We start from the raw sequence: 53062 nt of genomic DNA, 5'->3' as shown, positions 1-53062 counted from the left end.
ATGCTCGCGATCGAGCAGCGACAGGCGCCACACGGGGTGGCGCAGGTCATCGTCATCGCTGTCGGTATGGACCCCGAGCAGCTTCTTCGGTGCGATCGGTTTGCCTGCCCCAGGCGCAAGAGAACCCGGCACGACGGGCTTGCTCTTGCCTTTCGGGACTGCTGGGACAGGCTGCCGCTTATCCCTCTTCGCCATGCGAGACGGCCGTCACCATGGTGTCGAAGAACTCGAACATGTCCTCGTCGGTGAGGGGTTCGGCGCTGCGCTCCATAGGGGACGCGCCTGCGCGCTCGCGGGCGAACATCCACGGCTGCTCGGCGTGGGTCATCTGGGACAGCTGGTTGGCGGTGAAATCGCTGTAGGAGGCCAGGACGAGGTCGATGGACTCGCGCTCGCCTTCGTCCAGGACGTTGATGTCGCCGTTGATGTCGCCGGCCTGGAGTTGGAATCGGCCGCGGTGCTTGGCGTACAGGGCGGGGGAAACGGGGCCGTTGGCCCAGGCTTCGAAGCGCTCGGGAAACAGCTGTCGTTCTTCCCAGGCGAGGTGGTAGCCGTAGGAGTAGTAGCAGAGCTTCTGCAGCTTCATGGCCGTCGTGGGGCCGAGCTTGTCGAGGATGTAGGCGGCTACGTCTTGGATGTGTGCCATGGTGCCACCTCCTCCTGCTTCGTTAGCTCTTACGGTATCTGGCCCTAGTTTCCGTCTCTTGATCGGCATGCGGTTCCCGGTTCAGTCTCGCTGTTCCACGGTTTCACGGAGGAAGGGAATCGGCAATACTTTCGAATACTTTTGCCGTGCTTGATCCCTGTGTTGCGAACGTGCAACTCTGCCACCTCCCGGTGATCGTCCGCAGGCAGACATGGCGATACCTCGCCACGTGGGGCAGGGGCGTCTACGGCCCTACTCCTGCCGACCCTCGGGCGGGCAGCCCGCGACGGGTCAACATGCCTGCGCCGTCGGGTCGGCGGCAGGGCGCCGGCGCTCCCGGAAGGGCTCGCGCACCGATGAGCGGCGACGGGCCTCTCCGAGCGGCAGGCCACCATTTACTCTTCCACCGTCACCGAGGCGCGCGCTGAACCCGTCCGGGCGGCGTTCCGCGGCCATTGCGTTCCGGCCTCATCCGCACCCGTTCTCATCCGGGCCCGTCGGGCTCCACCTGGCCGACGGGTCCGCCGAGGAACGTCAACACGCGGACGCTCCCGCACTCCGCAGAGCGGCGGGAGCGTCCGGGCCCACCGCCTACATGCGGCTTCGGGCCTCCTCGACCTCGCCGGCGGCCTTGGCCTTCTGGAGCAGGGAGAGGAGCAGTTCGCCCTCGCCGCGGCTGCTCGCCATGGTCTCCTCCACGAACTCCCACTCCTGCGGGGTGAGCGTGGCCTCCTTCAGGAGCTCCTCCGCGGTGGCCAGCATGGTGGTCGTCTCGTTGCCCATTTTCGTCTCCTTGTAAATCGCCGCCGCTTTTCTTATATCAATATCATAGGAATTTATATATCAGATAGCAATCGGGAGGCGGGGGAAGTTCCGGCCCCCTGAACGGCTCCACCGCAGGCCACACACCATCCAGAAGGAGGCCGCGAACCCAGAGACCTCCGCCTCCTTGAGCAAAACGGCGACAGCACAGCCAGATACCAGGCCGCCGAGCAGGAGCGGCGTCGCCCCAGCGTGGCCGCGTGACATGTCGCCGCGGTTCCCGGCGAGGCGGCGGAGAGCTGGGCCTGACGGCTTCCTAGCGGACGGTGAGCGGCCGGGGCGGCAGCTTCCCGGTGAGGAGTGAGGGGCTGGGCCCAGCCTGTGCGGACCGGCCAACCCCCGCGCGGTCACCCCCTACCCGAGGGGCGTCTGCATGCGCCCGCCCCCGAGGCCGGGCGGCCGCGAGGGCGGTGGGCAGAGGGGCCAGCTAGGCGATCCGGAAGGTGATGCCGTTGGTGAGGAGAACCGTGGTGAGCGTCTCGACGTCCTCGGGGAGGACGGGGACGGTGATCTCGGAGCCCTCAGCGGTGATCACGAAGGTGGCGGTCATTGCGGCGTCCCCTTAATTAGTGGTGGTGGAGGTTTTTGTTATATCTAAATCATAGCAATTTATGCTTTCTATAGTGCAGTGTGGAGCGTGAATTACCAAAATTTTCGCAGCTCACCGCCACTTCCCACCCGAGCGGGCCGCCGACAACCTGCGGCCACACCGCCGCACCCGCGTCCCCCACCAGCTCGACCACGACAAGCTCACCACCGGCGAGGCCGCCCACCATGACCACCTCGGCGACGGCCTGGCCCTCCCCCTCCACGACACCCCCGCCTACCGTCCGCCGCTGCCGAAGCTCCGCGTGTAGCCGGCCGCCGCCCCCGACCCGCCGGGGCCGGGCCGCTGCGGCAGCGGCGCGTGGATCGCCGTCCCGCTGTTCGGTATCGGCAACAGCCCGTACACCAGGTACACCGACGCGTCGATCCGGCCCGGCGAGTCCGGGTCGGTCGGCATCCACGTCGCCCACTCCCGTTCGAGGTCGGTGTGAACCCCACGCAACCGCACCTTGTCCAGGATCATCTGCTGCGCGATCGGCTCAGCCCTCAACACCTTGCCCTGCTTGGCGCGAACCGACTTCACCAGCGGCGGCAGCTTCCGCTCCGGAATCTCCCCACTGCGCTGCAGCGCCTCCCACGAGGTGCGTATCGCCAGCTCGCACATGTCGCCGCCGTAGTTGCTCTCCACGAACACCACACCCGCGTTCGTCTCGTGCGCCAGCCTGCACGCCGCGGTGGACCACTCCGTCGACGACATGACCCCCGACCAGTCATGGGTGATCCACACCCGGCCGTCGTCGCCGAGGAACCCACCGACCACGCCGGCGACGTCGCGTCCGCCGCCCGACGGGTCCACCGACACGGCGACCTTCTGCGGCTCGACACCGGCCCCCGGGTCGCGGAGCCTGCGCAGCAGTTCCTCCGACACCAGGGCACCCTCGGACGGCTGCGGGTCGCCTTGGCCGAGCGCGTGCCAGTCCCGCACGATCGACGTGCGTTTCATGTCGTGCCACCAGGCCAGCAGCGCCGCCCGATCCCGCGTTCTGACCTTGGGGTGCGGCAGCGGATCACCAGGCTGCCTGCCCAGCGGATCCGGCCCGAACTTCGAAGCGGCGATCGCCGGCAGGTGCACGACCTTCCACCGGCCGCCCTCCTCCAGACGGCCCTCCTCGGCCAGACGACGGCCGGCCAGGTCGTCCGGATGCCACCTCGTCAAGATGACCACCACGGCGTTACGGTCCGGCTGCAGCCGCTTCAGCGCCGTACTGGAGTACCAGTCGTGGACAGCCTGCCGCATACGAAACGACTCCGCCTCAGCACGATCCTTATGCGGATCGTCGACCACCAGCAGGTTCACGCTGAAGCCGGTAAGACCGGCGCCTACCCCGACGGCGCGGACGCCTCCGCCGGTGATGAGCTCCCAGTCCTTGGCCGCGCCGGAACCGGGCTTTTCGCGCAGCCCGTACTCAAGGCCGTACTCCTCGACGAGGTCGCGGATCGCCTTGCCCCGGCGCAACGCCAGATCATCGGAGTACGACGCGACAGCGATCTTGTCCTGGGGGTGCAGGCACAGCCACCAGAACGGCCCCCACTCCGCAACAGACGTGGATTTTCCGACCTGCGGCGGAGTCACGATGAGCAACCGGTCGTAGTCGCCGCGCTCGACGCCGGCGACCGCGTCGCCGATCACCCGCAAGTGCGGCCTCATCCGGAACTGCGCGTCCAGGCCACGGGCCAGAGCGACCGGGTTACGCAGCAGGTCGCCGCTGGTGGCGTGCGACGCGGCGGCCAGCCGCCGGTACAGGTCGACGTCGTCCAGGTGGCCCAGCTGGTCGGTGAGACCCTGGCCGCTCAACCGCGGACGCTGCCCTCGGGCACTTCAGGCCATGCGGACCGGTCGTGGCCGCTACCAGGGATCGGCCCGCGTGCGATCAGATGCGGCGGCCGCCAGCACAGCACTGCGGCCACCTCGTCGACAAGGCCAGCACCAACCGTGGACACAAGGAGCCCCTCCGTGGAAGGCCCGGCCCACGACCAGCGGCATGCGGCACATGGTACTGGCCGCCGCTCCCCTCCGGGACGTGCGCCCGCGCCGCAGCACCCCGGCCGGTCACTCGTCGTCGAGGTCGCCGGCCGCCGCGATGCGTCGCGCCACCTGCTCGGACAGGGCGGCGAGCTCCTGGCGGCGCTGCTCGGGTGTCAGCTCAGCGAAGCGGGCGACGAGCGCCGCCAGCGGGTCGGCGCCACCAGGCCCGGTGATCGCGATCGTGTCGGTCGGGTCGCCGAACAGCTGACGGCGTAGCCGCATCGTCGTCTCGGCCAGGCGGGTGAACTCGGTCCACGTCATCGTGTCGGGCCGCATGTTCGGCAGCGCCTGACCGACGAGGCCCGTCATGGCGCGCAGGATCGTGGCGTCAGCTTCGGCGGCCCGGCGCCGCTCCTGTTCGAGCATCGCCTGGTACTGCCGGGTGTTGTGCGCGTCCCATGCGGCGGCTCGCTGCTGCCACAGGTAGTCGGCGGCGAGGTTGCGGGTGTGGCCGTAGGACAGTGTCAGCTTCTCGGCGACCTTTGTCAGCGTGCGAACGAGTCCGAGGTCACGGTAGGTGATGAACTGTCCGTGTTTTTTCGCGGTTTCTCCGGGCTGCCGTTCCCAGGGTTCGATGCTGGGGTCGAGCTGGAACGTGGTCATGTGCCTTCTCCGGAGGTGCGGGCCCTGTGTGGGGGTTCCGGCGGGGTGTTCCGGGGGTGCGGTGGGGTGGTGCTGGGCGGGCCTGGTGGTGGCCTGGGTGTGGCAGGGGTGCCGGGGTTGGGGGTGGGGGTTCAGCCGGCGGGGACGGGTTCGCTGGTGCTGTCGGTGTCGGCTGCGGCTGCGGCGCTTTCGGCGCGGGCTTGTTCGACTTCGCGGCGGGCGAGGTCGGTGAGCAGGGCGACCATCGTGGTGAAGTTGCGGATGTCGCGGCAGCGGCCGAACTCGTAGACGGCGGCTGAGAACTCGTCGAACTGTTCGGTGTTGGCGACGCCGAGGAGGTCGGTGGCGTTGTCGAGGATCTTGATGGCGTCTTTGAAGTCGGTCATCTGGTGGGGCAGGAACATCAGGGTGGCCACGCGCCAGTCGAACTCCCCGTGGGGGATGGACAGTTTCGTGTCGTCGGGGGCGACGGTGGGCAGGGCGTCTTCGGGCAGGCCGGTGGCGAGGAGGTCGTCGACGTTGTCGATGAGCGCGACGAGGTGGGCGAGGATGTCTCGGTCGGACTCGCCGTGGAGTTCGTTGTGCGCGATCTGCTTGGCGATGATCTCGGAGCGGCGCATGCGGCGCATGTCGACCAGGGCCCAGACGTGGGAGTGGCCGGCGGCGCGGGCGGCTCGGCACCGGTGGTGGCCGCTGATGATCTCGATGGGGCCTTCGCCGCCGGGCTGGTGGCAGTAGGGGAGGCTTTCCAGGGCTCCGCGGTTGCGGATGTTCTCTGTGAGCCGTTCGAAGTGTCTCGGCTGCATGACCTGCGCGTTGATGTCTTGTTCGCGCAGGGAGGCGATCTCGACCTGCATGACCCACAGGTCGTCGCCGATTTTCAGGCTGTCGCCCGCTGGCGTGCCTTTTGCCACTTCTTCTCCTTGGTCAGGAAGCTGGTGAGGACGTCGTCGATGCTGGTTTCGGTCCAGTCGGCGCGGTAGGACAGCTTGTGCCCGTCGGGGTGCTTGTCGCGCTTCTCCAGGGTCATGAGGCCGCGGAGCCCCTTGACTTCGGGGTGGCGGGTCATTTCGACGGTGACGAGGCCGTGGGAGGCGGCGAGCAGGATGCTGGACTGGCCGACGAACACCAGCTTGGCGGTGTCGCGGCGGAGGGCGAGCATCGTGACCAGGCGGGTGAGGCGTTGGGTGAGGGTGGGGGCGCCGAACGCGAAGCGCAGCAGCAGGTGGGACTGCCAGCGGCTTTTGCCGTGCGGGAAGGGCCGGGTCATGGTTTCGGCGCCGTAGCCGATGACGCCGGCGGCGTAGCCGTCGATGGCGACGAGCACGTTGTAGGAGCCGGTGCTGGAGGAGATGCGGTGCATCCACAGGTTGCGGTAGTAGTCGCATTCGCTGCCCTTGACGGGGATCAGCTGGATTGTCGAGGTGGCGGTGACCTCGTGGTCTGGGGGAATGATCGGGAGCGGGGCGGGGTGGTAGGAGCGGGGTGCGCCGAGCGCCACCTTGGGGCCGCCGGTGTAGGTGAAGATCTCGTCGGGGCGGTTGGAGATGACATAGGCGCAGGAGCCGGGGCCGAGCGGGTGAGCGAACACCGGGCGCGGGTGCGCGGCCTGGCCGGTGCGGTCTTCCTGCAGGAACATGAGCAGCGCGGCTTTGCCTTCCATGTCGTCGGCCAGGCGCTGCATGTCGGTGTCGGGGTCGAACACGCTGTAGGTGGGTTCGGCCCATTCGATGCGGCCGCCGGTGTCGAAAAACTTTTCGAAGCCGCTTTTGTACGTCGGCGGGGCTGCCACGATGATCGTTCCTGGGTCGTCGGCGACCTGGGCGATGTGGTCCCACATGCATTGCGGGCGGAATCTGACGCCAGGGAGGCGGTCGGCGAGGCCTTTCAGGGAGTCGCGCAGGTGGGCGCGGTGCTCGTCGGCGCGGTCGACGATGTCGATGACGAGGCTCTGCCAGTAGTCGACTTCGGGTTTGGCCTGCATGCGGGTCAGCCAGTGGACGTACAGCAGGTGGGCGGCCTGGTCGACGGGGTCTGCGTCGGGGATGGGGACGAGTTCGCCGTCCAGGGTGATCTGGAGTGCGGCCAGGTCGCCGCCTGACACGAGGGTGCCGACGATGGCGGTGTAGAGGGTGACGTCGGATGTCTCCATGCAGGTGGTCGGGATGCCGGCGTTGGCGGCGACCAGGGTGGCGGCGAACGAGCCGACGCCGACTTCGACATACCGGGTGTACGTGGCGGTGGGCAGGGCGTTGAACACCTGCCGGTAGAACGCCCGGTCGGGGGCGGCGGAATTACCCGCGAACAGCACTCCGGGGGCGGCGAATCCTGGCATAAGACTTATCCCCCTATTGTGCGCAGACCGCAGAGGAGGACTCGAACCTCCGGCCTCCGCCTTCGAAAGGCGGTGCTCTATCCACTGAGCTACCTGCGGGGCAGTTGCAGCGGTCAGAATGCTAGCAGCTGCAGATCACCCGTTCCAATTTCCGGGATGTTCCATCCGTACCGTTGTTTGAACCATTCAGCGGCCCATCGGCGGTGGCAGGCTTCGCCGGCGTTGACGTTTTCGTAGCACAGGAGGACGCCGCCTCTGCCGGGGTGCTTGCGGGCGACGGAGCGGAGTTCTTCCAGGATGGCGGCTTCGTGTTCGGCCAGGCGCTTGTTGTACACCCATCGTTCGGTGGGGATGTCGTCGATGTCCTTGTAGGGGGGTTTGAACAGTTCGTGTGGGGCGAGCGACAGCGCCTCCTCATAGGGGTACCGGACGAATCGCGGGCGGCCTACGGTGATGCGGATCGCGACTCCGTATTTCGGGTCGAAATCCTTGTACCGCCCTGTTGTCAATAGCAGAGGCTGACCGTTTACGAGTTCCATAAACTACGTCCTAATTTACGTTCAAATCGGCGGCTGTGTGCGCTGCGTGAATGGTGACGGCGTTCATTATGGCCAGTTTCTCCTTTCGTTTGGTCGTCGGTTCGGAGGCGCCCCCGCGGTGAGGCGGGGGCACCTCCGCTGGGCTGTCACGCCGCGACGGTGGAGGCATCGTCGGAGGCGGCCTCGGGGGCGGCGTCGGGGGCGGCGTCGGGGGCGATGTCGGGGGAGATCCGCAGTGAGCCAGCGCGGACGGCCGCCACCGCGCTGGCCTGGCGCAGCGCCGTGGTGGCCTTGCCCGTCATCTCCTTGAGGTAGTCGACGCGCATGCGCTGGGCGGGCAGGCCGCCGGGGGCACCGGCGAGCAGCATCGCCAGCTCGGCGGGGTCCATGGTGGCGATCTCGGCGAGGATGGCGCCGGCGGCACTGAGCCGATCGATCTTCCCGAGGAGCAGGCGGCGGTCGGCGGCGAGCTGCTCGCGCTTGTCGTCGGGCAGGTCGAGGCCGCCGAGCAGGTCGGCCTGCTGGCCGCCGCCGCTGGTGCGCATCGTTTCGACGGCGTCTTCGGACAGGACGAAGAAGCTGCCCTGGCTGGCCTGCTCCTCTTCCGCCTTCCGGCACGCCTGGGCGAACGCTTCGGCGTCGCGGACGGTGGGGAACTCTCCGCGGGTGAAGCGGGCCAGGAACCGGTTCTGGTTGTCGGCTGCCAGGCAGGCAACGTACCAGGCGAGTCCCACCGGGACGTGCCCCTTGATCAGCGCCTCCTGCATGGAGAGGGACAGCTTGAGCAGGTCCACGCGCAGCTCGACGAAGTTGAGGGACTTGCCGCAGACGGTGGCGACTTCCTCCATCGTGTATCCGAAGTCGATCAGCTTCTGGAACGCCTTGCCTTCCTCCAGCGGGGTCATGTCGACTCTGCCGACGTTCTCGGCGACCGCCTTGGCGAACGTCTCCGGGTCGCCCTCCTCGATGCCATGCAGCACCAGGCAGTGCATCTCGGGGAGGCCGGCCTGCTGGGCGGCCCTCCAGCGGCGCTCCCCCATCACGATGGTGTACCGCCGGGTCGTGGGGATGTAGCGGACGCTGATCGGCTGCAGCTGTCCGATCACCTTCATGGAGGCGGCCAGCTCGTCGAGCTTCTCCTGGTCGAACACTTCGCGAGGCTGGTTCGGGTCGCGGTCGATCCGGTCGGTCGGAACCGTCTTCTGGCTGACCTTCGCGGGGGTGGCCGGCTTCGCGGTCTCCGGGGCCGTCTTGCTGGTGGTGGTCTTGATGGCCATCTGGCTCTCCTGCATGGTGGTGGAGGCAACCGCCCTTGTTATATCTAAATCATATGATGCTATGCTTTTGATATCAATCGGGTTGGGGGGTTGAGCGGAGAAAAATTCCCTCCCCCGGCGCAGCGAGGCCGGCCCCCAGGCCTGCCTCACGCAACGAGTTGCAGCTGCCTCGGACCCAGCAGCCCCTTCTCCCACGCCTCGCCAAAGCCGGGGCCGATCTTGTCGGGGGCCAAGGCGGGCGCGACCGTCAGCAGCTCCTCCACGCACGGAAAGTACATGTTCTTGCGGTGGGCTCAGACACGGCGGTGCGCGCCGTCGCGTTCGACCGGCTTGTTCAGCGTGCGGGCGCGGGCGGCGAGTTCGTCGAGCATCTCGGCGCGGCCACCCACGCCGACGCGGACGAGGGAGCGGACGGCGTTCGCCATCTTCATGGCCTCCCCCTCCTTCTTCCGAAACGCACGTTTCACCTCGTACAGCGCCCATTCCTGGTCGGCGAGGTGGCGGGCGAACTGGCCCAGCAGCGGGCGGGCGCCGGGTTCGGCGGCGAGCATGCCGACGAGCTGCTCGCCGCCGGCCAGACCCTGATGCGGGTTGAGCGCGATGGCCAGGTGCTCCATGAGGAGTCTTCGGCCCCATCACGGCGAATCGCCGCCTGGTGGGAGACGTACTCCGCAGCCTGACCACGGTGACCCGCCGTACGCTATGCCTCTCAGCGTTTGGTGGCCGCGTCGGCTCGAGTGATCAGCTTGGCATAGTGGTTGTACTGCTCGTCGACGTGCGCTTTGTCGCGTACGAGCGTTCCTTCCTCCGGCCGGTAGGTGTGCGTGGGCTGGTCCCGGAACGACAGCCAGTCGAAGCCGCTGTTCACCCACGTGTCGTCAAAGATCAGGATGTTGGCGGTCGGGTCAGCCACGTGGGCCACCGTGAGCCGAGGGTATCGGCGGGCAAGCGTACGCAGCTGGCCGAGAGCGCTGTTGTCGCTGTGCTTGAGGTCGTGGCCGAAGCCGTAGCCGATGTGAGCAGTCAGGCCCGACCGGCGCAGCATGGTTTCCAGCTTGGCCAGGAAGTCGCCAGTGACCACGGCGTCTCGCACGAAAGGTGCGGCCAACAGGAATCTAGTGTTGGCGGTCCCGAGCGCGGTCATCAGCAGTTCCCGGTGCTCGAACAGCGGCACGGAGCGGACGGTCAAAGCGTCCAGCTCGGCGCGGGCGGTGACGCTCTCATGCTCCTCTGCGCCCTGCAAGATCGGGACGGGAGTGCCGTTATCGGCTAGTTGCGGGTTGTCGGCCCGGCGTTGCAGGTCGCGGACCGCATCATAGGGCGTGCGCTGGTGACGCAGTGGCTCCGGCAGGTCCGATTCGCCGACGGCGGGTGCTATCTGGATTCTGGTTCGTTCTAGTCCGCCTACCTGGTGCAGCGCGCTGTCGTGGGGCTCGCTGAGCGTGTCGTCAACGACAAGGTTGAAGCGCTGGTCATCGGCCGTGTCCGAAATGAAGACCAGCAGCACGGCGGGCAGGTAAAGCCGCGGTTGGCGGGTGATCGCCTCGACGCTGAGCACTTCGATTTCCGGGTGGTCGTTGTCCTGCTGGGCCTGATGCAACAACAGGTTAAGTCGCCGTGGTGTCACGTCGCTGGCGGCAACCTCCGCAGTGCGAGCGGACGGCAGAATCAGCATGCCCAGCGCTTCGGCTTCAGCCCGGGTAACCAGATCGGACCGGCTGTGCGGGATCGGTTTCCACAGCAACCGGTCGAACGCTGGCTGGTACTCAGTGCGTTGCGGTGTGACCGTGGACAGTTCTTCAACCGCGCGCTGGCCGCCGTAGGTCAGCAGAACCTTGCGCCCCCCCAGACTATCCGGCCGGTATTCGATGGTTTCGGCCGACAGTTGGTGCACAACAGCGTCCGAGACTGTCGGCACATCGATGCCGAGCACAGCTGCCATGTTGCTGATCTTGTGGATGCCGTAGTCGACCAGTCGCAGCACGAACTCGTCCACTAGGGGAAGCTTTTTGCATTGCTGCGCCAGCACGTCGAGAGTGAGCATAGACACTGGTACAGCCGCTTCACCGGCGTAGGCAAGCTGGTAGCCGGGGTGCTGGTCGCTGTAGCGGCGCGCCGCGATAACGGTAGCGTCAGCCATTGCTCGCGTCTCCGATCGTGCAGGTGGCGTTGTGACGCCGAATGTGGGTCAGCACCTTGCTAAGCGGGCCTTGCACCGATTCGCAGAACGGAGCGTCGCCGACGATAACCAAGCCGTAGCGCGACCGGGACAAGGCGACGTTGATGCGCCGCCAGTGCAGCGGTCCGAGGAACCCCAGCTTGCGCTGTTCGTTACTGCGGACCACGGAGTAAAAAGTGACGTCGGCTTCGCGTCCCTGGACGGCATCGACGGTATTGACCTCGATCTCCAGGTTCTCCGATCGCAGACCGGCCACGGCATGGTGCAGCCGTTCCCTCTGCTTGCCGTAGGCGGTCAACACCAGTACCCGCAATGGTCTGCCGTCCGGCGGTGTGACCACTCCCTTTTCCAGTGCCGCGCACAGGGTGGTGATCGCGCGGCGGATGATGCGTACTTCACAGTGGTTGACCACGCTGGTGCCATCGGCCTGTTCGCGCCGATCTGCCATCGCGCCAGTGTCCAACCAGGTGACCGGCTTGTACAGCACGTCCCAACCGGGTAGCACATTCGTAGGCATCGACACTAGCTGGCCATCGTAGAAGCAGGCCGACACGAGGTCACCGATACCTGGCACCATCCGGTACTGGTGGGTCAGCCGGTGTCTAGCAGCAGCGGGCGCGTGGTCCAACAGCCGTTGGAACAGACTCTGCTCGACGTCGGCGCGTTCGAGGCCGTGCCGCTGCATCAGTTCAGGGTGGTCGAGGATCTCTTCCTGCATCGGCGGAAGCTGGTTGGAGTCGCCGACCAGCACCCACCGCTTGGATCTCGACAACGGCACCAAGGTTTCGGTCGCGGTCGCCTTCGACGCCTCGTCCAAGATGCAGAGGTCAAACTGGAGGTCTCGGACGGCGGGGTGCGACAGGAACCCCAGGCAGGTACCAGCGACCACCCGCGACGCCCGCAGCACCACGCCCTCCAACTCGCGGCCTGACTCGATCCGCTGGAACCACTCTGCTTGCAGGGTCAGCAGGTCGACGAGTTTGCGTAGCTGTTCATCATCGCCGACGACGGCGTCGAAAGCGTCCCGGGCGATCTGCAAGGTCAGTTCTTGTGGCAGGTCCAGGTCTCCGCCCAGGGCCAGGTTGGCCCGCTCGCGCAGATCGTCGATCCGGTCGCCGAGCGCTTGCACACGGTCGTTGAGCGAGGCGGTTTGCGATTCGTCGTCCTGCTCGCCGAAACCGAGCAGCTGACCGTTAGTGCTGCCGGATCTGGTGTCGAGGCCGTCGAGCCGGGCTTGGGTATTGCCGAGTTCGCGTAGCGCCTCGATCAGCTCAAGGATCGCCGCAGCACCTTCCACATGCCCGAGCCCGACGCCAACAGCGGTGGCGCGTCGTTTCAGTTCAGCCTCGGCCCGCTGTCGAACCTCGCGGATCATCCCGGGCATCTTCTGATCGAGCAGATGCTCGCGGGCTTCAGCAGCGATCCGCGGGTCGTCGTCCTTGCCGAGTCTGACCAGATGGTCCACGCCAGCTTGGGAGAGCCGTACCAGTGCGTTGTCAACCGCGACGTGGGCCTGGCTGACCAGCAGGATCCGCGCGTCAGGCTTGCGGGCCAGCTCCTGCTGTACCAGTTCGGTAATGAAGCTCGTTTTGCCGGTGCCCGGTGGCCCCTCAAGCAGGAAGAAGTCGTCGCTGCCCATCGCCGTCATGACGGCGGTTTTCTTGTCGTTGTCCAGCGCCCTACCTGACCACTTGTCGATCACTCGGGCGACCGGAACTGCGATCCGCGTGGGGTCGAGCAGCAGCGTGCGCAGTTGCGGGCGGACCGAGATCCCGGCGCGGACATTGACGACGGCTTCGCGCTGCCGACGCAACGCCGACGCAGTCGGCGCAATGTGCCGCGCTAGCTCACCGGTGCGCGGCAGACTTTTAATCTTTCTCGGGTAGGCGAGTGTGACGGTCGTGTCGTCCTGCTCGATCACGACACCGGGACCGCCGATGGGCCGCCCCGCCGATCCACGGCAGACCCGTTCCTTTCCCAGAAGGTCAGAGTTGTTGGCCTCGCGGAGATGGAACTTAACGCGACGGCCATCGATGTCGATCGACTTGTACGCCAATGAAGTCTCCCGCTCGAGTTCCAGATCCTCCTTCGCTTCAAGCAGGTCGATCCACTTGTCGAACATCACATTCTCGGCCTGACGGTACTTCTCGTCGTCCAGCCGAATGTAGTGGTCGTCGACGCCGGCGAGGACCAGTTCCTTGGCCTCCATGGCCGCTGCGGGCGGCTGGGGGCGCGACGTCCAAACGATCTGATCGCTGACCGGCCAGCCCCGCCGACGCAGACCCTCAAGGACTGACTCGGCCGCATCGTTGACCTTAGTCAGGACAAACTCAGGCCTGTCGGCCAGCACCGCGAGCCGCAGCCGACGCTCTCGGCCGATCAACTCCAACGTGTTGGTCGACACGTTCCCGGCGCCGTCGGTGTACCTCAGCAAATGAGCGCCTTGGGCCAGTTCGCTCGCAAGAGCCTGTTCAATCGCGTCGGAGTCACGGTCCAGCGGCGGCGCGGCCAGCCTCCGGGCCGCGTCCTCGCTGACCCGCAGTTGCAGGCGATGGACGTACGTCGAGAACCGGCGTTGACGGCTGGACTGGATCTCCCGTAGCCGACTGCGCAACACCACCGCGTTCTGCGGCCGGGCCAGCGGGTCCATGCTGGTGCACTGGGTGAGTAGTTCATGCACCTGTGGCGGCACATCGATATCGGCCAACGCTGCTGGGATGTCGGGATAGTCATCGAATGGACCGCTGGTCAGGCAACGTAATGCGGTTGCGGCGAAACCCCATACGTCCCGGCTCGCGCTGGCCATGCCCTGCCGGTCCGGCGGCGCGTACGGACGCGAGAAGTGCTCGACAAGCGTGAGCCCCGTGGTCAGCTGGCTACGGATCTTGCTAATACCGAAATCAGCCAGCTTTGGGGTGCCGTCCTCGGCGATCAGGATGTTCGAGGGGGTGACATCGCGGTGGACGACGTCGCGCTGATGCGCGTGGGCCAGTGCCTCGACCAGCGGGAGCCCCCATTGGTCGGCGAAGTCGTCCCAACCAAGATCACCATCTGCAGGCAGAACTTCGGGCAGGTTCTTGTCGAACCAAGGCATGACCAGATAGAACGCGTCCTCGTCCTCGTCTTCGCCGAAATCACGCAACGAGACGATGTTCGGGTGATCCAGCAGGTAGAGGGCTTCGACATCGCGGCGGAAGTATTCTTTCTGAATCTCGTCGGCGTCACGCCGAGAAATGAGTTTCAGGGCGACTTGGGTTCCGTCGCCACCGTCGATCGCCTTGACGATTTTGCCCTGACCGCCGATGCGCTCAGCGTCGGCCCCAACGACATACCTGTTCGCCACTAGACGCAACGTTGAGCCCCTTCATCGTGTTTAGCGCAGCGCAGCATACCGGAATCTGGGTTGAACTGAACAATCGTTCGAAGATTTGAGCATGCCTGCTCACAGCCAGCCCGACCAGCGGGCACCTGTTCGCTGGCGCCGATCCTGGTTGACCACAGCTCACCCCAGGCCGTGAATGGCGACAGCCAGTCGGCAGTTCTCCCTGTCTCCCTCGGTGCGCTTGAAGTTCTCAAGACGGCTACCTAGCCGCTCGAACGACCCGTCCGTGGGACCTTTTTCATCTGCCACAGGCAGAGCATGGCTGGCGGGGCGCAGGTCGGGCGTCATCGGTGTCTGGTTCGCAGGGTCCAGTCGATTCTGTTGGTGTGCGGGTCGATGGTAGGTAATGAACCTGGGATTCCGGTAGAGCCCGTTGATTCATGGACCGGTTAGGCGCTGTTCGATGCGGTCAAGCATGCGCATGAGCAGACTTGCCGTCATGACGGCTTCGGAAGCTTCGGTCACGTCGTCGAACGAAACCTCGCGGTGTCCAGAGGGGTTTCGCAGGACGGCATAAGCGCCACGGAAGAGCATCATTGTTCCGTCGACTTCGCCGGGCGGCGCCGTGGGATCGGCCAGTGGACCTCCCTGCCGCAGGGCCTTGATCATGAGGTCAGAACCGACTACTTCCTTGCCGAAACCCCCGACCTTCCGCACGCGGATCTCAACGGCTTTCATCGCGACGAAGATTGCGTTCTCGTACTCCCCGAGGAGGAATTGCCGCCGCACCTTTTGTCCGATGAGCGGGTGGAGGTTGTCTTGGACTCGGTTGACAGCACGGATGTCGTGGACAGTCATCTTAAGCGCCTCGTGGCCCCGCCGCGTGACAAAGATCGCAGCATCGGTGTGGTTACCGGGCGTCCGCGCGATCATTCCGTGCGCGCGGAGCCAGCCCAGAGCTTCAGCGATAGCTTCGTGTGTCTCCTTCCGCTGCGAGAAGCCGTGCTGAGTGTCCTGGACGTATCGCAGCGAGTAGTTGTATTCGTTCCATTCCTCTACGTTGACGAGGTCAGCCAGCACATGCAGGGCCAATTCATCAACGGAAAGCTCCAGGACTGCCTGTGGCGTCAGGGAGATCACGCGTGCTCCTCCGAAGATCGAAATAGGGCGGCACAATATGAGTCAGAGCACCCCTTGCCATGGGGGCGCCTGCCTTCCGAAAGACCAGCGGTTGCGCCCCGACTGCACGAACTCCGGCCCTTCCACCAGCGCGGCTCTCACCTTGCCAAGGCCAGGAATCAGGTGATCTTGGAAGTGCTGTTGGACTAGTTCGTGGATCTCGCGGGCTTGCAGCGGTCCTTGCTGTCGTGCCAGCACGATTGCTACCTGCTGCCTCACTGAAGGTGCAGCTGGTGGGGACAGCCTCACTAGCCGAAGGTCGCGAAGACTAATCTGCTCCAGCTGTGTTGCCTGTTCGTACTCGGCGGCCAGTGCTCCAAAAAACGTTGTCATGTACTCGCCCGCCCGTTGCTTGCGAGAAGGTCTCCGCAGGAAGAACGCGGTTGCGGCAAGAAGCGAGGCACTGAGTAGCCAGGGTGAGACTTCGATCCGCCGAGCCGTCACCTTGACGAGCCCCGCCATTCCCATGAGAGGTAGGGCGACGACGCGGCCTGCGGTATCCCTCTTGGACACGGCTTCGTTGAGATTGACGCCGGCCCGGGCTACCTCGCGCCATCGATTAGGAGCCAGTCCGGGCTTGCGCAGGTGCCGGTCCTCGGAGAACACGACACACGGCGCGATGAGTTTGGCGAGCTGCCCGGTCGGTACGTCGTCAGGGTCCGTGATGGCCATGACCTGGGGATCATCTGAGTCTCCCCCCTGAACGCTGACAAAGCGTAGTGCCGGTAAGTACGCCCGCTCGAAATGTTGGCGGAGGGCATCAACCGAGGCCGAGCTGTTCTGCGCAATCTTGGGAAGTCGCCGGTATACCTCGGTATACACGTGATCGGAGGCGTAGAGCAGAGCTATTCCGTCGCCGGTCATGCGAAGCAGGCGCGACCGCCACTGTGGGCCGTGCTCGACGTCGTTACGGATGCTGCTGAGCAGAGCGCAGGTATCGACAACGCCGAGAAACCTTGGCCCCATGCCGCCATAGGGGTCTAGGTGGGCAGGAGTCAGCAACCCCGCGAACGGGTTCTCCATGCAGGTAACGGTAGCGGCCACCAGTGACAGTTTTCATGAGGTTTGAGTCGCCACAACGGCTCCGGACAGTAAGGCGTATTCTCACGCCGCTTACCGAGCGTGCAGGGGATGAGGCGAGCGCGCACGCGATGCCGGTCACCGCTCGGCCTGCGCAGCCGACTCGGCGGGGATGTAGGAGCCGCGCAGGCCGAGGCGGGCAACGTAGCGAAAACAGCCCGGGTAGGCGTCGTTGACGTGGTCGACCGCGGTGGCATAGGCGGTCGTCCCGGCCTGGCTGATCAGATCCGTATCCCACCGCACGGATATTTTGGCCGCTACCGTGAACAATGTGGAGTCATTCCAGCGCCCTGAACTCGTCGACTTCCTGCACCGCCTCGACAACCCGGACCGCCGGGGAGTCTTCGTTCTTGGCGGCCCGGCGATCGGCAAGACTGTGTTGCTTCAGCAGCTCGAAGCTGAACTGCAGCGGCAGGGCCGGGCGGCCTTCCTCATCAGCCTGCGGCTCATCGATGTGGATAATCTCTCGGCCCAGATCATGGACAAAATCACGCGGGTGGCGGGCGTCTTCGAGGACAAGCGGACGATCCGCGCATCGGGGGGCGGCTCTCTCCGGCAGAGCGCAGCAGTATTGAACCAGGTTGCCGAGCAGCTGCAGGCGCCCGTGCTGCTGCTCGACGGCCTCGACGAGTCGCCCTATTCACGGCGGACGGCCGCCGCTGTCGAGGAGCTGAGCCACGCCCTGAACGGCTGGAAGCTCGTCGTGGCGTCGCGCCCCACCCCCGGCATTGAGGTCCGCCGGTTCGACCAGTTCGACGTGCTTGAGCTCGGGCCCCTTGCCGAGACGGACATGGTCGCCATGCTGCGGGAAACCGATCCGAACCTCGCGGAGGACGCCATCCGCGCTGTCGTCACGCTAACGCATGGAAATCCACTCGTTGCTCGCCTGGCGGCCCGCGCCGCGCAACACCGCGCGGCATACGGGTTGGTGTTCGGGGACCACCTGGAAGGCGTGATCGAATCGGTGGTCGATGATGCCCTCAGCGCTTCCCCGGATCCTGCCCTGCTCGATCTGTTCCTGGAGGAGCTCGCCCTCGCCGGTGGCCAGGACCGCATTTCGGCGCTGGCTGGGAAGCTGCGGGTCCCAGAAGACCAGGTCCGGAGGGTACTGGGCTACCCGCCGGTGCTCAGCTTGTTCACCGTCGACCAGCAGGCCGGGACTGTGGCGTTCGCTCATGTCTTCATCCAGGAGGCCCTGCTGTCCCGGCGGGTCTTCGTGCGGCCATTCCGGCTGGCCGAACTCAGGTTCGGTGCGGAGGAGGCGGAACGGGACGACCTGCTTGACGCGAGTTTCGTCGGGCGGCACAGCCTGGACCGGATCCTCGGCCAGCAGCGGTCCATCGTTATCGGCGACCGCGGCTCAGGCAAAAGCGCTATCTTCCGCAAGCTCGCGGAAGAAACGTCCGTCGAGACCCTCCCAGTCGCCAACACCGGCGACCTGCTGCACCGCATCGTCGACAAGGACGCCTGGCTGGACGCTGACGCGCTGCGCGCGGCGTGGCTCGTGGTCATCGCCGCCGTAGTGGCCTCGACCGTCCCCGGCGAGGCGCCCAAGGCGTTGCGGCGCAACGCCAAGGATCTGCGGGCCGCGCTCGGGCTGCCCACCGAACCACCAGGCCGCATCGGGCGCGCAATGCGCGCGGCTGCCCGCCTTCTGGGCGGTACGACGCTGAAGTTTGGGGTGGGGCCGGTCAGCTTCGAGGCTACGCTTCCCGCCGGCACCCGGACCGGCGGGTCGTTCCTCGACGTCGAGTCACTGCTGCAGGAGACAGACAACCTGCTCAACCAAACGGGGCGGCGCGTCGTGGTACTGCTTGACCGCATCGATGAGACGTTTAAGTACGACCGGGGCCGGCAGGAGGCCCTGGTCCAGGCACTACTGCAGGCCGAGGCCCACGTATCCCGACTGGACAGTATCGAGCTGGTGGTGTTCCTGCGGACGGACCTGTTTGAGCTGTACGACATCCAGGAGAAAAACAAGCTGGTCTCCCGGTCCCTCACACTCGACTGGTCGGAAGAGGACTGGCTGCAGGTGCTGATCCGCAGAGTGTTCGCCAACGAACCATTCGACCGGCTCGCCCGCCGACTGCATGTCACCGACGAAGAGACCGAGGTGCGCGCCGCGCTGGAGGTGCTGTTCCCGACCGAGATCGAGGGCCAACCCATCGACCGCTGGCTCGTCGATTCGCTGCGGAATGGCAACGGCGACATCTCCCCGCGCCTAGCCGTACTGCTGCTGCACTTGACCCGGGAGCACGCGGCACAACCCGACGCCGTCGTCGCCGCTGTCCCGTTGTTTTCCGCCGATGCGGTGCAGCGGGCCATGACGAAACTGTCTGAGTTGAGCTTCTCGGAGGTAGTCAACGACTTCAAGGTCGCACCGACGTTCGTACTGAACTGTCGAGCTGGCAAGCTCACCAGCTTCACGCTGTCTGAGGTGGAACAACTATTCGACGGCGCGGAGGGCAAGATCGGCGAACAGGTCCGCCTTCTGGAGCGCCTGGGCTTCCTCGAACGCGTAGTAGAGCAGCGCGGCACGCAAATCAGGTCAATGTTCCGGATTCCGCGGCTTTACACCCGCTGCTGGGACTATGCCTGATCCTCAGACAAGGTTCGCCAATGCAATTGTTTCCCTACAGAATGAAGATAGAATTTAACTCCTGAGCAGGGGTTTTACCCGCCGACCCCGAGGACTGGCTACTCGTCAACGGCGTCGCCGCGCGCCTCACGCACCTTGCGGGCGATCAGCTCCCGCACCTGCCCTGGGTCGAGCCCTTCCAGCTCAGCGCGGGTCACCTTCCCTCGCACCTCGTTGTACGGGACCGTGTCGGTGTGCAGGCGGCCGCCGTCCCGCTTCGCCTGCTCGCAGTCGGCGACCGACCACGCGCCCGGGCCGCCCGTGATCCAGTAGTGCGACCACGGGATCGTCACGCTCTTGGGGTTGGCCCGCATCACCTCGACCGCCGTCCCCCACCGGGTGATCACGAAGACGTCCTTCTCCTTGAAGTCGTCGCGTGACCACAGCTTCACCCCGCGTTCGGCGGCCTTCGCCAGGATCTCCCGCCAGTAGCCGAGCTCGTCGTCGAGCGCGGCGATGTCGGCCTCGTAACGGGCCTTCGTCTTCGCGGAGATCGGCATCTGGCACCAGCGGGAGCCGTCGTCGTAGGTCTGCAGCACTACCGCGCCGTCCGGCGGCTCCTGCCCCTCCCCCACCAGCTTGGTCGGCTTCTCCTGCGACTGGCGGACGAGGCGCCGGCGGTCGGCCTCCAGCTTGTCGATGCGGCGCCGGGTCCTGCCTGGGTCCTCCCGGTGCTGCCGGTAGTGCTCGGCCGCGGCGGCGCGGCCCGCCCAGTACTTGCCCGTGTTCACCTCCTCGATCGCTTTGCCTTCCTGGCGGTGCGCCCAGTCGAGCAGGTTCCGGTCGGCGCGCTCGCTGTGGTGGCCGACGAGGGTCGGCTGGCCGGGGGGCCGGTGGCGCATCCGCTCCCGGGTTCTCTCCCACCGTGCGTTTCCGGACGCCGTGTTGCGGTTGGCACGCTCGCCGTAGCGGTCGGCCCGATCCTCCGACCAGGTGTTGCGGTCGGTTTCGGCTTCGGCGAACGACCGGCCTGGCGTCTCGTCGTCGATCGACACCTCGACGGTGAAACCGGCCGCGCGCAGAGCGCCGGCGGCGTTGTTGATGATCCAGGTCTTGACGGCCTTGTCCCGGGAGTGCGGGACGTACAGGCCGACGGTGCGAGAGGAGCGGAACCCGCGGGTGCGGACGATCTCCCACACGCCGTCGCCTTTCCGGCTGCCCTCGATCAGGGTGCCTTCGGCCCGGCTGTGAACGATACGGATCGTTGTCATCGCTGGTACTCCTTACGGGGTGCGGGGATCATGAAGCGGAGGATGCGGTTGACCAGGGGGCGTAGCAGGGCGGCGGAGGGTGGCGGCGCGGGCAGGCTGGAGTCAGACAGGTCGTAGTAGCCGCGGGACGGCCCGAGGTTCAGCAGCCTTTTCAGGTGGAGCGCCGCCGTGTAGCGGGGCTGGCACAGCAGTGCGATGTGCAGCGCGCGCCGGGCGGTGTCGTCGTCGCCGGCGAGCGCGGAGGCGCACCCGGACAGGAACATGGCGGGCGCGCCGAACACCGGGGGGACGGCCATGGCAACGTCGACCCACAGAACGGCTCGGGAGGCGGCGTTGCCGGGGTTGAGGTCGCACCAGGCGCGGTCACGCAGCCAGATGACGTGCAGCGCGACACCCAGTTTGGTCTTGTCGAAGTCGGGCAGCGCGGGAGCCGCGTCCTCCCCCGCGTACAGGCCGTCCAGGAGTCGGCGGCCGTCGACGATGAACTGCCGCGGGTAGTCGGGGCGGGCGCCGTTGGCGGTGAACCGGTGCAGAACGTCGCGGCAGTGGGCGTTCAAGGCGGACAGGTCGGTGCGCATGACGGATGCTCCTGTTCTTCGGGAGGCGGCGCGCCTCCCAGGGGGTTAGGGGTGCAGGACGTCGGTCACGGTGGAGTTGCGGTCGCATGGCCCGCACCAGCGGCCCATGCCGGGCACCCAGCCCAGGTCCCGTCGCGGGTCGACGCCTTCCCACACGCTGTGGTCGGCGCGGTGGCCGCAGTCGAGCACGAGGGTGAAGGCGAAGGTGGCGAGGGCGGTCATCGCGACTCCTTGTCGAGGACGTCGGGGTGGACTTTCACAGCGAGGCCTCTCTCTGAGGGGCGGCGGAGGTTTCGGGTCAGTTCGCCTGCGTGCGCGCCTGCCAGTCGAGCTGGCAGAACAGCTGCAGGCGTGCGGCGAGCGGTTGCAGCCAATCGGCTGTGGGCTGCTTCGCGTGCAGCTGTTCGGCGAAGTCGTCCATGCGTGGTGCGGGCTCGTCGCGGCCAGCGAGCCGCAGGAGCAGTTGCGCGGCCTGGTAGTCCGGCTGGAAGGTCAGCGCGACCTCCAGGGCGGCGAGGGTCGCGCCTCGCTGTCCGGCGAGACTGGCGGCGTACGCGGCCACCGTCGCGGCGGGTGCGACGAACACCGGGTGGACGCGCAAGGCGATGTTGGTCCATCGGGTCATGCGGTCCACGGCGTTGCCGGGGGTGATGTCGGCGATCGCGCAGTCGCGCAGTTCCGGGACGTGTAGGGCGATGCCGAGCTTCATCGCTTCGGCGCCGGGCAGGGGTTCGCCGCTGTCGCTGCTGGCGTAGGCGGTGTGGAGCCGCTGCTTGGTCTCAGCGGCGAGAAGGGCCGGGTAGTCGCGCCGGTTGCCGTTGGCGTGGATGCGGGTGAGGAGGTCGCGGCAGTGGTCGCGGGTGGCGTGCAGGTCCATGGTGCTGGTTTCCTTTCGGGTCAGCCGAACAGGCTGGTCTGGACGGTGGCCGGGGTGTTGTGCGGCCGATGCGGCTGCCGGAGCATGACGGCCATGCAGTAGCCGCCGCCGGGCGCGTAACCGGGCACGTGGCGGGTGAGGCCGGCGGGCCGGTATTCACGTACCGGGCCTTGGCGGTCGAACCATCCGGGCGGGTAGACGGCGCGGGCCTCCTCCTCCCAGCGGGCCAGCGGCTTGCCCTGGTAGGGGCGCTTGCCCATGACGGGCAGGTCGCGCCAGCCGGGGTAGGCGTGGTCGCAGCCGTCCTCGGCGGCGCGGTTCTCGCGGGAGCGGGCGGGCCCGGTGTGGCCGCAGCCGCCGCAGTAGGAGCGGTAGCGCAGGTGGAACGGCTCCTCCTCGGTGGGCTCCATCGGCACGTCGTCGGGCCGGTACTGCCAGGTGACGGTGACCCGGCAGTGGCCGGACAGGCGCTCGCCCGGGTCGGGGTGGGTGATCGCGGTCGTCGGCTGGGTCGTGGTGGGCACGGCCTTCCCCTCCTTTCGTGAGGTGCGGGCGCGGCAGGCGCCGCGCGGCGGGCGATGGGTTAGGTGAGCTGGGCGGTGAGGACGGCTCGCGCCTTGTCGTAGGCGGAGGTTTTGCGCTGCTCCTGCTCGCAGTCGTCGCACAGGTCGAACCAGTTGGGGCAGTGGCTGTTGATGCCGCGGCCGACGGCTTCGGCGGCCTCGTCGACGGAGGCGGCGAGGAGCTGCGCCTGCTCGGCGGGCAGCCGCAGAGCTGGGCGGGAACCGTCCGCGTCGCACAGCAGGCGGTCGACCGTGTCGCGGAGGCTCTGGTAGGCGCGGCGGCGTAGTTCCTGGGCGCAGCCGGTGCACGAGTCGTTGTCGTGGGTCTTCGGGTCGTGCCGTTTCCAGGCGGGGGTGCGCAGCTGTCGTTCCGCGACGTCCATCGCGTCGAGCAGCACGTTCCACGTGCCAGCGGGGGCGGCCACGACGATCTCGGCGGGGGCGGGCGTGGTTCCTCCAGGGCGGTCACACACAACGAACCTCCTTATCTGAATCGCAGTTTTCTATGATTCGGATAGCAGCCTTGGCCGGGCGAGGGCTCGCGGGAATGAGCGTTCCGCCCGGCCGGGCGGGTCAGCGGCGGCGGCGGGAGCGGGCGCGGGTGCCGCGCGGCTTGCGTGGCTTGCGGAGCCGCAGGGTGAGGCGGGCCTGTAGGGCGCGGTAGGTGCGGGCCATGCAGCGCTGCTCGGCGCAGTCGTCGCACGGGTCGTTGTGGCGGCAGTTGAGGCAGGAGCAGTCGGCCGCCTGGTCGGCGCCGGCCCCCACCCCGCCGATGATCTCCTGCCAGGAGCGGGCGTCGAAGGCGAGTGCGACCGGGCGGGGGTCGGCGTCGAGCAGTTCGGTGATCTCGGCGCGGTAGTCGCGGTAGCGGTAGGCGCGGTCGAACCGTTCGGCGCAGCCGGCGCAGATGCCGCACTCTCCGGTGTCGGGGCACCAGCACCAGCCGGCGTTGTCGAGGCGGTCGGAGGCGTCGTCCAGGGCGTCGACCAGGAGGTTTGTCAGGTGGTGCGGCAAAACGATGGTGACCTTCGGGGCGGTGGTGCGGACTGCGATCACGCCTACTCCTCTTGTGGGGGTAAAACCAAATTTCTATATCAAAATCATATGATGCTATCTTTGTGATAGTCCAGTGTTTTTGCGGATGGGTCGCCGGAAAGTCACCGCCTGGTGCGGGGCCGTCAGCGGCGGCCGCAGGAGCGGGCGCGGGTGCCGCGCCGTCCGCGTGGTCGCCAGCCGAGCTGCGCGGCGATCGCCGCACGGTCGCCGCGCAGCTCCTCCCACGCGTTCCACTCCTCCTCTGGGGCGGCAACGGTGCGGGTCATGTCGAACAGGTCATGCCCCCAGTCGCTGATCTGCTCGTCCAGCTCGGCGAGCTCGTCGCGCAGGAGCACGCGCTCGTGCGCGCCTGGTGTGCGGGCGCCCGCCCCGTGGGCCCGGCGGACGCGCCGGCCGACCCGGGTGGCCAGGGCGCGCAGACGGCGCGCCTTCCAGGGGCTGGTGACGAGGTACTCGTGCAGGGCGTCGGCGGCCACCTCCCAGGCGGCAGCCGAGAACACCAGACTGAAACGGCCGTTTCTGCCGTCGAGGGTGGTGCGGATCGCCTGCTCCATCTGCCGGTAGTCGCAGGACCGGGCCGGGCCGGCGCAGGTGGCGCAGCGGTCTTGGTGTTCGGCTTCGCAGTTCCAGGCGTGGTCGTAGAGCCGGCCGGCCGCGTCGGCGACGCCGAGCAGCAGCAGTTCCCACTGTGGGCGGGGCAGGGTGACGGCGACCTTGACGGTGCGCGGTGTGAGCATGATGACGTCCCTCCAAAAAGCGATGAGGCTGGCTGCCTGCGGCTTCCCGGGGGGGCGGACTCACCCCCCGGGGTTGCGGGTTTACGAACGTGCTTCGCGCAGCTCGTGGTAGTCGGACCAGATGGCAAGGAGTTCGCCCTGGACGAGGGCTGCGGCCTTCGGGTCGGCCTGCTCGGCCGCCTCGCGGGTCCGCTTCTCGGCCCGGCTGGCGACGGTCAGCGCGTTCCGGTCTACGTCGTACAGCTTCTCCGCCTGCTGCCGCCGCTCGGCCGCACCGTAGAACCCCCTGCGCTTCTCGTCGTTTTCCACGGCGCGGAGCCAGCCGACGCGGCTGGACTCCTCGGCGCACTGGGCGGGCAGCACGTTACGCCCCGCCCGCAGGTAGGCGTTGGCGGCGGCGTTGCCGGTGCTGACGAGACGGTCACGGATCATCATGGGAACCTCCAGGCGGGAGAAGGGGAACGGACAGTTCAGACCGGGCGGGGGGTGCCGTCGCCGCCGCGCTCGACGCGCACCAGCGCCTCCAGGTGGTAGGTGGCGGTGAAGCCTTCGGCTCCGGGCCAGGTGACGATGACGCAGGCGGCGCCCTCGTTCGCGGTGTGGTCGTGGCCGACGACCTTGCCGACCGCGGTCCGGGCGTGCGGGGTCCCCTCCATGGCCGTGCGCATGGCGACCTCGCAGTCAACGGGCAGCGGGTGCGCCGGCGCCTTCCGAGAGAGGGGAAAAAGTCGAAATTTCATATCTTTATCATATCTATTTATGCTTTTGATAGTACAGGGTTGGCGGGGATGAAACGCAGGAAAAAACCCAGCTCCGCCGCGGCGGCCGGCTTCTTCACCCCCGCCAAGGGGCCTACTCGTCGTCGGACGGGACCGGCGCCCGCACCAGGAGGCCGCCGCAGCAATCGCAGCGCAGGTCCTCGTCGTCGAAGCACAGGTCGACCGTCCACGGCTGCACATCACCGACGTGCAGCCCGGCGTCGGCCCGCTCCTGCGCCAGGCCGTGCGGCAGGCACCGGGTCGCGCACACCACCCGCCCGTCGCCGAGCTGGTAGGCGAGCGGCTCCAAGCCGCAGGGCCATGCCGCGTCCCGGCTGGGCGGCGGGACCGCGCCGCGCAGTGCGGCGACCAGCCGCACCCGCCCGCCGGACAGCCCCCCGGCCCCCGGCGTGCCGAGCCGCCGCCGGACGGCTTCGCAGTACGCCACGAGCGCCGGCCGATCCCCCGGGTTGCGCGGCCGGCGCATCCCCGGGTCGACGCCGAGATGCGCGGCGAGGATCTCCGCCGCGGACAGGGCGACACCGGCCTGGGCGGTCTCCTCGCCGGTGAGCTCCCGCGGGAACGGCGACGCCCACAGGCGGGCGCGCACACCGGCGGCGCGGGCGAGGGCCGCCAGCAGGAAGCCGCCGTCGCCGGGCAGGGCGGTGCGGGCCGGTTCACCGGCCAGGAGGCGGGCCGCTTCGAGCAGCACCGCGTACGGGCAAACAGGGAACGAACCGGTCATGACTGTGACCTCCTGGGAAGCGGGGCCGGGTGGGAAGGAGAGGGCTGCGGTGCGAACGGGTCTGAGAAGCGCTGTGAGCGGCTGGTCCGGCAGGTGGCCGCGGCGTCGTCAAGCCGCTCGGGGCGGGCGGTGACGTGGGCCGGCGGGTCGAGTTCGTGTTCGTGGACGGCGCGGCGGCCGGCGACGCACTGTGCGGCGTCGCAGGTGTTCAGCTCATACCGGCGGGGTCCGGCCCAGGCCAGGGCGCGGGCGCGGGCACGGCACCAGGTGCAGGCGCGCACCGTTTCCGTGCGGGCCACCGGGCTGATCGTGATGGGCAGGCCCCATCCGCGGGCGGCGCGCAGCAAACTGGCCAGCCTGCTGTTGCCCAGCGCGTCGACGGGCAAAGTCCATTCCTCGCCGAGGTAGCGCACCTGGTGAAAGCGGCGGGTCTGCTGGATGGTGGTTGCCATGTCGCCTTCCTCCACACCCTCCACGGTCATATCCCAACCGCAGGAGCATGTGGATTTGATAGCAGTTTGGGGAGTCGGGTGCCGGGGGCGGCTGGCCGTCTTCGGTGTGGCCGACGAGGAGGGCGGGGCCGGCCTCGTCGGTCATCTTGGGCCTGATTACGGGCGGCCCGGCCCCGCCCGGCAGGAAGCCGCGGTTGAACGCGCCTGCTCGGGCGGGGGGCCGGGGTGGGTTAGCTGGAGGCCAGGCCGAAGAAGAACCAGCCGGTGCGGGTGCCGGCCTCGTCGCGGATGGCCCAGGCGGCGCAGTCGCCGCGGCGCTCGATGCGCGGGTCGTCGAGCCGGTCGAGGAAGGTCTCGGATGCCTCGGTGAGGGTGGCCGGGGGGGCGTCGAGGACGAAGTAGCCGTCGGTGGTGGAGATGGTGCCATTGTAGGGGTCGCGGCCGTACTCGCTGATGGCCATGTCGACGGCCCCCCGGTAGGCGGCCTCCACATCGAGCGTTGCGATGTAGTCGGCGAAGGGGTGGGCACCCATGATGACCTCCTGGTGAAAAAGCCCGATTTGCTATATCAAAATCATAGCAAACATCGATCTTGATAGTCTAGTTTTGTTGTGTTTGAGCTGGGAGAACGCGCTCCGGCACGCCGGCCGCCCGCCCGGCGTCGTCTGCCAGGCGGGCGGCGCAGGTCAGCTCGCCAGACGGATCGGCATGACCAGGTGCTCGTAGCCGGGGGCCTGCTGGCCGTCCTCGGTGACGCCGACGACGACGGCGGGGCTGACCTCGTCGTTCATCTTGAGCCTGACCGTGGCCGCCCCGGACGCCCCGACCCCGTCCAGCAGGAAGCCGCGGTTGAACGCGATCGTCATCGGCTCGCCGCTCCACTTCACCGCCAGCGACTCCACCCCTTGCGCTTCGTCACCGGTACCGGCCTCGATGGTGACCTGGTCGCCGTCGAAGCGGAGCCGGACCGGGGTGCCGCGTTCGGCAACCAGCCCGATCCGCTTGACCGCTTCGACGAACGGGCCGGCAGGCAGGTCAGCGTGCCCGGCGAAGCTGTCGGGCAGCAGCGACCGGTACTTGGGGAACTCCAGGCCCAGGAGGCGGATCGTGGTGCGGCGGCCGCCGCCGGACAGGCCCACCAGTCCTCCGCCGTGCGTCACGTCGACCGACAGTGAGATCTCCACCTCGTCGACGGCGGCGAACGCCTTGGCGGCGGCGGCCAGCGTCTTCGCCGGAACCACCACCGTGGCGGCGCAGTCCGGGGCCTGCGGCCGCCAGGCGAGTTCGTCGACCGCCAGCCGGTACCGGTCGGTGGCGGCCATCGTGATCGTCTCGCCGTTGAAGTCCAGGTGGGCGCCGGCCAGCATCGGCAGCGCGTCGTCGCAGCCCGCCGCGATGACCGTGCGGGCCGCCTCGGCGGCGAACACGGCCCCGCTAACGCGCCCCACCGTGGGCGGCAGCTCCGGCAGCGTCGGATAGTCCTCCACCGGCATGGTCAGCAGGGTGAACCGGGCCGCCCCGCACACCATCACCAGCTTGGTGCCGTTCACGGTGACGTCGATCCGCTCGGCGGGCAGGGCGCGGACGATCTCGTTGAGGACTTGGCCGGGCAGCAGCAGCTGCGCGGCGCCGTCGAAGGCGGCGTCGATGGTGGCCTCGGAGGACACCTCGTAGTCGAAAGCGGACAGGCGCAGCTGGCCGTCGGCCAGGTCGAGGCGGATGCCCGCCAGTACGGGAACGGAGGGGCGAGAGGGCAGGGACCGCGCGGTCCAGGCGACGGCGTAGGCGAACTCGTCGCGGTCGACGCGGAAGCCGGTGAACACCGCGGGCGCGGCCTGCTTCTGCGCGGCGGGCTGCGCCTTGGTCTTCTTTCCGGCTGCGGCCTTGGGGGCGGCCGCGCGCTTGGCGCGGGGCTTGCTCTGAGGCTTGTTCTGGGGCTTGTTCTCGGTCGTGGCGGACATGCGGACTCCTTCGGTGAGAGGAAGCGATCGGAGCGGGCGGAAGGGGTGGCCGCCGGGGGGCGGCCACCGCTGGTTACGGGAGGACCTTCCAGGTGCCGGCGGGCAGCTTGGCGGCCTGCTCGGAGTACCGGCCGACCAGGTTGATCACGGTGCCGCCGGCGCCCTCGAAGAACCAGTTGCCCTCGCCGCGAGGCTTGGCGCCGTGGCTGAACTCGAAGGGCTCGGTGTTGATCTGGGCGCGCATGGCGACTCCTTGGAAGTGGCGGTGACTACCGTGCTTATATCTAAATCATATCAATTTATAGCTTTGATAGTACAGCGGTTGGGGTCTGACCAGCAGAAATGTCCGCCAGGTATCCGGCGTCCTTCCCGGCCCGTCAGGGGTGGTGTTCACCGGCTCACCGTCGGGGCGGCCCGGCCTCCTTCGCGATGCGCACGTACCCGTACTCGACCCGCCTGCCGGGAACCGTCTTGCTCGCCGCGGTGATGGTGACCAGCTCAACGCGGCCCTCGGCGACCAGCTCGTGCAGCGACGGCGCGTCCCGCACCGGAAGCCAGCCGACCGGCAGCCCAGGCCACCCGGCCCGGACGACCGCGCCGCGCTCACGGTGGATCGCGGCCACGATCGCCGCCTTGCTCTCCTCGTTCGCCGGGCTGAACGCGAAGCCCGTCGCGCCGCCCGGGGCGAGCGCCGGCTCGGCACGCTCGCAGCGCTCGGCCTGGCGGACCTTCTCGATCAGCGAGATCAGCTCCTGCGCCCCCCTTCCAAGCGAGGCCGCAGATGAGCTGGTGCTCGTCCGGGGAGAGTTCGATGCCGCCGAGTGCTTGGCGCACCTCTTCGCGACGAGTCTTGGCGATTCGGGCGGCAGCCTTGCCGAAGTCGATCGAAACCATGGTGGCCTCTCTGCGTGAGAAGTGGGTCAGGCGGCGATGTGGGCGAGGCGGGAGCCGAGCTCCTCGCGCAGGGGCATCGTGTCGGGGTCGGCCTCCTCTTCGAGGTCGGCGAGCATTTCCTCGAGTGCTTCCTGCTCGCTGACGGCGCCGAGCGGGTCGGCCGTCCCGGGACCGCACAGGTGCAGGTCCGACAGCCGCGACAGGCGGTCGGTGCCGGTGTCAGACCGGATGTAGCCGAAGTCGCTCGCGACGCAAGCATCCTCCAGGATGAACCGCTTGCCGGGGCGGCCGGCCCAGTGGACGTGGTCGAGGCCGGGGGCGCTGCAGATGACCGTCATGGGATACGACTCCTTCGTGCTCGCTTGAGATGGGCGGATGGTTTTCGGGGCGAGGGCGGGAGGCCACAGGGCCTCCCGCCCTCGCCGGCTAGACGAGCTGCTCCAGCTCGTCCGGGTCGGCGGCCAGGAGGCGGTTGGCCTCGCGCGCGCTGGCCACCTTCCACTCCAGGAGGCAGGGGTTGTCGCCCGCGGCGGCCAGGCCCTGCGCGATGAAGGTGACGACCACCGCGTGGGGAACGCGCTCGTGGAGGCGCTCGGCCTGGGTGCGAAGCTCGGCGACGTCGGGCGCGAGGAGCTGGGTGCGCAGGTCGGCGGAGAGGGTGGCGATGAGGTCCACGAGGGTTCCCCTTTCGAAGGTGGTGAAGTAATGAATTTTTATATCTAGATCATATCTTTTTATGGAATTGATAGTCGCGAGGTGGGGTGGAGAGAATGAAAAAATTGCGGGGAATTATGCGGCCCGGCGGCGACGGTCTCCCGGATTCACCCCGGCCGCGGCGGCCACCGGCAGGAGCGGGAGGCCGGCCAGCCTCCCACCGTGCGGCGCTGCTGCCGCTACTGCTCCTTGAGCCAGGCGCGCTTCTCGCGGCGCCGGTTGATCCGCACCTGCTTACGGCGGCGGTCGCTGGAGCCGCGGAGCATGGGGTCACACGCCTTGCAGCACACCTGGATGTCTCGCGGCTTTCCGATCATCCTGGCCATTCCGCCTCCAAAGGTGGTGAAGTTTGATATTTAAATCATACCCTGCTATCTATTTGATACTCTCTGTTTTGGTGGGGAAACAGAGAAAGCGCAGGGGTTATTTCGCCGCAGGACCCGCTCCGGGCCAGCTGGGCGGCGGTGCTGCCCCAGGCAGGCCCGGCACGGGCCGTGCCCGCTGTTCGCCGGGGGCGGCCCAGCGCTCTCGGGCCGTCAGGACTGAGGGCGTCACGTGTTCGCTTCCAGCGGCGACGCGTCGAGCCAGGCGCGGACGGTGACCCGGGTGCCCAGATGCCAGCCGGCCGCACGGTACTCGCCACCGTGGCTGGCCAGTTTCTCCCACGACGGGGTGACGCCCAGGCGGCGCGCCCACTCGTCGACCGCGTCGACCCGGCTGGCCGGGTCTCCGTCGTCGCGGACGCCGAGCAGGGAGCCTGCCGCGTGCTCCGCGGCCTGCACCTGCCACAGCAGGACGGGGAGTTCCTCGGTGAGCAGGTCGGCCAGGGCGAGCGCGGCGCGCCCTTGACGGCGGTGGGCACGCGCCTGCAGGCACGTCATGCTGATGATCATCGTTTTTCTCCTTCGGTGACGGTGTGGGAGGTGAGGCGGCGCGGCAGCCGGAGCCACTGCGCCCGGGACACGCAGGAGACGGCCTCTCCGGGGCGCACGTGCAGGATTCCAGTGCTCGGCTCGCCGGGGGCGACCGCCACGGCGGCCTCCCAGCGGATTCGCCAGGAGCCGCCGCCGAAGTGCTTCGTGGCGCGCACGAAGCCGTACACGTCGTTGGCGGCGAGGGTCTCTGAGGCGGTGACGCGGATGATGTGGTGGCGGGTCAGCGCCTCGGGCGCGACGGGGTGCAGGTCGGGCAGGACGACGCTCACACGGCCCTCCTCTGGGTCAGGGCGAACAGGTCGAGCTGGGCGGTGCTGGAGGCAGGCTGGTCGGATCGGTCGGGCAGCACAGCGGACGGGTCGAGCGTCGGGGAGTGCGGGGAGGCGTGGTGCACGCAGCAGGTGCCCAGGTGGTACTGGCAGGCGTCGATGGTGCGGCCTCCGGAGCGGCGCGCGGTGTACCAGCCGCTGTTGTGGGTGGCGGCCCGCGTGCGGGCCTCCTCGACGGTGTCGGCGTTGACGTACAAGCGCATGGTGCAGCCGCCTGCCTCGCAGTCCAGGACGACGCTGGAGACCTTGCCCGCCGCCGTGTCCGGGTACAGGACGGCCAGCAGGGCGCGGGCCGAGGTGACGCTGTCGACGGCGAACCCGCGGTCGTCGTCGCACCGCAGCAGCTGGGGGTGTTCGGGGCACGACAGGAAGATGTGCGCGGTCATCGCCGGGCCTCCGTGGCGGCGAGGCTGGCCACCCGCTGCGCGCCGGCCCTCACGACGAACACGGCGATCGCGGTGGCGCTGGATTCGGGCCGGCCCTCGGAAAGCGCTTCGGCCTTAACGTCCGTTGCGGCCTTCACGGTGGTGTCTTTGACGTCCATGCCGACCAGGACGTGCCGGCCGATCTGGGTGAGGGCGCGGCACGTGAGGCCGAGGGGTCGGGTCTTCGTCTGGGGGCGCTTCGGAGTCTGGTTCACGGCCTGTCCTCTTTCTCGGAGCGGGAGGGGGCCGGCGGCCCCCTCCCGGACGATCAGGTGAGGCGGGCGAGCCGCTCGGCGAGGCCGGCCTGGGCGGCGAGCTGGTAGGGGCTGAGCGACTTTTGGGCCTGCAGCTGGGCGGCCAGGGCTCGCATGGTGGTGGCGTCCTCGCCCTCGATCTCGTTGGCGAGGTCGAGCATGTAGTGGCCAACCCTGGTGATCGCGATGGTTCGCGCCTCGTCGAGCTCTCCCCGGTTGCTCTGGCCTCTGACGTACAGCCTCCACATCAGGTCGAAGTGGCAGAGCGCGGTGCGCACGTCCTCGCACTTGATGGTGCGCTGGTTGCTGGTCATGGCTGCGACGGTCACGGCGTCCTCCAGGAGTGGCTGCGAAGCGCTTTCTTATATCTAAATCATATCAATTTACTACTTTGATAGTACAAAGGTTGTGGTGGTTTACCTGCGGAAATACACTCACCCACGGGGTGCCATCAGATGAGGCAGACGGCCAGCACGTAGTAGCTGACAGGCTCCAGGAACGTCCCGGCGGGGGCGGTGACCCGGTCGCCGGCGTGGTAGGCCCACTCCTCGGGGCCTTCCTCCCAGACGATGGTCCACTGGCGGTCGTCGAACCCCTCTTCCATCAGGCGGGGTCCGTAGTCGGGGTGGGCCTTGAACTCGGTGGCGATGTCGGCGACGAGCCGCTCGACCTCTTCGCGGGCGCACACGTAGGTTCCGGCGGCGAAGTCCATGATGTTCCTTCCGATCACTTGAGGTGGGAGGGAGGCGAGGGCGGGCCGCAGCCCGCCATGGTGGCCGTCAGGCGGCCCGGACCTTCACAGCGAGGTCGAGGAAGGCGCCAGCGGTCCCGTCGGCGCCCATGCGGATGACGAAGGCGCTCTCGTCATCGGCGAGCTCCACGCCCCGCAGCGCCTCCGGGAGGCCGTTGACGACCCGCCCTTCGAAGATCAGCTTGTGGGCCAGGCTGAGGAAGGTGGTGGGCGCGTTGAGGCGGACGAGGTAGTCGATGAAGGCCCAGTTCTCGCGGGTCAGAGGGTGGGCGCCAAGAGCGGCGTAGAGGGCGTGGATGCTCTCGACCAGGGTGGGGGCGGTGGCCTCGACGCTCATGCTTCTCTCCATAAGTAGCGAGCTTTTGTTATATCAATCACATACTCGACTATGGTTTTGATACTCACTGGGGCTGCGAGGAATTTCGGGAAAATCGCAGGCCGACACCCCACAAGGAAGATCACTTACAGTGGGTGCCCCCGGCTCGCCGAGGGCACCGCGCGGGGTGACGGCTACACCGGCCCGGCATCTTCTCGCACCGTGAAGATGCGCTTCTCCTCCAGCATCGGCTTGTACTTGACGACCGCGTTCGGCTCTTTCATGCCGACCGCCTCAGCGATCGCCCCCCACGTGACGCCCGCGCTGCGGGCGCCGGCCACCTCCCGAACCTCGGCACGTTCGGCGTCGGCGAGCGCCCTGTGGGCGCGCCGCACGGCGAGCAGCGCCGGCGTCACCGGATCCGCCTCGTTCTCCCACCGCTGCTTCGGCTCCCGCTCGTTAAGGGATGGCTTGAACTTGCGGATCGCGTTGGGCTGTGCGATCTCCAGCTCGTCGGCGATTCTCTGCCACGGCGCTTTGACGTGCCGCGCGTCCACCACGGACTGCACCACACCGTCCCTGGCCTCGCCCAGGTGTTTGTGCGCCGCACGGAGCGCGGCCACCGCTATCGCCTTCTTCTCTTCCACATGCTTCTTCTCATCCACGCTCATAGCAAAAGAGTCACATGCTATGCAGTTGATAGCAACCTGCGTGGTGGTTTCGCGCTGGGACACAGCGACGCCCGGCGCGGCGGAGACACCTCACGGCGTCGCCAAGAACGTGGTACTCCGAATCGGGGTTGCCCCTCACGGAGGATGGCCGCCAGCCAGCGATCTGCACTTCCCGCAGCGACTCCGCGCTACTCCGCCCGCGTTCGATCTTCATGAGGGCCGCGTCCATGACCCCCGAGGAATCCACCATTTCGATCAGTTCCAAGCGGTCGCCGACCTCGAGAGCCGAAGATCAACCATGTCGTTGACGCTCGGCTCCCCGAGCGTCAACGACAGGTCTTTCTCTCACAACCGCAGCTGGTTACGAACCGGGAAGGCACAAAGCCCGGGTTCAGCCGGTTACCGAACGGGTGAGGAGCGCGGCGTCGGAAATACCAGGGGGTGGCATAATTCGCCATCACCCTCCCCCGCTGATCGTTAAGGGCTGCTCTCGGACTTTCTGCTGCCGGCCGGTGAACGTCCGGCGCCCCCGCGGCCTCACGTCGCGAGGGCGCCGCCTCGTGAGCGTTTAGAGCACGTTCACGAAGACCAGCACGTTGTTCAGCACATCGTTCAGCACGTTGATCATGTCTTTTTCCTGTTCTTCGTCAGCACTTTCAGCCTTGCCTGCTGCGTCGGCCGTGGTCCGGCCGCCGGGCGGGGCGGACCGCGTGCCCGGCCGCGTCTGCTCACAGCTGCCCGTGCTTCAGGCAGTGGGCCGCACGCACCACGCCGTTCACGGGATGCCAGAGGCAGCCGCACCGCAGCGCGTTGCCCGGCACGAGGTACAAGGCGACGTACAGGCGCGTTTTCGCCCACCAGGCCGTCCAGGGCCGCACGCGCGGCCGCGCCGGGCCTGCGGGGCGCCGGCGCCGGAGCCTTCTGGGGGCGGAGCCGGTCACGGGGCGGCGCCCGGCCCGCCGCACCAGCCCGGGCAGCCGGGGTCGGCGAGCAGGTTCCCGCCCGGCAGGGCGGCGGGCACGCCGGGCTGCACGGCTGCGGGTGGGCCGGCCATCATCGCCGCGGGCTGTCCGTAGCCGTCTGGTCTGTTCTCGCGGGGCGCGTCCGGGTCGGGGCTGAGCGCCAGGCCCGCGTTCGCCCACATCGCGACCTGCCGCAGGTACCACAGGGCGGTGTCGAGCTCGTTGCTGGGCGGCACCGTGTCCGCCAGCGTGTGGGCCAGGTGCCGGCAGTGGCCGCGCACCGCGACGTGCGCGTCCCGGCGTTCCGGCGACGCCGGAGGGTGGAACGTGAACCAGTCGTCGATCTGGTCGTGGATGTCGTGCATTTCATTACCTCCGCGTCGCCGGCGGCGGCGTGGCGGCCGCGGCGACGGTCTTCACGGGGGCGGTGGCGCCGACCCGCCGCTTCTCCGCGTCGGCTTCCCGCGCCGTGACGTACGGGGCGCTTTCGCTGCCGTCGTCGTACACGACGACGTATCTGCTGACCTGCTGGTTCTTTTTGTTGCAGCCGCATCCCATGACGGTTCCTCCTATCGGGTGGCGGCGGCCGGGCAGCCGCCGCGGAGCGGGTGCGAGGCTCGTCATCCGCTGCCGCACACGCCTTCGCTGATCGTGTGCAGCAGCGTGGCCGCCCAGCCTCGCCACGCGGTGGCCTCCTGTGCCTCGGTGCGGCCCTCGCAGTGCGCGCACCAGCCGAGCAGCTGGTGAGCGGCTTCGCTGTGCCCCCGCAGCGGCGGCTTCGCCGGACCGGGCAAGCCGCCGCTCATACGTCGAGGTCTTTCAAGGCGGCGCGGGCGTCGTCGACGGTGTCGAACCGGCCGGGCAGTGTCCCGGTGCGGTTAGCGATCCGGTAGAAGATCTGCCCGTTGCTGCGGTGGAAGTAGATGCGCCGGTCCCGGTACTCCTCCACGAGGCCCTCGGGGTAGCCCAGGGCCAAGCGGCCGCCCAACGTCACGAAGTCGTGGGCGTGTTGCAGCAGCCCGTCAGAGACGGGCACGTCCACGCCGAGCCGTTCGTGGAGTTGCTGGTACAGGCCCGTCAGCAGCAGCGTGAACTCGATGTCGCCGGGCGGTGTCGGCCCGGTCTCCCGGGTGAGCGCTTCGATCCGGCGGGTCAGCCTGCGGCATTCCTCGGACTGCTCCGGCGGGTCGACGCGGCTGCGCCGGTGGGCGGCGGCCAGGTCGTGCCACAGTTCGGCCAGCTCTTCACGCATGACCAGGTGCAGGCGGCGCTGAGTGTTCACTGTGGCTTCTCCGTCCAGGGGTGCGCCGTCGCCGCCGCGGCGACGGCGGCGTTGGCGGCGGCCAGCGCGCTCGGGTACGGGACGAGCGCCCGGACGAGCACCGGGGCGAGGGACCGCCATAGGCGCGGCTGGTCAGCGGGAACCATCACCCAGCCGGGGTGGCCACAGCCGCGGGCGCAGAACGCGGCCCGTGGCTGGCGGGGAGCACCGGACACGACATGTTCCACGTCGTGTCCGTACAGCGCGCATTCCAGCTGGGCGTGTTCGGTGTGCGCGCCCCCCGGCGTGAGCAACGGGCGGCTGGGCCGCCCGCTACCGGTGTTCACGCTTGTCTCCTATCGACATCAGGGCCCGCATCAGCCACCGCGTTTCGTGTGGCAGACCGGACCGCAGCAGGTCACGCACGTACTCGTCGACGACGCCGATCAGGTCGCCGCGGTGCGGCAGAACCTGCTGCAGGCATGTCCACGCGTCGGCGAGGAGCCGGTCCAAATCGTCTTCCCGGGCCGGGATTTCGGTGTGCAACTTCCAGGCGGGCAGGTGCTGGTACTGCGATCTGCGGTCGCGGGTCAGCAGCCGTTTCCCGGCGACTTCAAGAGCTCGCATCACGGCGACGTTCGCGGCCAGGGCGACGCATTCGGCGTCGTCGGAATGAACGGGCTGTGAGGTCACCGTGCAGGTCCTCAGTCGTCCAGCTGGGTAGCGGCGATGCCGTACAGCCAAGACGCGCCCAAACCGGTGGCCAGCAGCCGGAACCAGGGCCGGTCGCCGTACCGGTAGGCGACCGGCACCGCGAGGGCAGCCACCCAGATGGACGCGCACCAGCCGCAGCCCACCAGGTAGGCGGGGCGCGAGTCGGGGCCGAAACGGCGGTCGACGTATTCGCGGATCGGCCGGGCCAGCTCGTCGGAGGTGACGAAGCGGGTGACGCGGAACACGATCGCGAGAACGGCGAGAATCAGCGGTACGGGCACAGTTTCCGACTGTAGCCACATGGCTTCCAAGAGCGGGTCAGGGCTGCTTTGCCGTGTCCTGGGGCGGGGCGGAGGCGGGCCTGGTCCAGGAGGCGACGACGCTCTCCCACCGGGGCGCGCAGCCTGAGCAGTACCAGCCGTTGAGGAACCGGCGGGTCGGGACGGCGCCGCACCGGCGGTGGGCGCCGTCCCTCTCACGGACGTAGGTGCACGGCGCCCGGTACAGCGGGTGTAGGTCGTTCACCTGCCGGTCAGGCTGGCGTCGCCGACGGCGGCCAGCGTGATGAGCGTCATCAGGCCGACGTATCCGGCGGCCAGTTTGGACAGGGCCAGCCACGCCGAGCAGGCGAGGACGGCAACGGACACGAGCACTGCGGCGGCGAGCGCCAGCAGCCGGGCACGGACAGCGCGCGATCGTCGGGCAGGCGTGGTGTGAGGCATGCAGGACTCCCCCGAGTTCCCTGGTGGCGGTAATTTCAAACCCTACCGAGGTGTGGGGGCACAGTCAGGAACGTTCCTCGCGTGGCTGCGAGACTTCACCCCTGGGCTGGTGTCGTGCGGCGGGGTGGCAGCAGTCGACGACGAACCGGATCGCCTCTTCGGTGCCTTGAACGTAGACGGCGATCACTCCGGGTGGGGCGCCGACCTGCCAGGCCGGGCGCGGACTGCATTCCTGGCCGCCGAGGCGTTCGAAGGTGGCGGCCCACTGCTGGCTGGTCTGGCCCGGCAGGCGCACACCGCGCTGCAACCACTCCCGCCGGGAGTAGATCACGGTCGCTTCGGTCACGCTGCCGGTGTCCTTTCTCAGCTGAGCGGGCGTTTGGTCCAGAGCCCCGGGGCGGGCCGGGGCGCCAGACACACCGTCAGCGCGGCCCGCAGCAGGGCAGGAAACTCACCCGGCGGGCGTCGCCGCCGGCCACGACGTCCTGGGGCAGTTCGGCGGCGACCTGTTGCCGGGTGGTAGCGGCCACGTCGAACGGTGCGGCCTGCTGCGCGGAGCCGGTCAGGCCGCAGCAACCTGCCCGGTGGACGAGGAAGCCGTCGTGCGGCAACAGCACGGCTTGGAAGGAAACATCGTCGGCGGCGGTGTCGGCCGAGCCGGAGGGGACGGGCGCCCACTGTCGGGCGACGAGTTCGGCGTCGACGGGCAACCCGGCGTCGGCCTGGTGTTTGCGGTAGGAGGCGACTTCCGTTTCGGCCCACTGCCGGTCGAACGGGTTGCTGGCGCTGGTTTCGATCCGCGAGGCGGGATCCTGCGCCCACCGGCCGGTCCACCAGGTGCGGCGCACCCCGTACTCGGTGGCGGGGTCGGTCGGATGGTTACGGATGCGCTCACACAGCTCGGCGTGGGCTTGCAGGTCAGCGTTGCTGAGGCGGGGGTGAGCGTTGAGGGCGGCCAGGAGGTCGGCGACGGGCGTGGCGTCGAAGTTCACGAGAGTCATCGCATGCTCGCTTTCGTTGACGTTCACGGGTGCTAGGCCGGCGCCCACGCTGGGTGCCGGCCAGGGTGCGGCTACCGCAGGGAGAAGACTGGGCAGAGGGTGGGGGCGATGCGGGCGGCGGCCCAGTCGGCGCCCGGGGTGCGGCGGCGGATGACGAGTTCCGCGTCGGGCTGGCTACCTTGGTGCTGCTGCCAGGTACGCATGATGGAGACCGCGCTGATGCCGTAGGCGAGGCTGGGGGCGTCGATGACGACCGGGGCGCCGTCGGCGTCGCTGCAGCGCATCCCGTAGTCGACGGGTTCTTCCTTCGCGGTGAGGTTGGCGGCTTCGGCGGCGGTCTTGGGTATGTCGACGGTGGCGTCGAGGTGTGAGCGGGTGGCAGTGGCCAGCCCGATGCTGGTCGGGCAGCTTGCCAGGATGCGGCAGGCGGCAACGACCGGCGCCTGCTCACCGTCGTCGTAGTAGACGTGGTGGTGGCGCACCTCGGGCAGGAGTTCTTCGATGACGTGGGGGACGGGCTGCCAGCCGGGGGCGGGCTGCCAGCCGTCCGGGGTGCGTTCGACGGGGACCGCGTCGGGGGTGAGGCCCACGTCGCGTTGCAGGCGCTGCGCGTGTTCGATGACGAGCCGGTCGGAGCTGTGCGCGCGGGAGCGGCGCGGCACGATCACGATGGTGCCGCGGCCGAGGGTCAGCTGGTAGGCGATGTCAGCGGGGGCGCCGTCGTCGCACTGCGCGGCGACGTGGGTGCCGGTGAGGAGAGTCGCCTGGCTGGCACGGTGGTCGGAGACGAGGGTCGATGGCCCGGCCCCGTCGAAGATCAGGTGGACGCCGATCCATCCGCTGTGGCGCGGGTTACGGGCGGTTTTCTGGGCTGCGGTTTCAACAACGACCCAGATGCCGGGGAGGCCGTCGAGGCAGACGGCATCCCCGATGTTCAAGGCGGGGCGCTTGGTGGTCATGCGGAGCCTTTCAGGGGTTAGGCGGCGCGGCGGACGTTACGGGTGGCGGTGAGGATGGCGACGGCGGCGCGGTGGTAGCAGCGGCGCTGCTTGATACCGGCCGGGCAGGCGCAGCCCTGGAGGGCGACCAGGTAGACCGTGGTGCCGTCGGAACTGACGGCGGTCCACAGGTGGGGGCGGCTGGTGGGAACGACGCCGCCTTGCTCGATGGCTTCGACGGCCCGATCGATCTGGGCGGGCGTGTAACTGGCCAGGTCGGCGTGGTAGGCGGCGGCCCGGATGAGAGACAAGCAGCGGCGGCCGTACCCGGCGGCGATCGATGTGGCCGAGCGAAGTACTCGCCCGCATCGTAGGCAGTGGGCCTGGTTCACACGCCTCTCCCTTCAACCACTCTCCGTATGCAATTCTTACACTACAGATGTAGGGGGACGGATGCAAGTGTTACCGTACAGGAGATTTCGGGGGGTCTGAAGGGTTCGCAGGTCGCAGCGGCAAGGCCAGGGGGAATGTTCGGGTCGCAAGCCTGGAGGTTCGGGGCGGATCCGCCTGGCCGCGGAGGTGGGGGCGTTTCATCGGCGGGGCGGTGAACCTCGCCGCATAGGCCCTCCCCCCTTTGGGAGCCCATGCGGCGAGGTCGCCTATGAGGCGTCCGCCCGCTGGCGGCGGGCGGGCGCACGTGTGCGTGCGCCGCCGCCCGCACCGGGTGAATCCTGGGAGATCCACGGCGGCGCACTGGGCGGCAGTATTTCACCTACCACCATAGAACGCTATACCTCAGCATAGAAATATAGTGCTGGCTTGCGAGAAGCTGGCCTTTTGTCCCCTAAATGCAATAGGACGATCTATTCATGTGGCTAGCTACGGTCTGTCATGCTGGGCGAGTGGACCCTGACGCGTTCCTCGACTACGACCGGCTCGCCGAGATGGTCAAGAGCCGACGCCTGTCCCTACGCCTGTCGATCAACGGCGCCGCACGGCAGGGCGCCATGAGCCCGATCACCTGGACTCGCGTGGAGAGGGGCTTCAAGGTTCGGGAACTCACCTACGCCGGCGTCGACCGCGCTCTCGACTGGGAGCAGGGAAGCGCCGCACGCGTCCTCCAAGGCGGCGATCCGTCCCCGGGCCCGGCGGACGAGGTGACAGATGAAACGCTCGAGCCGGAGGCGCCGGTGCGCTACCCGGACGATCCGATCCTGCAGCATCTGTGGGACCTTCCGGACCCCGACCTGTCCGACGACCAGCGCGAAACGCTCGTGCAGCTGTACCTCGCGCTGCGCCGCAACACCCACCGGCGCCAGGTTGACGCGCCCGGTCAAGGGCAACCGAAATCCCTACCTAACGCATTGTAACCATTTGATTACGGATGATCGCGAGGTGTTGCCTCACACTGGTCTCCGCGATGAAGTGGGCGAACCTCCGAAATCCTGCGTGTTTCATCAGGCGGTATAACCTTGACAGAAAGTGATGACAATTCAGCGATCCGGGACATTGTGTCGGTGGTGATACAACGCCTCCGCGCAATCAACGGTGTCGCTCCTCCCTCTCAGATCAGCAGGCGAATCGAACTCCAGCACCAGATCGACATTCTGAAACGTGCCCTCGACGCGGCCGTCAGCCTTCACGAGGTGCCGATCGAGTTATGCCACACACTGCGCACTCCGCCAGGCACACCCCACATCGTCGAACTCGCCGTCGATGGCCAGCTCGTACGCGTAGTCGTCAGCCCGCTCGGCTGCGTCGACCCTGAACGTGAACTGGCGATCTGGCGGGAACTGCTCGACACCGCCGCCTTGTGCGTCCACCCCGGCGAACAGCTACGCCAGATGGATCCAGCGGTCCTCGCCATCCGCCTGAACACGGCGACCTTGGTGATCAACACCGGGCATCCGCGGGCCGCGATACGCGTCGCGATGAAGCTTCTCCATCCGGGGGCGCTGGTCCCTTTCCCCGTGGCCTGGCTGTTAGACCAGGCTCGCACCCGGCCCGGCCGCGCGGCCGCCGCGTCCGCCGCAGTCGTCGTCGGCGCCGCCACCGCACTCACCATGACGCTCGTCAGCTTCACCGCGGCCCCCCAACCCTCCAGCGACCTTCCCGTTGTTGCCGCCGCCCCGACCGACGACCGGCCGCTCACGAACAACGCCCCCACCCCCACCCCCGCCGATCCCGCAGATGGCCCCGCACCCGACCAGGACAGCCCCGACCCGCTCGACTCGGCACCGCCGACCAAGGAGCAGGAACGCAGCGAAGACAACGACGACGCCCCTGGCAGCCCGGAGCCCACAGCGCGGCCGGCCGAGCCGTCCCCGCCTCCTCCCGGCCCCACACCCCTCACGCCACGTTCTTCCTCCCCTGCGAACCAGCCGACCTCTGCTGCCCTCCCTCCCGCCCAGACATCAGCCCCAGCCCCTACGCCGCCGACACCGGAGCCGGCCAGCAGCCCGCCGCCGGACCCGATCTGCCACGTGCTGGACATCGAGCTGGGCCTTCCCATCCTTGACGTCGGCGTCTGCGTCTAACGCCGCCGCAGGCCAGCGGGGCCTCCGGACACGGCAAGGCCCTCACCGTGACGGTGAGGGCCTGGACTTCGTCGCCGCGTCTGCCGCCGGACAGAAGTACGCGGCAAGGAGATTCCCTGTTTCGTTGAAAAACAGCAGCGGATGTGTCACGAATACGCAGAGGGGGCGGCGCTCTGTCGCACACCACGTGTGGGTCTGGGAGATCCCAGAGCGTCGCCCCCTCCTCGTCGCGCAGCGAACCCGCGACGTCCTCAACCGGTGAGCGAGTCCACACGCAGGACGTTCGCGACCCGGTCAGCCGCTGCCTCGATGTCATCGCCGTTGGCCAGGCGCTCCATCTCGTCGGTGGCGCCATCGGCGCCGCGGTCGCCTCGCCACCACCAGTACCAGGCCAAGGGGGGCGGCGCGCCCTCCGGCGTCGGCGTCTCCCTGTCGGGCCGCAGGACGACCAGCTGTGACAGGCCGTTGAACATCTTCTCGGCTATCGCCCGATCCTGAGGGGTGAGGTCGCTGTAGTCGGGCCGCTGGCAGAAAAGCAGGATCGCGGGAGCCACCGGTTTGACCGTCAGGCCACGCTTTTCGGCGGCCATCGTGAGCTGTTCGATCAATTCCGCAGGCTTAGGGGGTGTCTGCGGAATTGACCCGCAATGTGCAGGTGTAGGTTGCATTGCAGTCACTTCCGTGCGTGATGGGTCAGAGCATGCATTTAGTGAATGCCCAATCACCGAAAGCGAAGGGGAGAATTTCTACCCCCTGGCGAAGAGGCAGGATGCCTCTCCAGCGAAGGGGTAGGAATTCTCCCTCTTGACGTTAGGCGGTCGGCACGAGCCGGATCTTGTGTGCGAGGGCGCGGGCCTCGTCACGAACAGTTGATCCGCCGGTGACCATCAATTCGGAGATCACCCCGCGGGTGAACTGGTTGTAGGCGATCGTGTCGGGGCTGACGGCGTATGCCCGGTTCAGGAGATGCACTATGGCGACCGGTTCTCGCCGCAAATGAAAACCTCTGGCGACCTCCGCGAGGTGGAATGCGGTGCGCGTCTTGGACGGGACGGCATGAAGGTCGATCCGGTCGCCCTGCCTGGTCGCTTCGTGGCCGAGCGTGAGATCGGCGGCTATGGTCACCGCGTAGGCGTCGACCATGGCGGTCCCAAACATCAGCCACGGATGGTGGCCCGTCAGTGACTGCGCCGCGCCGCGCGCTTCGTCCCAGTGGTGTTCGGCGTCGCCGCGCCTGCCCGTTTTGGCGTGGGACAGGCTGATGGCGAGCTGCAACAGCCCCCACAGGCTCCGATCCTCTTCCTCTTCGTCGGGCCGCAACAAGCTGCTGGCCTCCCGCGCCAGTTCGATACGGCCTTCGGCTGCCTCGTTGGCGTCCCTCCACACGTGGTTGAGGTACCACGACGCTGCCGCGATGGCCTGCGGGCTGTCCGCGTCCTGGGCGGCCTGCATCGCCCTGTCCCCGCACAGCAGCACCAGTTCCGGGTAGGGCTGGAAGCTCAGGTACAGCTGGAACAGGTGATAGATCTGCGCGAGCGACACCAGAGCTCGGCGGCGCTCGCCGCCCTCAAGGAGCTGCACGGCCGTGCGGGCGTCCTCCAGCAGGCGCGGCAGGATCGGGACGAGCGCGGTTCGCTGGGTAGCTGAGCCGTGCCACACCAGCCATGCCTGCGAGACGTTGGCGGCCAGGGCGTCGGCGCTCATCGGTTCACGGCCTGACGTCACCAGCGGGTAGGTGGACAGGGTGCGGGCGATGACCGGCGCCTGTTCGTGGCTGTGCCTGCTGTAGGTGGCGGTGGTAAGCCGCCGCTCACCGGTGAACTCGGCGAGATCCTCCACCCTCAGGATTTCGGCCAGCCGGATGAGCATACTCAAACCCGGCATACCGATATTACCGTTTTCTATTGCTTTAACCCATTCTGCGCTGCGTCCGCATAGTTCGCCCAGCACCGCGCGAGACAGGCCGGCCCGATTGCGGAAGAATCTGACCCGGTCCTTGAAACTGGTCTTCGTGTTATCGTCGGGCATAGCCCCGCCCTTTCCTGAGACGTAGACACTCCCAGGCTAAGCGTGCGGGGCACATTTGTCGGCGGAGACGGGCAGGTGTTTAATCCTGCCTCGCCGCTCGACGAGCCGCGAGACGGCACCAGCCGCCTAGCCGTGTTCGAAATCGTTCGAGGCCGTCGCGGGATCGAGGCTCCGCCTCTTGCCGGCCGCCGATGCCAGCTACCCTGAAGACACTTGCCCGCCTCGCGCGGGAAGGCCGGGCGATCCATTGGGAACGTCATGCGCGGCCCGGCACCCACCAGGCCATTAGGGGGCTGGTGGGTGCCGGGCCGTTCCCCTGCCCGCCCGCTGATCACTATCTGGGTTCTGGGTGTGGCGACGACCCGGGATCCTGGGCCGAGGCGGGGCGGGGTGTGAAACCGTCACCGTCTGCGGGCGATGCCCAGGCCCGGGCCGTCGCTCGGGGCGCCTTGGAGGCGCAGCCGACTTTACGCAGGAGGGCCGAGCCTCCTGGTCACGGCTCGCCGTCGCGGGCGGCGAGTTCTTCCCTGCGGCGCTCTTCGAGGTCCCGACGCATCTGCCCGGTGTCGGAGCGTTCGATATAGCGCGACAGGCTGCTGCCCACTCCCAGTCTGCGTTCGACCTGGCCGCGCGAGCCGGGACGGAGCCGACCATCTGGCGTCCGCAGCAGTTTCTGCGCCAGCTCGTAGAACTCGATCTGGTCCAGGTCCGCCTGGTACCGGCTGTCCTGCTTACGACGCAGCACAGCGAGGGCTTCCTTCCATTCCGTTTCGGAAGGCTCAGGCAGCGTCGTCATGATCGGATTGTAGTTGCCGGGTCGCATGATGACCACGCGCTGTCACCGCCCCCGCACGGCGCCGGCGACGCCTTCCGCGCGGCGGGCCAGCGTGTCGTTCCCGCCTGCCCGGGCGGCTACCGGCCGGGCCTGCCCGGCGAAGAAGCGCATCACCCCGCACCTTCCACCTGGTTGTCGTCGTCGGTTTCGACCTTGCCGTGCAGCATGGCGCCCTTCACTTCTCGGATACGGGACCGCGCCCATGACTCCGACATCCTGTAGGCCGAGGCGATCGCCGGGCCGGTGAGCTCGACACCGTCGAGACGAGCTGTGCGGTAGGCGTCGCACGCCGATTCTCGTTTCTCGTCAGCTGACATCGCGGTGACCTCGTCCGGGGTCGGCAGGTACCGGCCGTGCCCGCCGGAGGGAAGCTCACCTTGCTGTTTGGCGGCGAGCTCTGCGGCACGCTTGGCGTCCCGTGCCGCGCGCTTGCCGGTGAGGTGTTCGACGGCCAGGTCGACGGCCACGTCAGGGTCGCTGATGCCCAGCCTGACCGCTTGCCGCTTGGCCGCGAACGTCTCGGGAAACCACATGAGCCACCGCAACACGTCGAACGAGGCGATCTCCGTGTCGCTCTGTGCTGGGACCGTGCTGGTGCTTGCCGCACGCGTGCTGCTGCTTGCCGCACGCCTGTCACGGGCCAGCGCGGCCTCCCGGTCGGCGTGGCGGGCGTTCGCGTACCACGCCCACAAGACCGGCGACATGAGCGACATGAGAGCGAACCCGGAGGCCAGGGTTTGCTGCCCGGGTGCTGCTGACCAGTGCGAGTAGTTCATGGAGGCGACAAGCCCCGCGAGCAGGGCCGCCAGGACGAACGCCAGAAGGAAGGGCCGCTTTTCACGGCGGGCGTCCAGACCGTAGTCGAGCACCGTCACGGCCATCAGTTCCAGCCCTGCGGCGAGGATGACGGCCCACAGCACGTCGAGGCCGGCCTGCTCGGTGAGGAACTTGAACTGTCCGAACCCTGCCGCCGTGTTGACGCCGAGGTTCACTAGGAGGCGCCGGATCCGGGAGGAGTGCTCGGCGAGCAGCAGGCGAACGTGGTCGCCGCGGTCGCGCCGCTTGCTGCGTCCTGCCGCAACCTTCGTCACGCGTGCCGCTTCGGCGTCACGGCTCTGTTTCGCCGCGGCATGGCGGGCGCGCTCTTCGGCTTGTAGTTGCGCCCGGTGCTTGATCGCTTCGATTTTGGCCGCTGCTTCGGCTTCGCGTACGGCGGCTTCGGCGAGGGTGGCTCGCCGGTCGGCGTCGGCTCGTGCTGCTAGTGCGGCAGCTTCAGCACGTTCGGCGTCGGCGAGCGGGTCGGCGGGCGCGGGGGGCGGCTGCCGGCGCAGCCCAGCCAATAGGTGGATCACGGTGAATCCTCGGGGGTCGGTTCAGAGGGTGAGGTAAGCGGCGGAAGCAGCGGCCGCGCAGACGTATCGGAACAGCCGAAGCGCTACCGGGTGGGTCGAGTGGGTCCAGGCGTACAGGGCGGAGACGGCGGCGCACACCAGGCCGATCACCATCAGCAACGCCAGGGCGGCGAGCTGCACCAGGTGCCGGGCTTGGGGGAACAGCGTGGCTGCGACGAACGCGGCGGCCAGGACCAGCAGCGTCTCCAGCCAGGCGATGGCCAGACGTCTTCCGCGGATCTCGGCGGCCTCCTGAGTTCTATGCATGATCGCCTTTCCTGTGGTGGCGGGCGGTGACGCTCAATGGGCCCGGCTCTTGCCAGCTGGGGCCGGTCGGCACCGCCGCTGAAAGAGCCTCACTCGACTTGCTGTCATGAGAACTTTTTAGCATTGTCCCCGCATAGCTGTAGCGCGCAGCTTACTACACAACGTGGTTGCATTTTCACGATCGGCCACCACAGGTTTCTCGCGAAGAAAACCCCGCCGCTGCGGCGCGGCAGCGACGGGGCTTTCGGGAATCGAGGCCGGGCTAACTGGCCACTACGAGCCTTCCTTCCAGGCGACTGCCCGCAGGGCCGGCCGCGCCAGGGGCGGCGCCTCCCGCAGCAGCGGCTGCGGCGGCCTGGGCCTCGATCGACTGACGGCTTTCACCGACCGGATACCCCGGAACGGAGGGCACCGTTCCCACAGGTCCGCGCCGGTCGGCGAAAGCGGGAACATGCGGAGCCCAGTGGGCCGCGCTGACGAGCGGACAGGCGAACACCTCGCCGCCCCGGTCGTCGAAGAACGACAGGATTTCCCTCTCATGCGTCAGGTTGTAACTGGCTGCGGTGATCTCGGCGTCTTTGACGCCTGGATCACGGAACCTGATGGTCCATAGCACCATGAGCATTTCTCCTCGACTTCCCCTGTCCATGTCATGTCCTGTCCGCGTGGCCACGTTCCGTGGGGATCGGAACACGCGCGGCACGAAGGTACCGGGAGACAGTTGACAAACGTCTCCCTATCGCTGTAGCTGGCTACACGGTACAGATGCGGCGACGCTTCGCGGCGTACTTCGCGAAAGAGGAAACGCCGCCCTGGGCCACCTCGAGTGCGCGACGGCTACGACGCGGCAGCGACCGGCATGAACACGGTCGAAGCGTCAGCAGCGGCAGGCGCTACGCCAGCAGAGGAGACCTGCGAGACCGGCGGGGCGACGATCGCGTCCCACAGTGCGACGGTCAGCGCCAGCCGCCCGGCCGCGGAGACGACGTCGGCGTAGGCAGCGGGCGCCAAACTCATCTCCCGGGCAAGTTCGACCGCACACCAGGGCAGGCCGTACTCGCTGGTGTCGATGGCACTGTTCAGCATGTTCGGCCTGGAGAGGTTCTCCTCGCCGAGCAGACCAGGTTGAAGACCGACGTGCCGATTCCACCCGGCGGCGTAGCCGTAGGCGGCGCCGGCAGCGAACGCGGTGAGCGGCACCGCGCTCTTCCACCCAGCCGGCTGGCCGTTACGGCGCAGCAACGCCCCGAGAAACGGCTGGTCATACTCGGGGTGCAGCATCACAGGGTGGGCGTCGACGAGGAACGCGGCCAGGTTACGGGTCAGGTCGGCCATCGCGACAGGCCGGTAGCTGTTGAGCTGCGGGTCCAAGGCGACGGGCTCACCGAACTCGCGGTACCGGGTGTAGAAACCGCTGCTGCGCAGGCGGGCGCCTTCGCCGCGGTGCAACTCCTGCACCGGCAGCTGCCAGTGGTGGACGGCATCGCGGGTGCCCGGGGAGGCGCGGCGTAGCCGTACCGACAGTTCCCAAATCTCGTGGGAATCGGCGGACGGGCCGGTCGTGGTCATCGCAATGAACGCGAGGTGTCGCATGGTGGCGTCCTTGTCGTCGGGATCGTCAGGGTCGGCCAGCCGGGTGACGTCCAGCACCCGACCCAGCGGGTGAGTGACCCGTACCGGCACGCGGGAACGGGTCACGCCGCACAGTTGCAGGCCGCACCAGCCGAGGACCCGCATCGGCGCCGCGGTGTCGTGGATGACGTCACCCTCGCGGACCGTCCAGGCGGGCCGGGGCCTGCGATCGGCTCGGCTGCTCATCGGCGAGCGCCGCCCGGCGGGCACGAAGTACAGCGGTCCACCATGTCGGTCTCCTGGAGCTGGCGGCAGAAAGCACTGACGAGAGCGGGGCGGCCACTCGGAGCCCACTTCAGCGCATCGCGCCTCGAACCGTCCCGCGTTCCCACTCACATCGTCGCAACTTTTACCTCACACCTAGATGTCGAGCGATGCTGATTACCGCCGTACGAGAGGGTCGGCCGGGCGGGCGCACGAAAAAGGCCGCGGAACCCTTTTCCGGGTTCCGCGGCCTTCCGCGTGTCGCACCTCTCCAAAGGGTGGACCGAGCACTGCGGTCTCCTTGCTGGCTCAGGCCACAGCGGAGAAGATTCGCGCAGGGGCGGCATCGGCTCCGATGATCAGAGCCGCGGCCTCCACCTGTTCGTCGCTCATCTCCACGTCCGGCTCACAGACCAGATGCTCTGCAATTCGGGCGGCGAGGCGGTCGACGTCATCCACAGGACCCTCCGTTGGGCGTTACGGTGAGGGCAACCCTACGGGCGATCTCCCAGGATCAACGTCACCCACCGTAGGCGGGCCAGCACAAGCCGCGCAGCCGAAACGGCGGATTCGCGGTAGCCAGTCGAGTTCATCCCGACTTCGTTTAGTCGCGCCACACCCAGTTCAGCCGCGCCACGTCCAGCCCGGTGAACCCCACCCGGGTCGTCGGCCCGACCGAGATGTGATCCAGCACAGCGGAGACCAGGTCGCGGCGCCGCTCCAGTGAGGCGTCGACCCACCATTCGGCGAGCTCGCGCGGGCCGAGCCCCTCAGGTAGCGACGCCAACCGGGTCGACTGGGCGACCTGCCCACGCAGCCTGGCGATCTCCGTTTGGGTGCGGCGGTCAGCAGCCTGGAAAGCCTCCTTGGAGATCCTTTTCGCCACCCAGTCGTTGGCGAGTTCGGCGATGCTCTCCTCGTGCGCCTTGATCTGGTCGAGGAGCTGGTGTTCGGTCTGCGAGGCCATGGCTCCGCTCAGACGGCGGGCGATGGCCGGCGACGCGAACCGTGCCAGGACCCGTGAGGCGACTTCCTGTTCCAGCGCGTCGGCGGCTACCCGGATACGGCCGCACCCGCCGACGGGCGGGCTTTTACGGCACACGTAGCCGCGGGAGCCAGCGTTGCTCGGCTGGGACTGCAAGGGTTTACCGCAGCCGGGGATGCCGCAGACCAGCAGGCCGCCCGACAGCAGGTACTTGCGGGCCGAGCCGCCTCCGCCCTTGTTGCGGGCGGGGTCAGCGAGGATCGCCACGAGTTTCGCCTGCGTCTCATCGTCGATGATCTGTTCCCAGGCGCCTCGGGCGACCTTCTCACCGTTGAGGGTGCGCCAGCCCGCGATCCGCGGGTTCTGCAACGCTCTGCGCAACGTCACGGCCTGCCAGGGCTTGCCGGTCGACGTGCGGATCTCCCTCCGGTCAAGGTCAGCGACGATCGAGCGCAGCGACTGGCGTTCCAGTACTCGTTTCGCGACCTCGCGCAACACTTCGGCTTCCGCCTCGATAAGCGTCGTGCCGTCTTTCTCATATCCGTAGGCGCGCATACCGCCGGACCAACTCTCACCTTGTAGTGCTCTTTGCTTGTTGGCGGATCTCTGCCGTTCGGCTTTGTGCTCGACCTCTCCGCGTGCCGCCGCCGCTGCCATTCGGGCTGCCATCCTGCCCGTTGAGGTTCGCAGGTCGATATATCCGTGGACCGCAGCAAACAACGTTCCGCAGCTTTCGGCGTAGCCGCACAGATATTCCAGTTCTAAATTGCGGCGTGTTACCCGGTCCAGATGCCAGCAGCCGACCGCGGTGATCACTCCTGATTCGATGTCAGCAGTCATCCGGTCGTAACCCTTACGGCGCTTCCTCACATTGCTGGCGCTCATGTCGTTGTCGTTGTAAACCTCGACGATCACAGCCTCCGGGTCGATGCGCGCGATCATCTCGCGGACCTCCGACTCCTGGCGTTGCACGCCGAGGCCTGCACCGATCCGGTCCCGGGAGATCCGCACGTAGATTCCCCACCGGTGGCCGGTGTGACTCAGCGTCGCCGACGCGTACGGCAGGCTCACGTGTTCCCTCCACGGTGGTGTGACCAGCGTGCTCGCGCCGCGGCAAGGTCAAGCGCCGCGAAGGAGGAAACGCCGTCGGCGCCGACGTCGAGGTCTTCGCCGGTTCCGGCGAGCGTGCCACCAACCCGCAGGTCACGAAGGGCCTCTTGGGTCCGCGCCTGGGTGCCGGCCGGGTACCGGCCGCACCTGGCGAGGTTCCACACCATGACTCGGTCGGCCTGGTCGTGCCGTACGGCCTTCAGCAGGCTGGTCATCCCGTCGCCAACCCCACCCAAGTCACAGAAACGGGCGTTGATGGTTCCGCCGGTTCTCGTGACGGCGTCTTCCAGGAGCGCGAGCTGCCCGTCGACCTGATCCACCTCGCCGCCCTCAGAGCCTGCGCACAGCGCCCAGCGCACCCCTACGTGGGATCCGAGGTCCCAGGGGCGGGCTTCGTCGCTCTCCGTCGCCCTCAGGGCCTCGGAGGGGGTACGGGGAGGGTCGGTCATCTGTCCCCCTGGAGGTCGCTACAGCCGGGAGGTATGCGGACCGCGCTGGATACGCCGCGGCGGCACCCATGCGTCTGTCCCCTCTCGCAGGTGGCGCGACGCTCCCGGACCGTGGCCGGAATCGTCCACTCGCCCTGTCGGCTATATGGCTTCACGACAATCGCGTCGGCGACTATCAGCAGACCATACAGCGCCGATATTCCCAGCCGAACGGCGACAAGAGTACGACGACGAGCAACCCCCGGCCAGTCATTGACTGTCCCCCGGCAGCCCTCTCATCAACTACCCCAGCCGACAGGGCCGCATTTCACCAGGTCAGAGCTAGATGGCTAAGCGACAGTCGTGCCGCCGACCGACCACCGCTACCCGCACCAGGGCTGACCTTTCCCGGACGGTCGGCAGGAGCCCGACCTGACGACGGCGGAAGAGGGCGGTGCCGGGACTCGGATTCACGAGTCCCGGCACCGCCGTCCTCTGTCGGTCGGCTTCGACGTGAGGCCGACGGGTAGGAAAGTTCCAGGAGGCGAGGGGCGAAGGTGCCTTCGGACACGGCCGATCCTGCGATCCTTCGGTAAAGCGGATGATCGTGTCGCAGGGATGTGAGAGATGGAAGGGGCCGCCAAGGTGAGTGAGCGCGTGTCGGCGGTGGCGTGGCGGTGAAGCCCTCTCCCGGCCCCGAGCGGATGCTGGTGGAGTTGCTACGGGCCAGTCACCTGGCGGCTCTGGAGCAGATTCCGGGCCTGGTCGCGGAGCACGCCGTGTCCGCGGGCCTGGCCGAGGTGCTGATCTACCTGGCGGATCTGCAGTGCAACGTGCTGCGTCTGTTGACCGGTGAGGGCCACGGCGGCAGGGAGGTCGCGAGCACGGCGGCCTGCGAGTTGCGCATCGACGCGACCCTGGCCGGGCGGGCCTTCCAGGAGATGCGGATCCTGGTCGGCGTCGGCGAGGGCACCGAAAGGGACACTGACGAGGACACCGACGGGCCGCAACGGTGGTGGGTGCCGCTGTTGAACGGCGTCGAACGCATGGGGGTGCTGCGCATCGGCGTCGAGGCCGCCGCCGACGCGCAGATCCAGGACAACATGCGGGACCTGGCGTCGCTGGTGGCGCTGTTGCTGGTCGACAAGCGTCCCTACAGTGACTCCTACGCCCGGCTGGTGCGTACCCGGCCGATGCACGTGGCCGCGGAGATGCAGTGGACGTTGATGCCGCCGCTGACCTTCGCCGATCGGCGGGTGACCATCGCCGCGGCGCTGGAGCCTGCCTACGAGGTCGGCGGGGACGCCTTCGACTACGCGCTGGCCGGCGAGGTGGCGCATCTGGGGATCTTCGACGCGATGGGGCACGATGTCTCGGCGGGGCTGAGCGCCAACCTGGCGGTGGCCGCCTGCCGCAACAGTCGTCGTCATGGTGCCGGCCTGGCGGCGACCAGTGAGATCATCGAACAGGTTCTGATCACCGAGTTCGGTCAGGCCACCCGTTTCGTCACCGCGATCCTGGGTGATCTGAACACCCGCACCGGGGTGTTGTCCTGGGTCAACCGGGGTCATCATCCGCCGGTGGTGATCCGCGGCGGCCGCTGGGTTGCCACACTGGAATGCCCTCCGGCCACCCCGATGGGACTGAACCTGGGCACGGAGATCACGATGTGCCGTGAACAGTTGGAGCCCGGGGACCGGGTGGTGTTCTACAGCGACGGCATCACCGAGGCCCGCAACGCCGCCGGCGAGGAGTTCGGCCTCGACCGGTTCGTCGACGTCATCATCCGCCGCACCGCCGACGGCCTGCCCGTTCCCGAGACGCTGCGCCGCCTGATACGCGGCGTGCTGGACTACCACGACGATCGCCTGCAGGACGACGTCACGGTATTGCTGGTGGAATGGCACGGCGACGCCCACGAGCGGCTGCACCTGTGAACAGGAGAGCTCTCCCCCGCCGTCGGACCACCGCTACCCGCACATGGGGTGATGTCGCGCGGCCCGATCGGCATCGGCCCGATCTCAAGAAGCGCGACCGTCTTCGAACAGGCCGCGAGAAGCGGTGACGCCTGGGTTTCGCATCCGAAACCCAGGCGTCACTCGTTTCCGGCTACAGCGGGGGCATCGCCCCCATCGCGGTGAGCCGTCCGTGTTCGGTCCGTACTCGGCCGCAGGACGTGACTACACCGGGCAGGAGAGCGTGCTGGTGGCGCAGCAGCCGATGCTGATGAAGTGCTCCGTCCGCGGCTCGCGGCCACCGACCAGCTCGTCCAGGTTGATCTCCCCGGCGGGGTGGGCCAGGTCGGCGGTACGGGCCTGCGGGTTCTTCCACTGACGGATCAGCTCGTTGTCGGACATCACATGTCTCCTTCGTCGAGATTCGTTGTGGGTGGGACACGGGGGCCGGTCCGGCACGGGGACCGGGCCGGCCGCCCTTGGTGACCGCTGGTGGCCGTGTCCGGCGGTCCGCCTCGGACCACGTGGCAGAGGTCCGAGGGCGGCCCCCCCCCCCCCACCCCGGGGGGGGGCGGGCGGCCAAGAAGGAGGGGCACGGGGCGCCAAAATGGGA

72 protein-coding genes, 1 tRNA gene and 1 pseudogene (1 of these 74 cut by a window edge) are annotated in these 53062 nt (G+C 68.0%); 5 read left to right on the top strand and 69 right to left on the bottom strand.

From position 1 onward, the window contains the following. The 17 genes from ABT352_RS22910 to ABT352_RS22830 all read right to left on the bottom strand — a co-directional run. Positions 1-195, bottom strand: the beginning of a protein-coding gene (locus ABT352_RS22910; RefSeq protein WP_350946927.1) for a hypothetical protein. The gene continues 342 nt to the left of window position 1, outside the view; only the first 195 of its 537 coding nucleotides appear in the window; the start codon lies at positions 193-195; the stop codon falls past the left edge of the window. Next, positions 179-646, bottom strand: coding sequence for a Panacea domain-containing protein (locus tag ABT352_RS22905; protein WP_350946926.1), 468 nt, complete (start codon positions 644-646; stop codon positions 179-181). The genes ABT352_RS22910 and ABT352_RS22905 overlap by 17 nt, the downstream gene beginning before the upstream one ends. Positions 647-1237: 591 nt before the next feature. Continuing rightward, a complete protein-coding gene (locus ABT352_RS22900) occupies positions 1238-1429 on the bottom strand; it encodes a hypothetical protein (RefSeq protein WP_350946925.1) in 192 nt (63 codons plus the stop codon). Between the two features lie 466 nt (positions 1430-1895). Next, complete coding sequence (locus tag ABT352_RS22895) at positions 1896-2018, bottom strand: hypothetical protein (protein WP_350946924.1); 123 nt, start codon at positions 2016-2018, stop codon at positions 1896-1898. Between the two features lie 273 nt (positions 2019-2291). After that, a complete protein-coding gene (locus ABT352_RS22890; RefSeq protein ID WP_350946923.1) occupies positions 2292-3869 on the bottom strand; it encodes a terminase large subunit domain-containing protein in 1578 nt (525 codons plus the stop codon). A gap of 255 nt (positions 3870-4124) precedes the next feature. After that, positions 4125-4703 carry a hypothetical protein gene (locus tag ABT352_RS22885; RefSeq protein ID WP_350946922.1) on the bottom strand — a complete coding sequence of 193 codons (579 nt, stop codon included), beginning with the start codon at positions 4701-4703 and terminating at the stop codon, positions 4125-4127. A 131-nt stretch (positions 4704-4834) separates the two neighbouring features. Further along, a complete protein-coding gene (locus ABT352_RS22880; protein ID WP_350946921.1) occupies positions 4835-5617 on the bottom strand; it encodes a ParB/Srx family N-terminal domain-containing protein in 783 nt (260 codons plus the stop codon). Then, positions 5584-7038: a putative antirestriction adenine methyltransferase gene (locus tag ABT352_RS22875; protein ID WP_350946920.1), complete on the bottom strand. Its 1455-nt coding sequence runs from the start codon at positions 7036-7038 to the stop codon at positions 5584-5586. Before ABT352_RS22875 ends, ABT352_RS22880 begins: the two co-directional genes overlap by 34 nt. Positions 7039-7064: 26 nt before the next feature. Continuing rightward, positions 7065-7137, bottom strand: a tRNA-Arg gene (locus tag ABT352_RS22870). A gap of 14 nt (positions 7138-7151) precedes the next feature. Next, positions 7152-7577 (bottom strand): hypothetical protein, encoded by a 426-nt coding sequence (locus ABT352_RS22865; protein ID WP_350946919.1) that lies wholly within the window; start codon positions 7575-7577, stop codon positions 7152-7154. 146 nt (positions 7578-7723) lie between these two features. Further along, positions 7724-8854 (bottom strand): ParB/RepB/Spo0J family partition protein, encoded by a 1131-nt coding sequence (locus ABT352_RS22860; protein WP_350946918.1) that lies wholly within the window; start codon positions 8852-8854, stop codon positions 7724-7726. 293 nt (positions 8855-9147) lie between these two features. Next, positions 9148-9471 (bottom strand): hypothetical protein, encoded by a 324-nt coding sequence (locus ABT352_RS22855; RefSeq protein WP_350946917.1) that lies wholly within the window; start codon positions 9469-9471, stop codon positions 9148-9150. A gap of 92 nt (positions 9472-9563) precedes the next feature. Beyond that, positions 9564-10994, bottom strand: a complete 1431-nt coding sequence (locus tag ABT352_RS22850) for a phospholipase D-like domain-containing protein (RefSeq protein WP_350946916.1) — start codon at positions 10992-10994, stop codon at positions 9564-9566. Further along, positions 10987-14376, bottom strand: a complete 3390-nt coding sequence (locus tag ABT352_RS22845) for an AAA domain-containing protein (RefSeq protein WP_350946915.1) — start codon at positions 14374-14376, stop codon at positions 10987-10989. Before ABT352_RS22845 ends, ABT352_RS22850 begins: the two co-directional genes overlap by 8 nt. Before the next feature lie 417 nt (positions 14377-14793). Further along, the gene (locus ABT352_RS22840; RefSeq protein WP_350946914.1) at positions 14794-15495 is read right to left on the bottom strand and encodes a TIGR02391 family protein; all 702 of its coding nucleotides are present in this window, start codon (positions 15493-15495) and stop codon (positions 14794-14796) included. A 42-nt stretch (positions 15496-15537) separates the two neighbouring features. Continuing rightward, the gene (locus ABT352_RS22835) at positions 15538-16557 is read right to left on the bottom strand and encodes a PIN domain-containing protein (RefSeq protein ID WP_350946913.1); all 1020 of its coding nucleotides are present in this window, start codon (positions 16555-16557) and stop codon (positions 15538-15540) included. A gap of 135 nt (positions 16558-16692) precedes the next feature. Beyond that, positions 16693-16857 carry a hypothetical protein gene (locus ABT352_RS22830; RefSeq protein ID WP_350946912.1) on the bottom strand — a complete coding sequence of 55 codons (165 nt, stop codon included), beginning with the start codon at positions 16855-16857 and terminating at the stop codon, positions 16693-16695. A gap of 28 nt (positions 16858-16885) precedes the next feature. Between ABT352_RS22830 and ABT352_RS22825 the strand changes: the two genes are divergently transcribed. Beyond that, complete coding sequence (locus ABT352_RS22825; protein WP_350946911.1) at positions 16886-19213, top strand: P-loop ATPase, Sll1717 family; 2328 nt, start codon at positions 16886-16888, stop codon at positions 19211-19213. Positions 19214-19311: 98 nt separating this feature from the next. Here ABT352_RS22825 and ABT352_RS22820 read toward each other — a convergent pair whose 3' ends face one another. The 16 genes from ABT352_RS22820 to ABT352_RS22745 all read right to left on the bottom strand — a co-directional run bounded on the left by ABT352_RS22820 (position 19312) and on the right by ABT352_RS22745 (position 28813). Then, positions 19312-20463: a DUF3560 domain-containing protein gene (locus ABT352_RS22820; protein WP_350946910.1), complete on the bottom strand. Its 1152-nt coding sequence runs from the start codon at positions 20461-20463 to the stop codon at positions 19312-19314. Beyond that, complete coding sequence (locus ABT352_RS22815) at positions 20460-21041, bottom strand: DUF4192 family protein (protein ID WP_350946909.1); 582 nt, start codon at positions 21039-21041, stop codon at positions 20460-20462. The genes ABT352_RS22820 and ABT352_RS22815 overlap by 4 nt, the downstream gene beginning before the upstream one ends. A gap of 45 nt (positions 21042-21086) precedes the next feature. Further along, positions 21087-21263 carry a hypothetical protein gene (locus tag ABT352_RS22810; protein ID WP_350946908.1) on the bottom strand — a complete coding sequence of 59 codons (177 nt, stop codon included), beginning with the start codon at positions 21261-21263 and terminating at the stop codon, positions 21087-21089. 76 nt (positions 21264-21339) lie between these two features. Then, complete coding sequence (locus ABT352_RS22805) at positions 21340-21942, bottom strand: DUF4192 family protein (protein ID WP_350947123.1); 603 nt, start codon at positions 21940-21942, stop codon at positions 21340-21342. Next, positions 21939-22442, bottom strand: a complete 504-nt coding sequence (locus tag ABT352_RS22800; RefSeq protein WP_350946907.1) for a DUF6349 family protein — start codon at positions 22440-22442, stop codon at positions 21939-21941. Before ABT352_RS22800 ends, ABT352_RS22805 begins: the two co-directional genes overlap by 4 nt. A gap of 59 nt (positions 22443-22501) precedes the next feature. After that, entirely contained in the window at positions 22502-22954 is a 453-nt protein-coding gene (locus ABT352_RS22795; RefSeq protein ID WP_350946906.1) for a hypothetical protein, read from the bottom strand. Between the two features lie 100 nt (positions 22955-23054). Next, entirely contained in the window at positions 23055-23537 is a 483-nt protein-coding gene (locus tag ABT352_RS22790; protein ID WP_350946905.1) for a hypothetical protein, read from the bottom strand. A gap of 122 nt (positions 23538-23659) precedes the next feature. Continuing rightward, the gene (locus ABT352_RS22785) at positions 23660-24274 is read right to left on the bottom strand and encodes a hypothetical protein (protein WP_350946904.1); all 615 of its coding nucleotides are present in this window, start codon (positions 24272-24274) and stop codon (positions 23660-23662) included. 81 nt (positions 24275-24355) lie between these two features. Next, the gene (locus ABT352_RS22780; protein WP_350946903.1) at positions 24356-24709 is read right to left on the bottom strand and encodes a hypothetical protein; all 354 of its coding nucleotides are present in this window, start codon (positions 24707-24709) and stop codon (positions 24356-24358) included. Between the two features lie 35 nt (positions 24710-24744). Continuing rightward, positions 24745-25014, bottom strand: a complete 270-nt coding sequence (locus ABT352_RS22775) for a hypothetical protein (protein WP_350946902.1) — start codon at positions 25012-25014, stop codon at positions 24745-24747. A gap of 112 nt (positions 25015-25126) precedes the next feature. Further along, the gene (locus ABT352_RS22770) at positions 25127-25777 is read right to left on the bottom strand and encodes a hypothetical protein (protein ID WP_350946901.1); all 651 of its coding nucleotides are present in this window, start codon (positions 25775-25777) and stop codon (positions 25127-25129) included. Further along, on the bottom strand, positions 25774-26229 hold the full coding sequence (locus ABT352_RS22765) for a hypothetical protein (RefSeq protein WP_350946900.1): 456 nt from the start codon (positions 26227-26229) through the stop codon (positions 25774-25776). Before ABT352_RS22765 ends, ABT352_RS22770 begins: the two co-directional genes overlap by 4 nt. 230 nt (positions 26230-26459) lie before the next feature. Then, complete coding sequence (locus tag ABT352_RS22760) at positions 26460-26762, bottom strand: hypothetical protein (protein WP_350946899.1); 303 nt, start codon at positions 26760-26762, stop codon at positions 26460-26462. 153 nt (positions 26763-26915) lie between these two features. Continuing rightward, positions 26916-28190, bottom strand: a complete 1275-nt coding sequence (dnaN, locus tag ABT352_RS22755; RefSeq protein ID WP_350946898.1) for a DNA polymerase III subunit beta — start codon at positions 28188-28190, stop codon at positions 26916-26918. A 73-nt stretch (positions 28191-28263) separates the two neighbouring features. Further along, complete coding sequence (locus ABT352_RS22750) at positions 28264-28434, bottom strand: hypothetical protein (protein WP_350946897.1); 171 nt, start codon at positions 28432-28434, stop codon at positions 28264-28266. Between the two features lie 154 nt (positions 28435-28588). Beyond that, a complete protein-coding gene (locus ABT352_RS22745; RefSeq protein ID WP_350946896.1) occupies positions 28589-28813 on the bottom strand; it encodes a hypothetical protein in 225 nt (74 codons plus the stop codon). Between the two features lie 10 nt (positions 28814-28823). On the opposite strand from ABT352_RS22745, the gene ABT352_RS22740 reads away from it, so the two are divergent. Beyond that, positions 28824-29102 carry a hypothetical protein gene (locus ABT352_RS22740; RefSeq protein ID WP_350946895.1) on the top strand — a complete coding sequence of 93 codons (279 nt, stop codon included), beginning with the start codon at positions 28824-28826 and terminating at the stop codon, positions 29100-29102. An 8-nt stretch (positions 29103-29110) separates the two neighbouring features. On the opposite strand, the gene ABT352_RS22735 is transcribed toward ABT352_RS22740, so the two are convergent. The 25 genes and pseudogenes from ABT352_RS22735 to ABT352_RS22615 form a co-directional block, all read right to left on the bottom strand. Beyond that, a complete protein-coding gene (locus ABT352_RS22735) occupies positions 29111-29422 on the bottom strand; it encodes a hypothetical protein (RefSeq protein ID WP_350946894.1) in 312 nt (103 codons plus the stop codon). A gap of 88 nt (positions 29423-29510) precedes the next feature. Further along, positions 29511-29759, bottom strand: coding sequence for a hypothetical protein (locus tag ABT352_RS22730; RefSeq protein WP_350946893.1), 249 nt, complete (start codon positions 29757-29759; stop codon positions 29511-29513). A gap of 218 nt (positions 29760-29977) precedes the next feature. Continuing rightward, positions 29978-30124, bottom strand: a complete 147-nt coding sequence (locus ABT352_RS22725) for a hypothetical protein (protein ID WP_350946892.1) — start codon at positions 30122-30124, stop codon at positions 29978-29980. Positions 30125-30349: 225 nt separating this feature from the next. Continuing rightward, on the bottom strand, positions 30350-30691 hold the full coding sequence (locus ABT352_RS22720; protein ID WP_350946891.1) for a hypothetical protein: 342 nt from the start codon (positions 30689-30691) through the stop codon (positions 30350-30352). Further along, on the bottom strand, positions 30688-31002 hold the full coding sequence (locus ABT352_RS22715) for a hypothetical protein (protein WP_350946890.1): 315 nt from the start codon (positions 31000-31002) through the stop codon (positions 30688-30690). The genes ABT352_RS22720 and ABT352_RS22715 overlap by 4 nt, the downstream gene beginning before the upstream one ends. After that, positions 30999-31448: a hypothetical protein gene (locus tag ABT352_RS22710; RefSeq protein WP_350946889.1), complete on the bottom strand. Its 450-nt coding sequence runs from the start codon at positions 31446-31448 to the stop codon at positions 30999-31001. The genes ABT352_RS22715 and ABT352_RS22710 overlap by 4 nt, the downstream gene beginning before the upstream one ends. Continuing rightward, entirely contained in the window at positions 31445-31702 is a 258-nt protein-coding gene (locus ABT352_RS22705; protein ID WP_350946888.1) for a hypothetical protein, read from the bottom strand. Before ABT352_RS22705 ends, ABT352_RS22710 begins: the two co-directional genes overlap by 4 nt. Before the next feature lie 53 nt (positions 31703-31755). Further along, complete coding sequence (locus ABT352_RS22700; RefSeq protein WP_350946887.1) at positions 31756-32070, bottom strand: hypothetical protein; 315 nt, start codon at positions 32068-32070, stop codon at positions 31756-31758. Between the two features lie 122 nt (positions 32071-32192). Further along, positions 32193-32453 (bottom strand): hypothetical protein, encoded by a 261-nt coding sequence (locus tag ABT352_RS22695; RefSeq protein WP_350946886.1) that lies wholly within the window; start codon positions 32451-32453, stop codon positions 32193-32195. A 67-nt stretch (positions 32454-32520) separates the two neighbouring features. Further along, complete coding sequence (locus tag ABT352_RS22690; protein WP_350946885.1) at positions 32521-32829, bottom strand: hypothetical protein; 309 nt, start codon at positions 32827-32829, stop codon at positions 32521-32523. Between the two features lie 173 nt (positions 32830-33002). Beyond that, positions 33003-33479, bottom strand: a complete 477-nt coding sequence (locus ABT352_RS22685) for a hypothetical protein (protein ID WP_350946884.1) — start codon at positions 33477-33479, stop codon at positions 33003-33005. Between the two features lie 937 nt (positions 33480-34416). Continuing rightward, on the bottom strand, positions 34417-34806 hold the full coding sequence (locus ABT352_RS22680) for an Acb2/Tad1 domain-containing protein (RefSeq protein WP_350946883.1): 390 nt from the start codon (positions 34804-34806) through the stop codon (positions 34417-34419). A gap of 4 nt (positions 34807-34810) precedes the next feature. Beyond that, positions 34811-35065 carry a hypothetical protein gene (locus tag ABT352_RS22675; RefSeq protein WP_350946882.1) on the bottom strand — a complete coding sequence of 85 codons (255 nt, stop codon included), beginning with the start codon at positions 35063-35065 and terminating at the stop codon, positions 34811-34813. Then, entirely contained in the window at positions 35062-35247 is a 186-nt protein-coding gene (locus ABT352_RS22670) for a hypothetical protein (protein ID WP_350946881.1), read from the bottom strand. Before ABT352_RS22670 ends, ABT352_RS22675 begins: the two co-directional genes overlap by 4 nt. Beyond that, positions 35244-35723, bottom strand: coding sequence for a hypothetical protein (locus tag ABT352_RS22665; protein ID WP_350946880.1), 480 nt, complete (start codon positions 35721-35723; stop codon positions 35244-35246). The genes ABT352_RS22670 and ABT352_RS22665 overlap by 4 nt, the downstream gene beginning before the upstream one ends. Next, positions 35720-36049: a hypothetical protein gene (locus tag ABT352_RS22660; protein ID WP_350946879.1), complete on the bottom strand. Its 330-nt coding sequence runs from the start codon at positions 36047-36049 to the stop codon at positions 35720-35722. Before ABT352_RS22660 ends, ABT352_RS22665 begins: the two co-directional genes overlap by 4 nt. After that, entirely contained in the window at positions 36036-36395 is a 360-nt protein-coding gene (locus ABT352_RS22655; RefSeq protein WP_350946878.1) for a hypothetical protein, read from the bottom strand. Before ABT352_RS22655 ends, ABT352_RS22660 begins: the two co-directional genes overlap by 14 nt. A gap of 11 nt (positions 36396-36406) precedes the next feature. Then, positions 36407-36697 (bottom strand): hypothetical protein, encoded by a 291-nt coding sequence (locus ABT352_RS22650; RefSeq protein ID WP_350946877.1) that lies wholly within the window; start codon positions 36695-36697, stop codon positions 36407-36409. A 37-nt stretch (positions 36698-36734) separates the two neighbouring features. Beyond that, positions 36735-36941 carry a hypothetical protein gene (locus ABT352_RS22645; protein WP_350946876.1) on the bottom strand — a complete coding sequence of 69 codons (207 nt, stop codon included), beginning with the start codon at positions 36939-36941 and terminating at the stop codon, positions 36735-36737. After that, a complete protein-coding gene (locus ABT352_RS22640) occupies positions 36938-37138 on the bottom strand; it encodes a hypothetical protein (protein WP_350946875.1) in 201 nt (66 codons plus the stop codon). The genes ABT352_RS22645 and ABT352_RS22640 overlap by 4 nt, the downstream gene beginning before the upstream one ends. 64 nt (positions 37139-37202) lie before the next feature. Next, positions 37203-37484, bottom strand: a complete 282-nt coding sequence (locus ABT352_RS22635) for a hypothetical protein (RefSeq protein WP_350946874.1) — start codon at positions 37482-37484, stop codon at positions 37203-37205. Positions 37485-37560: 76 nt separating this feature from the next. Then, complete coding sequence (locus ABT352_RS22630) at positions 37561-38139, bottom strand: hypothetical protein (protein ID WP_350946873.1); 579 nt, start codon at positions 38137-38139, stop codon at positions 37561-37563. 71 nt (positions 38140-38210) lie between these two features. Then, a complete protein-coding gene (locus ABT352_RS22625; RefSeq protein WP_350946872.1) occupies positions 38211-39098 on the bottom strand; it encodes a hypothetical protein in 888 nt (295 codons plus the stop codon). Between the two features lie 17 nt (positions 39099-39115). Then, positions 39116-39388 carry a hypothetical protein gene (locus ABT352_RS22620; RefSeq protein ID WP_350947126.1) on the bottom strand — a complete coding sequence of 91 codons (273 nt, stop codon included), beginning with the start codon at positions 39386-39388 and terminating at the stop codon, positions 39116-39118. A gap of 3 nt (positions 39389-39391) precedes the next feature. Beyond that, positions 39392-39469: pseudogene (locus ABT352_RS22615) on the bottom strand (DUF6011 domain-containing protein); the annotation flags it as partial. Between the two features lie 510 nt (positions 39470-39979). Between ABT352_RS22615 and ABT352_RS22610 the strand changes: the two are divergent. Further along, on the top strand, positions 39980-40447 hold the full coding sequence (locus ABT352_RS22610) for a hypothetical protein (protein WP_350946871.1): 468 nt from the start codon (positions 39980-39982) through the stop codon (positions 40445-40447). A gap of 276 nt (positions 40448-40723) precedes the next feature. Then, positions 40724-41614, top strand: coding sequence for a hypothetical protein (locus ABT352_RS22605; protein ID WP_350946870.1), 891 nt, complete (start codon positions 40724-40726; stop codon positions 41612-41614). A 251-nt stretch (positions 41615-41865) separates the two neighbouring features. On the opposite strand, the gene ABT352_RS22600 is transcribed toward ABT352_RS22605, so the two are convergent. The 10 genes from ABT352_RS22600 to ABT352_RS22555 form a co-directional block, all read right to left on the bottom strand. After that, positions 41866-42222 (bottom strand): hypothetical protein, encoded by a 357-nt coding sequence (locus ABT352_RS22600; protein WP_350946869.1) that lies wholly within the window; start codon positions 42220-42222, stop codon positions 41866-41868. 202 nt (positions 42223-42424) lie between these two features. Then, positions 42425-43642, bottom strand: a complete 1218-nt coding sequence (locus ABT352_RS22595; protein WP_350946868.1) for a helix-turn-helix domain-containing protein — start codon at positions 43640-43642, stop codon at positions 42425-42427. Between the two features lie 493 nt (positions 43643-44135). Further along, entirely contained in the window at positions 44136-44438 is a 303-nt protein-coding gene (locus tag ABT352_RS22590) for a hypothetical protein (protein WP_350946867.1), read from the bottom strand. 149 nt (positions 44439-44587) lie between these two features. Continuing rightward, positions 44588-45829, bottom strand: coding sequence for a hypothetical protein (locus tag ABT352_RS22585; protein WP_350946866.1), 1242 nt, complete (start codon positions 45827-45829; stop codon positions 44588-44590). Between the two features lie 21 nt (positions 45830-45850). After that, on the bottom strand, positions 45851-46135 hold the full coding sequence (locus ABT352_RS22580) for a hypothetical protein (RefSeq protein ID WP_350946865.1): 285 nt from the start codon (positions 46133-46135) through the stop codon (positions 45851-45853). Positions 46136-46397: 262 nt separating this feature from the next. Further along, the gene (locus ABT352_RS22575) at positions 46398-46754 is read right to left on the bottom strand and encodes a hypothetical protein (RefSeq protein WP_350946864.1); all 357 of its coding nucleotides are present in this window, start codon (positions 46752-46754) and stop codon (positions 46398-46400) included. Positions 46755-46972: 218 nt separating this feature from the next. Next, a complete protein-coding gene (locus ABT352_RS22570) occupies positions 46973-47953 on the bottom strand; it encodes a hypothetical protein (protein WP_350946863.1) in 981 nt (326 codons plus the stop codon). Between the two features lie 327 nt (positions 47954-48280). Further along, positions 48281-48430, bottom strand: a complete 150-nt coding sequence (locus tag ABT352_RS22565) for a hypothetical protein (protein WP_350946862.1) — start codon at positions 48428-48430, stop codon at positions 48281-48283. 145 nt (positions 48431-48575) lie between these two features. Continuing rightward, positions 48576-50027: a recombinase family protein gene (locus ABT352_RS22560; RefSeq protein WP_350946861.1), complete on the bottom strand. Its 1452-nt coding sequence runs from the start codon at positions 50025-50027 to the stop codon at positions 48576-48578. Beyond that, positions 50024-50515 carry a hypothetical protein gene (locus ABT352_RS22555; RefSeq protein ID WP_350946860.1) on the bottom strand — a complete coding sequence of 164 codons (492 nt, stop codon included), beginning with the start codon at positions 50513-50515 and terminating at the stop codon, positions 50024-50026. Before ABT352_RS22555 ends, ABT352_RS22560 begins: the two co-directional genes overlap by 4 nt. A gap of 683 nt (positions 50516-51198) precedes the next feature. Here ABT352_RS22555 and ABT352_RS22550 point away from each other — a divergent pair. After that, entirely contained in the window at positions 51199-52431 is a 1233-nt protein-coding gene (locus ABT352_RS22550) for a PP2C family protein-serine/threonine phosphatase (protein ID WP_350947122.1), read from the top strand. A gap of 243 nt (positions 52432-52674) precedes the next feature. On the opposite strand, the gene ABT352_RS22545 is transcribed toward ABT352_RS22550, so the two are convergent. Next, the gene (locus ABT352_RS22545) at positions 52675-52851 is read right to left on the bottom strand and encodes a hypothetical protein (protein ID WP_350946859.1); all 177 of its coding nucleotides are present in this window, start codon (positions 52849-52851) and stop codon (positions 52675-52677) included. Positions 52852-53062 lie beyond the last annotated feature (211 nt).

The sequence above is a fragment of the Streptosporangium sp. NPDC000563 genome (genome assembly GCF_040299985.1).
Taxonomy (GTDB): Bacteria; Actinomycetota; Actinomycetes; order Streptosporangiales; family Streptosporangiaceae; genus Streptosporangium.
Note: the sequence above shows the minus strand (reverse complement) of the source record. Positions and strands in the feature narration are given on the sequence as shown.

Bases quoted from the DNA above. Each gene is read 5' to 3' on its own strand.
- ABT352_RS22675 (WP_350946882.1), bottom strand. From the start codon at position 35,065: ATGACGAGCCTCGCACCCGCTCCGCGGCGGCTGCCCGGCCGCCGCCAC.
- ABT352_RS22630 (WP_350946873.1), bottom strand. From the start codon at position 38,139: ATGACTCTCGTGAACTTCGACGCCACGCCCGTCGCCGACCTCCTGGCC.
- ABT352_RS22595 (WP_350946868.1), bottom strand. From the start codon at position 43,642: ATGCCCGACGATAACACGAAGACCAGTTTCAAGGACCGGGTCAGATTC.
- ABT352_RS22860 (WP_350946918.1), bottom strand. From the start codon at position 8,854: ATGGCCATCAAGACCACCACCAGCAAGACGGCCCCGGAGACCGCGAAG.
- ABT352_RS22695 (WP_350946886.1), bottom strand. From the start codon at position 32,453: ATGGACTTCGCCGCCGGAACCTACGTGTGCGCCCGCGAAGAGGTCGAG.
- ABT352_RS22785 (WP_350946904.1), bottom strand. From the start codon at position 24,274: ATGCTCACACCGCGCACCGTCAAGGTCGCCGTCACCCTGCCCCGCCCA.
- ABT352_RS22895 (WP_350946924.1), bottom strand. From the start codon at position 2,018: ATGACCGCCACCTTCGTGATCACCGCTGAGGGCTCCGAGATCACCGTC.
- ABT352_RS22820 (WP_350946910.1), bottom strand. From the start codon at position 20,463: ATGACAACGATCCGTATCGTTCACAGCCGGGCCGAAGGCACCCTGATC.
- ABT352_RS22735 (WP_350946894.1), bottom strand. From the start codon at position 29,422: ATGACGGTCATCTGCAGCGCCCCCGGCCTCGACCACGTCCACTGGGCC.
- ABT352_RS22720 (WP_350946891.1), bottom strand. From the start codon at position 30,691: ATGATCATCAGCATGACGTGCCTGCAGGCGCGTGCCCACCGCCGTCAA.
- ABT352_RS22885 (WP_350946922.1), bottom strand. From the start codon at position 4,703: ATGACCACGTTCCAGCTCGACCCCAGCATCGAACCCTGGGAACGGCAG.
- ABT352_RS22775 (WP_350946902.1), bottom strand. From the start codon at position 25,014: ATGAAATTTCGACTTTTTCCCCTCTCTCGGAAGGCGCCGGCGCACCCG.
- ABT352_RS22710 (WP_350946889.1), bottom strand. From the start codon at position 31,448: ATGACCGCGCACATCTTCCTGTCGTGCCCCGAACACCCCCAGCTGCTG.
- ABT352_RS22750 (WP_350946897.1), bottom strand. From the start codon at position 28,434: ATGCGCGCCCAGATCAACACCGAGCCCTTCGAGTTCAGCCACGGCGCC.
- ABT352_RS22850 (WP_350946916.1), bottom strand. From the start codon at position 10,994: ATGGCTGACGCTACCGTTATCGCGGCGCGCCGCTACAGCGACCAGCAC.
- ABT352_RS22760 (WP_350946899.1), bottom strand. From the start codon at position 26,762: ATGGGTGCCCACCCCTTCGCCGACTACATCGCAACGCTCGATGTGGAG.
- ABT352_RS22815 (WP_350946909.1), bottom strand. From the start codon at position 21,041: ATGCGCACCGACCTGTCCGCCTTGAACGCCCACTGCCGCGACGTTCTG.
- ABT352_RS22900 (WP_350946925.1), bottom strand. From the start codon at position 1,429: ATGGGCAACGAGACGACCACCATGCTGGCCACCGCGGAGGAGCTCCTG.
- ABT352_RS22550 (WP_350947122.1), top strand. From the start codon at position 51,199: ATGCTGGTGGAGTTGCTACGGGCCAGTCACCTGGCGGCTCTGGAGCAG.
- ABT352_RS22545 (WP_350946859.1), bottom strand. From the start codon at position 52,851: ATGTCCGACAACGAGCTGATCCGTCAGTGGAAGAACCCGCAGGCCCGT.
- ABT352_RS22575 (WP_350946864.1), bottom strand. From the start codon at position 46,754: ATGGTGCTATGGACCATCAGGTTCCGTGATCCAGGCGTCAAAGACGCC.
- ABT352_RS22875 (WP_350946920.1), bottom strand. From the start codon at position 7,038: ATGCCAGGATTCGCCGCCCCCGGAGTGCTGTTCGCGGGTAATTCCGCC.
- ABT352_RS22640 (WP_350946875.1), bottom strand. From the start codon at position 37,138: ATGCCTCACACCACGCCTGCCCGACGATCGCGCGCTGTCCGTGCCCGG.
- ABT352_RS22810 (WP_350946908.1), bottom strand. From the start codon at position 21,263: ATGACCGCCCTCGCCACCTTCGCCTTCACCCTCGTGCTCGACTGCGGC.
- ABT352_RS22765 (WP_350946900.1), bottom strand. From the start codon at position 26,229: ATGGCAACCACCATCCAGCAGACCCGCCGCTTTCACCAGGTGCGCTAC.
- ABT352_RS22570 (WP_350946863.1), bottom strand. From the start codon at position 47,953: ATGAGCAGCCGAGCCGATCGCAGGCCCCGGCCCGCCTGGACGGTCCGC.
- ABT352_RS22725 (WP_350946892.1), bottom strand. From the start codon at position 30,124: ATGGCCAGGATGATCGGAAAGCCGCGAGACATCCAGGTGTGCTGCAAG.
- ABT352_RS22780 (WP_350946903.1), bottom strand. From the start codon at position 24,709: ATGATGATCCGTGACCGTCTCGTCAGCACCGGCAACGCCGCCGCCAAC.
- ABT352_RS22905 (WP_350946926.1), bottom strand. From the start codon at position 646: ATGGCACACATCCAAGACGTAGCCGCCTACATCCTCGACAAGCTCGGC.
- ABT352_RS22580 (WP_350946865.1), bottom strand. From the start codon at position 46,135: ATGCATAGAACTCAGGAGGCCGCCGAGATCCGCGGAAGACGTCTGGCC.
- ABT352_RS22670 (WP_350946881.1), bottom strand. From the start codon at position 35,247: ATGAGCGGCGGCTTGCCCGGTCCGGCGAAGCCGCCGCTGCGGGGGCAC.
- ABT352_RS22835 (WP_350946913.1), bottom strand. From the start codon at position 16,557: ATGGAGAACCCGTTCGCGGGGTTGCTGACTCCTGCCCACCTAGACCCC.
- ABT352_RS22590 (WP_350946867.1), bottom strand. From the start codon at position 44,438: ATGACGACGCTGCCTGAGCCTTCCGAAACGGAATGGAAGGAAGCCCTC.
- ABT352_RS22770 (WP_350946901.1), bottom strand. From the start codon at position 25,777: ATGACCGGTTCGTTCCCTGTTTGCCCGTACGCGGTGCTGCTCGAAGCG.
- ABT352_RS22855 (WP_350946917.1), bottom strand. From the start codon at position 9,471: ATGGAGCACCTGGCCATCGCGCTCAACCCGCATCAGGGTCTGGCCGGC.
- ABT352_RS22680 (WP_350946883.1), bottom strand. From the start codon at position 34,806: ATGCACGACATCCACGACCAGATCGACGACTGGTTCACGTTCCACCCT.
- ABT352_RS22625 (WP_350946872.1), bottom strand. From the start codon at position 39,098: ATGACCACCAAGCGCCCCGCCTTGAACATCGGGGATGCCGTCTGCCTC.
- ABT352_RS22685 (WP_350946884.1), bottom strand. From the start codon at position 33,479: ATGAGCGTGGATGAGAAGAAGCATGTGGAAGAGAAGAAGGCGATAGCG.
- ABT352_RS22690 (WP_350946885.1), bottom strand. From the start codon at position 32,829: ATGAGCGTCGAGGCCACCGCCCCCACCCTGGTCGAGAGCATCCACGCC.
- ABT352_RS22865 (WP_350946919.1), bottom strand. From the start codon at position 7,577: ATGGAACTCGTAAACGGTCAGCCTCTGCTATTGACAACAGGGCGGTAC.
- dnaN (WP_350946898.1), bottom strand. From the start codon at position 28,190: ATGTCCGCCACGACCGAGAACAAGCCCCAGAACAAGCCTCAGAGCAAG.
- ABT352_RS22555 (WP_350946860.1), bottom strand. From the start codon at position 50,515: ATGACCGACCCTCCCCGTACCCCCTCCGAGGCCCTGAGGGCGACGGAG.